The 57671-nt window shown below is 75.0% G+C and carries 45 protein-coding genes (2 of these 45 running past the window's edge); 13 read left to right on the forward strand and 32 right to left on the reverse strand.

Features of this window, described 5'->3' with window-relative positions; all coding sequences use genetic code 11:
- A protein-coding gene (locus tag SH587_RS11715; protein ID WP_320670796.1) for a protein kinase domain-containing protein crosses the window boundary here: on the reverse strand, window positions 1-2013 show its 5' portion. Its footprint begins 117 nt before the window's first position; the window shows 2013 of its 2130 coding nt (coding positions 1-2013); the start codon lies at window positions 2011-2013; the stop codon falls past the left edge of the window.
- Between the two features lie 275 nt (window positions 2014-2288).
- Between SH587_RS11715 and SH587_RS11720 the strand changes: the two genes are divergently transcribed.
- The gene (locus SH587_RS11720) at window positions 2289-4271 is read left to right on the forward strand and encodes an SDR family oxidoreductase (protein ID WP_320670797.1); all 1983 of its coding nucleotides are present in this window, start codon (window positions 2289-2291) and stop codon (window positions 4269-4271) included.
- Window positions 4272-4367: 96 nt separating this feature from the next.
- On the opposite strand, the gene SH587_RS11725 is transcribed toward SH587_RS11720, so the two are convergent.
- The 6 genes from SH587_RS11725 to SH587_RS11750 form a co-directional block, all read right to left on the reverse strand.
- Complete coding sequence (locus SH587_RS11725) at window positions 4368-4973, reverse strand: TetR/AcrR family transcriptional regulator (RefSeq protein ID WP_320670798.1); 606 nt, start codon at window positions 4971-4973, stop codon at window positions 4368-4370.
- A gap of 211 nt (window positions 4974-5184) precedes the next feature.
- Window positions 5185-7383, reverse strand: coding sequence for a polyphosphate kinase 1 (gene ppk1 / locus SH587_RS11730; RefSeq protein ID WP_320670799.1), 2199 nt, complete (start codon window positions 7381-7383; stop codon window positions 5185-5187).
- 14 nt (window positions 7384-7397) lie between these two features.
- Window positions 7398-8003 carry a CHAD domain-containing protein gene (locus SH587_RS11735; protein ID WP_375341758.1) on the reverse strand — a complete coding sequence of 202 codons (606 nt, stop codon included), beginning with the start codon at window positions 8001-8003 and terminating at the stop codon, window positions 7398-7400.
- A complete protein-coding gene (locus SH587_RS11740) occupies window positions 8000-8584 on the reverse strand; it encodes a CHAD domain-containing protein (protein WP_320670800.1) in 585 nt (194 codons plus the stop codon). The genes SH587_RS11735 and SH587_RS11740 overlap by 4 nt, the downstream gene beginning before the upstream one ends.
- A gap of 57 nt (window positions 8585-8641) precedes the next feature.
- Window positions 8642-9352: an ABC transporter permease gene (locus SH587_RS11745; protein ID WP_375341760.1), complete on the reverse strand. Its 711-nt coding sequence runs from the start codon at window positions 9350-9352 to the stop codon at window positions 8642-8644.
- Window positions 9353-9453: 101 nt separating this feature from the next.
- Window positions 9454-10518: an ABC transporter ATP-binding protein gene (locus SH587_RS11750; RefSeq protein ID WP_320670802.1), complete on the reverse strand. Its 1065-nt coding sequence runs from the start codon at window positions 10516-10518 to the stop codon at window positions 9454-9456.
- Between the two features lie 85 nt (window positions 10519-10603).
- Between SH587_RS11750 and SH587_RS11755 the strand changes: the two genes are divergently transcribed.
- Complete coding sequence (locus tag SH587_RS11755; protein WP_320670803.1) at window positions 10604-11512, forward strand: Fic family protein; 909 nt, start codon at window positions 10604-10606, stop codon at window positions 11510-11512.
- A gap of 13 nt (window positions 11513-11525) precedes the next feature.
- On the opposite strand, the gene SH587_RS11760 is transcribed toward SH587_RS11755, so the two are convergent.
- The 11 genes from SH587_RS11760 to SH587_RS11810 all read right to left on the reverse strand — a co-directional run bounded on the left by SH587_RS11760 (window position 11526) and on the right by SH587_RS11810 (window position 25538).
- Window positions 11526-12137, reverse strand: a complete 612-nt coding sequence (locus tag SH587_RS11760; protein ID WP_320670804.1) for a GNAT family N-acetyltransferase — start codon at window positions 12135-12137, stop codon at window positions 11526-11528.
- 99 nt (window positions 12138-12236) lie between these two features.
- Window positions 12237-14462 carry a CocE/NonD family hydrolase gene (locus SH587_RS11765; protein ID WP_320670805.1) on the reverse strand — a complete coding sequence of 742 codons (2226 nt, stop codon included), beginning with the start codon at window positions 14460-14462 and terminating at the stop codon, window positions 12237-12239.
- Window positions 14463-14502: 40 nt separating this feature from the next.
- Window positions 14503-15084 carry a putative universal stress family protein gene (locus SH587_RS11770; RefSeq protein WP_320670806.1) on the reverse strand — a complete coding sequence of 194 codons (582 nt, stop codon included), beginning with the start codon at window positions 15082-15084 and terminating at the stop codon, window positions 14503-14505.
- The gene (locus SH587_RS11775; protein WP_320670807.1) at window positions 15081-16319 is read right to left on the reverse strand and encodes a histidine kinase; all 1239 of its coding nucleotides are present in this window, start codon (window positions 16317-16319) and stop codon (window positions 15081-15083) included. The genes SH587_RS11770 and SH587_RS11775 overlap by 4 nt, the downstream gene beginning before the upstream one ends.
- Before the next feature lie 9 nt (window positions 16320-16328).
- A complete protein-coding gene (gene kdpB / locus SH587_RS11780; RefSeq protein WP_320670808.1) occupies window positions 16329-18392 on the reverse strand; it encodes a potassium-transporting ATPase subunit KdpB in 2064 nt (687 codons plus the stop codon).
- Entirely contained in the window at window positions 18389-19054 is a 666-nt protein-coding gene (locus SH587_RS11785; protein ID WP_320670809.1) for a potassium-transporting ATPase subunit C, read from the reverse strand. The genes kdpB and SH587_RS11785 overlap by 4 nt, the downstream gene beginning before the upstream one ends.
- Before the next feature lie 16 nt (window positions 19055-19070).
- On the reverse strand, window positions 19071-20834 hold the full coding sequence (kdpA, locus tag SH587_RS11790; protein ID WP_320670810.1) for a potassium-transporting ATPase subunit KdpA: 1764 nt from the start codon (window positions 20832-20834) through the stop codon (window positions 19071-19073).
- A 313-nt stretch (window positions 20835-21147) separates the two neighbouring features.
- The gene (locus tag SH587_RS11795; protein WP_320670811.1) at window positions 21148-21840 is read right to left on the reverse strand and encodes a response regulator; all 693 of its coding nucleotides are present in this window, start codon (window positions 21838-21840) and stop codon (window positions 21148-21150) included.
- A complete protein-coding gene (locus SH587_RS11800; RefSeq protein WP_320670812.1) occupies window positions 21837-23255 on the reverse strand; it encodes a sensor histidine kinase in 1419 nt (472 codons plus the stop codon). Before SH587_RS11800 ends, SH587_RS11795 begins: the two co-directional genes overlap by 4 nt.
- Window positions 23256-23268: 13 nt before the next feature.
- Window positions 23269-23973 (reverse strand): TetR/AcrR family transcriptional regulator, encoded by a 705-nt coding sequence (locus SH587_RS11805; RefSeq protein WP_320670813.1) that lies wholly within the window; start codon window positions 23971-23973, stop codon window positions 23269-23271.
- Window positions 23974-24056: 83 nt separating this feature from the next.
- Window positions 24057-25538: an MFS transporter gene (locus SH587_RS11810; RefSeq protein WP_320670814.1), complete on the reverse strand. Its 1482-nt coding sequence runs from the start codon at window positions 25536-25538 to the stop codon at window positions 24057-24059.
- Between the two features lie 278 nt (window positions 25539-25816).
- Here SH587_RS11810 and SH587_RS11815 point away from each other — a divergent pair, with 278 nt between their 5' ends.
- From SH587_RS11815 to SH587_RS11830, 4 genes are all read left to right on the forward strand, one after another.
- Window positions 25817-26581 (forward strand): metallophosphoesterase family protein, encoded by a 765-nt coding sequence (locus SH587_RS11815; RefSeq protein WP_320670815.1) that lies wholly within the window; start codon window positions 25817-25819, stop codon window positions 26579-26581.
- Window positions 26578-27147 (forward strand): hypothetical protein, encoded by a 570-nt coding sequence (locus tag SH587_RS11820; protein WP_320670816.1) that lies wholly within the window; start codon window positions 26578-26580, stop codon window positions 27145-27147. Before SH587_RS11815 ends, SH587_RS11820 begins: the two co-directional genes overlap by 4 nt.
- 48 nt (window positions 27148-27195) lie before the next feature.
- Window positions 27196-27543: a 30S ribosomal protein S18 gene (gene rpsR / locus SH587_RS11825; RefSeq protein ID WP_375341759.1), complete on the forward strand. Its 348-nt coding sequence runs from the start codon at window positions 27196-27198 to the stop codon at window positions 27541-27543.
- Window positions 27544-28301: 758 nt separating this feature from the next.
- Window positions 28302-29609: a TIM44-like domain-containing protein gene (locus tag SH587_RS11830; RefSeq protein ID WP_320670817.1), complete on the forward strand. Its 1308-nt coding sequence runs from the start codon at window positions 28302-28304 to the stop codon at window positions 29607-29609.
- A 105-nt stretch (window positions 29610-29714) separates the two neighbouring features.
- Here SH587_RS11830 and SH587_RS11835 read toward each other — a convergent pair whose 3' ends face one another.
- Window positions 29715-30848, reverse strand: coding sequence for an aldo/keto reductase (locus SH587_RS11835; protein ID WP_320670818.1), 1134 nt, complete (start codon window positions 30846-30848; stop codon window positions 29715-29717).
- A 149-nt stretch (window positions 30849-30997) separates the two neighbouring features.
- Between SH587_RS11835 and SH587_RS11840 the strand changes: the two genes are divergently transcribed.
- Window positions 30998-32254 carry an acyltransferase family protein gene (locus SH587_RS11840; RefSeq protein ID WP_320670819.1) on the forward strand — a complete coding sequence of 419 codons (1257 nt, stop codon included), beginning with the start codon at window positions 30998-31000 and terminating at the stop codon, window positions 32252-32254.
- Window positions 32255-32265: 11 nt separating this feature from the next.
- Window positions 32266-33603, forward strand: a complete 1338-nt coding sequence (locus tag SH587_RS11845) for an acyltransferase family protein (RefSeq protein ID WP_320670820.1) — start codon at window positions 32266-32268, stop codon at window positions 33601-33603.
- On the opposite strand, the gene SH587_RS11850 is transcribed toward SH587_RS11845, so the two are convergent.
- Genes SH587_RS11850 through SH587_RS11870 form a run of 5 tightly spaced genes read right to left on the reverse strand, consistent with a single transcriptional unit; the run spans window position 33600 to window position 39989 of the window.
- Window positions 33600-35495: a hypothetical protein gene (locus tag SH587_RS11850; protein WP_320670821.1), complete on the reverse strand. Its 1896-nt coding sequence runs from the start codon at window positions 35493-35495 to the stop codon at window positions 33600-33602. The genes SH587_RS11845 and SH587_RS11850 overlap by 4 nt on opposite strands.
- 6 nt (window positions 35496-35501) lie before the next feature.
- Window positions 35502-36278: a class I SAM-dependent methyltransferase gene (locus SH587_RS11855; RefSeq protein ID WP_320670822.1), complete on the reverse strand. Its 777-nt coding sequence runs from the start codon at window positions 36276-36278 to the stop codon at window positions 35502-35504.
- A gap of 26 nt (window positions 36279-36304) precedes the next feature.
- Entirely contained in the window at window positions 36305-38221 is a 1917-nt protein-coding gene (locus SH587_RS11860; RefSeq protein WP_320670823.1) for a hypothetical protein, read from the reverse strand.
- The gene (locus tag SH587_RS11865; protein WP_320670824.1) at window positions 38221-39051 is read right to left on the reverse strand and encodes a glycosyltransferase family 2 protein; all 831 of its coding nucleotides are present in this window, start codon (window positions 39049-39051) and stop codon (window positions 38221-38223) included. Before SH587_RS11865 ends, SH587_RS11860 begins: the two co-directional genes overlap by 1 nt.
- The gene (locus SH587_RS11870) at window positions 39048-39989 is read right to left on the reverse strand and encodes a class I SAM-dependent methyltransferase (protein WP_320670825.1); all 942 of its coding nucleotides are present in this window, start codon (window positions 39987-39989) and stop codon (window positions 39048-39050) included. The genes SH587_RS11865 and SH587_RS11870 overlap by 4 nt, the downstream gene beginning before the upstream one ends.
- 200 nt (window positions 39990-40189) lie before the next feature.
- Here SH587_RS11870 and SH587_RS11875 point away from each other — a divergent pair, with 200 nt between their 5' ends.
- Together SH587_RS11875 and SH587_RS11880 are read left to right on the forward strand one after the other, a co-directional pair.
- Window positions 40190-40891, forward strand: a complete 702-nt coding sequence (locus SH587_RS11875) for a TIM barrel protein (protein WP_320670826.1) — start codon at window positions 40190-40192, stop codon at window positions 40889-40891.
- Window positions 40892-40951: 60 nt separating this feature from the next.
- Complete coding sequence (locus tag SH587_RS11880) at window positions 40952-41950, forward strand: hypothetical protein (protein ID WP_320670827.1); 999 nt, start codon at window positions 40952-40954, stop codon at window positions 41948-41950.
- Here the strand turns inward: SH587_RS11880 and SH587_RS11885 are convergent.
- Window positions 41947-42333 carry a hypothetical protein gene (locus SH587_RS11885; protein ID WP_320670828.1) on the reverse strand — a complete coding sequence of 129 codons (387 nt, stop codon included), beginning with the start codon at window positions 42331-42333 and terminating at the stop codon, window positions 41947-41949. The two genes, SH587_RS11880 and SH587_RS11885, sit on opposite strands and share 4 nt — an antisense overlap.
- A 125-nt stretch (window positions 42334-42458) precedes the next feature.
- Here SH587_RS11885 and SH587_RS11890 point away from each other — a divergent pair, with 125 nt between their 5' ends.
- Window positions 42459-43373 carry an acyl-CoA desaturase gene (locus tag SH587_RS11890; RefSeq protein ID WP_320670829.1) on the forward strand — a complete coding sequence of 305 codons (915 nt, stop codon included), beginning with the start codon at window positions 42459-42461 and terminating at the stop codon, window positions 43371-43373.
- A 66-nt stretch (window positions 43374-43439) separates the two neighbouring features.
- Here the strand turns inward: SH587_RS11890 and SH587_RS11895 are convergent, their stop codons facing one another.
- The 6 genes from SH587_RS11895 to SH587_RS11920 form a co-directional block, all read right to left on the reverse strand.
- Window positions 43440-44432 carry an ABC transporter permease gene (locus SH587_RS11895; RefSeq protein WP_320670830.1) on the reverse strand — a complete coding sequence of 331 codons (993 nt, stop codon included), beginning with the start codon at window positions 44430-44432 and terminating at the stop codon, window positions 43440-43442.
- Window positions 44429-45946 (reverse strand): sugar ABC transporter ATP-binding protein, encoded by a 1518-nt coding sequence (locus SH587_RS11900; RefSeq protein ID WP_320670831.1) that lies wholly within the window; start codon window positions 45944-45946, stop codon window positions 44429-44431. The genes SH587_RS11895 and SH587_RS11900 overlap by 4 nt, the downstream gene beginning before the upstream one ends.
- Window positions 45943-47010: a sugar ABC transporter substrate-binding protein gene (locus tag SH587_RS11905; RefSeq protein WP_320670832.1), complete on the reverse strand. Its 1068-nt coding sequence runs from the start codon at window positions 47008-47010 to the stop codon at window positions 45943-45945. The genes SH587_RS11900 and SH587_RS11905 overlap by 4 nt, the downstream gene beginning before the upstream one ends.
- A gap of 228 nt (window positions 47011-47238) precedes the next feature.
- Window positions 47239-49335, reverse strand: coding sequence for a hydantoinase/oxoprolinase family protein (locus SH587_RS11910; RefSeq protein WP_320670833.1), 2097 nt, complete (start codon window positions 49333-49335; stop codon window positions 47239-47241).
- A gap of 10 nt (window positions 49336-49345) precedes the next feature.
- Window positions 49346-51238 carry a hydantoinase B/oxoprolinase family protein gene (locus SH587_RS11915; RefSeq protein WP_320670834.1) on the reverse strand — a complete coding sequence of 631 codons (1893 nt, stop codon included), beginning with the start codon at window positions 51236-51238 and terminating at the stop codon, window positions 49346-49348.
- 163 nt (window positions 51239-51401) lie between these two features.
- Window positions 51402-52511, reverse strand: coding sequence for a Glu/Leu/Phe/Val dehydrogenase dimerization domain-containing protein (locus SH587_RS11920; protein WP_320670835.1), 1110 nt, complete (start codon window positions 52509-52511; stop codon window positions 51402-51404).
- A 146-nt stretch (window positions 52512-52657) separates the two neighbouring features.
- Here SH587_RS11920 and SH587_RS11925 point away from each other — a divergent pair, with 146 nt between their 5' ends.
- Both SH587_RS11925 and SH587_RS11930 read left to right on the forward strand, forming a co-directional pair.
- Entirely contained in the window at window positions 52658-53422 is a 765-nt protein-coding gene (locus SH587_RS11925; protein ID WP_320670836.1) for a FadR/GntR family transcriptional regulator, read from the forward strand.
- A gap of 261 nt (window positions 53423-53683) precedes the next feature.
- Window positions 53684-57454 (forward strand): indolepyruvate ferredoxin oxidoreductase family protein, encoded by a 3771-nt coding sequence (locus SH587_RS11930; RefSeq protein ID WP_320670837.1) that lies wholly within the window; start codon window positions 53684-53686, stop codon window positions 57452-57454.
- A 10-nt stretch (window positions 57455-57464) separates the two neighbouring features.
- On the opposite strand, the gene SH587_RS11935 is transcribed toward SH587_RS11930, so the two are convergent.
- Window positions 57465-57671, reverse strand: the 3' end of a protein-coding gene (locus SH587_RS11935) for a cellulase family glycosylhydrolase (protein ID WP_320670838.1). The gene runs 867 nt beyond the window's last position; 207 of the gene's 1074 nt are visible here — the last part of the coding sequence; the start codon falls outside the window, past its right edge; its stop codon occupies window positions 57465-57467.

Genomic DNA, 57671 nt, shown 5'->3' on the forward strand with positions numbered 1-57671 from the left:
GCCGCTCTTGGCGTCGATCCGGGTCAGCGTGCGGTCGCGCTGGTTGACCACCCAGACGATCCCGTCGCCGTCGATCGCCACCCCGCTCGGGTCGCGGCCGACCCGCACCGGCCGTCCCGCCGGCTTCCCGCTGAGACCGTCGACGCGCACCACCGTGCCCTCGGCGAAGCTGGTGATCCAGGCCCGACCGCGGCCGTCGACGGCCATCTCGGGCACCACCAGGCCCGCGTCCTTGACCGGCGCGTCGCCCCGCCGCCGCAGCCGGTCGTCGAACCGGACCACCGTCGGCGGGATCGAGCCCAGCGCCAGCACCCCGGTGGCGACCTCGACCAGGTCGTTGGGGCGGACCGGTCCGCGCGCCGTCGCCAGCCGCCGGCCGCTGGTCGCGCTGAAGGTCGCCAGCGACGCCCCGCCCCGCTGCTGGGCGCTCATCGCCGTCACCGCGTCGGGCCGCACCGCCAGGTACTGGGCCGGGAACCCGACCCGCAGCGTCAGCACGCGCTTCCCGGTCCCGGTGTCGTAGGCCAGCAGCCGCCGGTCGGCGGTCGCGATCCAGAGCCGGTCCCGGTAGTCGTCGTGGAGGACGGTGATCGGCGCCGACGGCAGCTTCAGCCGCTGGCTGACCTGGCGGGTGGCGTCGTCGATCAGCAGCAGCCGGCGGTTGCGCCCGTCGATCACGTAGGCCTGCCCCGACCGCGCCGCGACCCCGTTCGGGAACGCCCGCTCGCCGAGCGCGATCCGCTCGATCCGCGGCGCCGGCAGGGTCGCCGCCGGTGGCCGCTTCGGCGCCGTCGGCTGGTCGCCGCTCGACGCCCCGAGCGCTCCGCCGCCGGCCAGCGCCGTCGCCGCCACCGCCAGCAGCGCCCGCCGTCGGGTCGCCGTCGCCAGCGCCGGCAGCTGCGTCGCCCGCCGGACCAGCGTCCGCCCGGTCCCGCCGCTACCGCCGTCCGGCCCACCGCCGCCCGCCGCCCCGGCGCCCACGGCCGCCCCGGCCCCACCGCCCGCGCCCGCCTCGCGCGCCCACGTGTCCCCCGGCCCTGGCGGCGACCCGGTCGTCACCGCCAGCCCCAGCACGTCCTCGACCGGGACCGCCGGCGGCCGCAGCGTGCCGATCCCGGTCGCGGTGATCGTCGGCCCCGTGCCCGCCGCCTCGCCGTCCCCGGTGCCCATCCCGGCCTCGCGCAGCGCCGCCCGCGCGGCCGCCACCAGCGCGGTCGCCGACGCCGGCCGCGCCGCCGGGTCCTTCGCCATCCCCGCGATCACCGCCTGGGCCAGCGCCGCGGGCAGCTCGGGCCGCAGCTCGCGCAGATCGGGCGGCGGCGCGTGCTGGTGCGCCCACAGCACCGCCAGGTCGTTGTCGCGGACGAACGGCTTGCGGCCGCTCAGGACGGTGAACAGCACCCCGGCCAGGGCGTAGACGTCGACCGCCGGCCCGCCCCCGCCCTCCAGCTGCTCCGGAGCCGCGAAGTCGAGCGTCCCGAGCCCGTGCCCGGTCGCCGTCCGTCCGTCGCGCGAGTCCAGCCAGCGGCCGGCGCCGAAGTCGCTCAGCCAGGCGTGGTCGCGCCCGTCGCGCGGCTCCAGCAGCACGTTGGCCGGCTTCACGTCGCGGTGGACGAGGCCGCTGGCGTGGGCCGCGTCGAGCGCCGACGCCAGCTGCTCGACCACGGCCAGCGCGGTCGTGGGCGGCAGCGGGCCCAGCCTCCGCAGCGCCGCCGACAGGTCCGTCCCCTCGACCCAGCGCATCGCCAGGTACAGCTGGCCGTCGCGCTCGTCGGCCTCGTGGACCGGGATCACGTGCGGGTGCTCGAGCGCCGCCAGCAGCCGCGCCTCGCGCACGAAGCGGGCCCGGAACGCCGGGTCGTCGGCCAGCGCCGGCGCGATCACCTTCAGCGCCACCGGCCGGTCGAGCGTCAGCTGGGTCGCCCGGTAGACGATCCCCATCCCGCCGCGGCCGGCGACCGCGTCGATCCGGTAGGCCCCGATCCGGGCGCCGACCGCCAGCTCGCCGCTCATGGCGCGGACCGCCCCGGGTGGGGGCGTAGAAGGGACGGTGGGGTGCAGCGGACGATCGCCATCGGCCGGCGGTCGGCGTCGGGGGGAAGGACGCGGTCGACCCGGGACCCCCGCAGACTGCCACATCGCCCGGCCGGCGCCGCCGGTCGCCGTCGGTGACGCCCCCGTCACGTCGGCGCGAAGCCGTTCCGGGGCCGCCGCCCGTCGAGTACCCTCGGCCGCGACCCCGGAAAGCCCCCGCCCGGGCGACGACGCAGAGCGCGAGGAGAACGGACATGGCCTACCTGGTCACCGGCGCCACCGGCTTCATCGGCCGCCACCTGGTCGCCACCCTGTTGGAGAACCGCGACGGCGACGTCCACGTGGTCGTCCGCGACGGCTCGCGGCCGAAGATCGACCGCCTGATCGCCGGCTGGCCGGAGGACGCCGCCGAGCGGGTGAAGCTCGTCGTCGGCGACCTCGAGTCGCCCGCGATGGGCGTCGACCCGCAGTGGATCGAGGAGCACCGCGGGCGGATCGAGCACTTCTTCCACCTGGCGGCGATCTACGACATGACCGCCGACGAGGAGCGCAACCAGGCGCTCAACGTCGAGGGCACCCGCCACGCCGTCGAGCTGGCCAACGTGCTCGAGGTCGGCTGCCTGCACCACGTCTCCTCGGTCGCGGCCGCCGGCGACTACCACGGCGTCTTCCGCGAGGACATGTTCGACGAGGGCCAGCCGCTGCCCTCGGCCTACCACCGGACCAAGTTCGAGTCCGAGCGGATCGCCCGCGGCGAGTCGCTGGTGCCCTGGCGGGTCTACCGGCCGGCGATCGTCGTCGGCCACTCCGAGACCGGCGAGATGGACAAGATCGACGGGCCGTACTACGTCTTCGGCCTGCTCAAGCGGCTGCGGAAGCTGCCCGGGATGATCCCGCTCGTCGCCCCCGACCTGGGCGCGACCAACATGGTCCCGGTCGACTACGTGGCCAAGGCGATGGACCACATCGCCCACCAGCCCGACCTCGACCAGCAGGCCTTCCACCTCTGCAACCCGCGCCCGCAGCCGCTGGTCGACACGATCAACGTCTTCGCCCGCGCCGCCCGCGCCCCGCGGCTGTCGCTGCGGCCGCCCGGCGTGCCGGCGCTCGACCTCCACAAGGGGCTGGCCGCGCGGCTGGTCAACAGCTCGACGCTGGCGCCGTTGCGGCGGGCGCTGCTGTCGCCGACCGGGATCCCGGACGAGGTCCTCCCCCACATGTCGTTCGCGTCGGTCTTCGACGCCCGCCGGGCCGAGCAGGCGCTGGCCGGCAGCGGGATCGGCGTCCCGCGGCTGCGCGACTACGCGGCCACGCTGTGGGACTTCTGGGAGCGCAACCTCGACCCCGACCTGCACGACGACAGCCGGCTGCGGGCCGCGGTCCACGGCCGCACGGTGCTGATCACCGGCGCCTCGTCGGGGATCGGCGAGGCGACCGCGCTGAAGGTGGCGCTCTCCGGCGGCACCCCGCTGCTGGTCGCCCGCACCCGCTCGAAGCTCGAGGCGCTGCAGCGGCTGATCGAGCAGCAGGGCGGCACCGCCTACGTCTACCCCTGCGACCTCAACGACCTCGACGCGATCGACGAGCTGGCCCGGACGGTCACCCGCGAGCACCGGGTCGACGTCGTGGTCAACAACGCCGGCCGCTCGATCCGCCGCTCGCTGAAGCTCAGCCTCAACCGCTTCCACGACTTCGAGCGGACGATGCAGCTGAACTACTTCGGCGCGATCCGGCTGGTGATGGGCGTGCTGCCGCACATGGTCGAGCACGGCGGCGGGCACGTCGTGAACATCAGCTCGATCGGGGCCCAGACCTGGCCGCCGCGGTTCAGCGCCTACGTCGCCTCGAAGGCCGCGCTCGACGCCTGGACCCGCGTGGTCGCCTCGGAGCTGGTCGGCGCCAAGGTGACTTTCACCACGATCCACATGCCGCTGGTGCGGACGCCGATGATCGCGCCGACGAAGATCTACGACAAGATGCCGACGATCACGCCGGTCGAGGCCGCCGACCTGGTGGCGAAGGCGATCGTCGAGCACCCGAAGCACATCGACACCCTGCTCGGGACCGCCGGCGAGGTGCTCTACGCGCTGGCGCCGAAGATCAGCGACCAGATCCTCAACACCGGCTACCGGGTCTTCCCCGACTCGGCCGCGGCCCGCGGCCAGGAGAACCCGGACGAGCGGGCGGGCGTCGAGATGCGGGTGCTGGCCGCGCTGACGCGCGGCATGCACTGGTAGACCGCGGACCGGCGGGGCGCGGCACGCCCCGCGTCGGTCCCACGACGGACCCACCGATCCCCGGCGAGGCGTGCCGGGGATCGGTGGACCCGGCGCTCAGCCCTTGGCCGCGTCGTCGGCGGCCTGGCGCAGGCCGGTGAGGATCAGGCGCACGCCGCTGCGGAGCAGGTCCTCGACCTGCTGGTTGCCCAGCAGCTCGCGTCCCTGGCGCATGATCGGGGTGTCGTCGGCGTCCTCGTCGTCGCGGCCGGCGATCTCCTCGAGCGCGCCGACCATGTCGCTCCACTCGGCGGTCAGCCGCGACGCACCGCGCAGCAGCCAGACCAGCGAGGTGGTGCCGCCGCTGCGGGCCTCGACCGGCACGCCGGCCTCGACCAGCGGCGCGTTGAACGCCTCCAGCCAGCGGACGATGCCGGGACGGCCGAGGGCGCGCCCGTGGATCCGCTCCGGCAGGCCGGGGAACTCGTCGAGCGTCCGGTAGCTGGCGATCGTCAGCTCCTCGAGCCGCTCGCTCCAGGTCCCGACGTAGCCGTCGAGCGGAATCGTCGCGATCACGGCGTCGACGACGTCGTCGACCAGGCTGTCCTTGCCTGGTACGTGGCGGTAGGCGGCCATCGTCGAGACGCCGAGCTCGGCGGCGAGACGGCGCATCGAGAGCGCGTCGAGGCCATCGCGGCGGGCGATCGTGACCGCGGCGGCCACGACGCGGGCGCGGGTCAGTCGCTCACCGACCGACTGGCGCGGTTCGATCGAGAGGGTCGAGGCGGAATCGCTTCCGCCCTGTGTCGTAGGCGGCGGGAGATCGTGCACAGGTGCACACTACCGTCCTCGCGAGATGTGTCTGACCTCTCGGCGGACGTTCGATCCTGGATCGATCGACATCGTACATCCGGCCGCCGCGGTCGACGCCGCGCTACTCCTCCAGATCGGCCTCGCGCGCCCGCCGCGCGTGCAGCTCCATCAGCTCGCGCTGGAGCCCGCGCGGGGCCTCCGGATCGGCCGGCGCGACCCGCTCCCAGGAGCCGTCCGGCCGCAGCAGCCAGGAGCCGTCTTCGTCCTCGAGGCTGCGGTGGAGCGCGTCGAGCAGTTGCTCCTTCGCGCGCTCGTCGGCGACCGGGACCACCAGCTCGACGCGGTTGTCGAGGTTGCGCTCCATGATGTCGGCCGAGCCCATCAGGACGGTCGTCTCGCCGTCGCGCTCGAAGGCGTAGATCCGCGAGTGCTCCAGGAACCGGCCGAGCACCGAGCGGACCCGGATCGTCTCCGACAGGCCCGGCACGCCGACCCGCAGGCAGCAGATGCCGCGGACGTTGATGTCGATCGGCAACCCCGCCTGCGAGGCCCGGTAGAGGGCCTGGATCGAGGTCCGGTCGACCAGCGAGTTCATCTTCAGCGTCGCCCGCGCTGGCTGGCCGGCGCGGTGCGCCTCGACGGTCTTCTCCAGCTCCTCCAGCAGCCCGTCGCGGAGGCCGTTGGGGGCCACCAGCGACTTGCGGAAGCGGCCCGGCTTGGCGAAGCCGGTCAGCTGGTTGAACATGTCGGCGACGTCGGCGCCGATCTCCGGATCGCAGGTGAAGAGCCCGAAGTCGGTGTAGAGCCGCGCGGTCTTGGCGTGGTAGTTGCCGGTCCCGACGTGGACGTAGTGGCGGACCCGCTCGCCCTCGCGGCGGATCACCAGGATGCACTTGGCGTGCGTCTTCAGCGCCGGGTGGCCGTAGACGACGTGGACGCCGGTGTCCTCCAGGACCTGGGCCCAGCGGATGTTGGCCTGCTCGTCGAAGCGCGCCTTCAGCTCGACCAGCGCGACCGTCTGCTTGCCCCGCTCCGAGGCCCGCACCAGCGCCGGCAGCAGGGTGCTGTCGGCGCTCGTCCGGTAGACGGTCATCTTGATCGCCAGCACGTCGCGGTCGGCCGAGGCCTGCTCCACGAACCGCTCGACCGAGGTCTCGAAGCTGTCGTACGGGTGGTGGACGAGGACGTCGCCGCGGCGCATCGCCCCGAAGACGTCGGCCTGCTCGTCGTCGCCCTCGCGCAGCCGCGGCGGCGTGACCGGGCGCCACGGCTCGTCGAGCAGGTCGTTGTGGCCCGGGGCCTTGACCAGCTGCCAGAGCGCGGTCAGGTCGAGCAGCCCCTCGACGTCGTAGACCATCCGCTCCTCGACGCCGAGCTGCTCGACGATCTCGGTCCGCAGCGCGTCGCTGACGTCGGCGTCGATCTCGACCCGCACGATCTCGCCGAAGCGGCGGTTGCGCAGCTCGGCCTCGAGCGCCCGCTTGACGTCGTCGGCCTCGTCGGAGATCTCGAAGTCGGCGTCGCGGGTGACCCGGAACATGCCGCGGTCGAGGATCTCCATCCCCGGGAAGAGCCGGTCGAGGTGGGCCTCGACGATCTCCTCCAGCGGCACGAAGACCTGGTCGTCGCCACCGTCGTCGACCCGCTCCAGCCGGTCGAGGACCTCGGTCGGCAGCTTCACGCGGGCGAAGACCGTCTGGCCGGTGTCGGGGTCGCGGACCAGCACGCCGAGGTTCAGCGAGAGGTTCGAGATGTAGGGGAACGGCCGCCCGAGCCCGACCGCCAGCGGCGTCAGCACCGGGTAGATCCGGTTCTGGAAGCGCTCGGCGACGGCGGCCCGCTGCTCCTGGTCGAGCTCGTCGTGGCGGACCAGCCGGATGCCGGTCTCCGCCAGCTGCGGCAGCAGCTCGTCGAGCAGCACCCGGGCGTGCTGGTGGACGAGCGGGTCGACCTTCGCCCGCAGCTCGTCGAGCACCTGGTCGGCGGTCCGGCCGTCGGCGCCGCGGCGGCGGTTCTCGGCCCAGACCTTGGCGTGCAGCCCGGCGACGCGGATCATGAAGAACTCGTCGAGGTTCGAGGCGAAGATCGCCGCGAACTTGACCCGCTCCAGCAGCCGCTGCCGCGGGTCGCGCGCCAGCTCCAGCACCCGCTCGTCGAAGTCGATCCACGACAGCTCGCGGTTGACGAAGAACCGCGGATCGGCCGGGTCCGGCCGCTCCTCCGGGGTCGGGGGCGCGGTCGGGGCCGGGGCCGTCTCGGCGGCCGGCGCGACGGCGGTCGAGGGCGGCGCGGCGGAGGGGGACGGATCGTCGTCGAGCATCGGGTCCTCCGAGCCTACGGTCGCGGTGTGACCGCGACGTTGCCATCCGGTGAAGGCGAGGTGATCGCCGGCCGCTCGGCGATCGCGTACTCCAGGCGGGCCCGGAAGCCCTCGCGCTCCAGCTCCCGCCACAGCTCCAGGAAACGGCCGTAGAGCAGCCGCCGGCGGGCCTGGAGGTAGGCGTGGAGCGAGAGCAGGCCGCGGTGCTCGGAGGCGTGCGGCAGGTCGGCGGCCAGCCGCGGATCGAGGTCGAGGGCGTCGTCGCCGGCCCGCTCCAGCAGCGCGGTCACGTCGGCCTCGCGGCGCTCGTCGATCGCTCGCGTCACCCGCGGCAGCCCGACGTCGCAGTCGTGGATCTCGCCGATCAGGTCCTGGAGGTCCTTGGCCCGGCGGGCGGCGATCGCGGCGTAGGGACCGAAGCACTCCTCGGCGGTCACCTCGAGCACGTAGCGCAGCCGCTTGGCGGCGATCCGCATGTCGTGCAGCGCCTCGACCTCGTCCGGGTCGAGCGCGGCGGGGATGAACCCGTGCAGCTCCTCCAGCCGCAGCTGCACGATCCGCTCGACGTTGTCGGCCAGTGGTCCGCCGACCTCGATCCCCCGCACCCGACGCGCCCTCACGGCCGCGGCTCCTCGGCGGCGGGCTCGGGGGCGGGGTCCTCGGCCGGCGCGGCCTCGGGGGCGTCGACCTCGGCGTCGGCCAGCGGCTCGGCGGGCGGCGCGACGCTCGCCTCGGCGGCGTCGGCCAGCGCCTCCAGCCGTCCCCGCAGGTCGCTGTCGGCCAGCGACCGCAGGCCGGCGGCGAGCACGTCGTTGCCGGCCGCCTGCTGCTCGCGGACCCCGGCGATGAACGCCTGCAGGCCGGGCCGGTCGGCCGCCGGCAGCGCGTCGGCGAACCGCTCCAGGCCCTCGAGCTGGACGTCGGGATCGCGGCGGGCGCCGAGCGCGTCGGCGATCCGCTTGACGTCGCGCAGCGCCGAGCGGAAGGCGGCAGGTGGGAAGCAGGGGGCGTAGATCTCCAGCACCGCCCGCAGCCGCCGGCTGGCCACGCGCATCGCGTGGACCCGCTCGATCTCCTCGACGTCGAGGACGCCCTCGGCGTGCTCGAACAGCTCGGCCGCGCGGACCCGCACCGTGGCGGCCGCCGCCCACGCGTACGGCACGTCCGCCCGCAGCCCGGGTATCGGATTGGCCTTCGCCACGCCATCAGCGTAGCCGCCGGATCGCGGCGGATGCGACCGTCCGGTGAAGTTCCGCCGCTACTCCCAGCGGAAGGTCGCGGCGGCCGCCGTCAGCGTCGCCACCGCCCAGCCGCCGAGGATCAGCACGTCGCGAACGGGGGCGACCTCGCCCGTCTCCAGCACCATCCGCAGGCCGTTGGAGAGCGCGCCGGTCGGCAGCAGCTCGAAGAGGTCGGCGGCCCCGCCGAGGTCGCTGAGCGGGAACGCGATCCCGCCGAAGACGAGCAGCAGGAACCAGAGGATGTTGGCCAGCGCCAAGGTCGTCATCGCCCGCAGCAGCCCGGCCATCAGGAAGGCCATCCCGCAGAAGGCGGCGGTGCCGACGGCGATCAGGACCGCGACCGAGAGCGGATCGCCGTGCGGGTTCCAGCCGAGCGCCATCCCGACCCCGCAGAGGACGGCGATCTGGAGCAGCTCGATCACCAGCACCGCGGCGGTCTTCGCGCCCAGCAGCACCACCCGCGGCAGCGCGGTCGCCCCCAGCCGCTTGAGGACCCCGTACTGGCGGTCGAAGCCGGTCGCGATCGCCTGGCCGGTGAAGGCGGCCGACATCACCGCCAGCGCCAGCACCCCGGGGACGAAGAAGTCGGCTCGCTCGCCGCTGACCTCGATGAAGGGGATCTTGGTGCAGACGACCAGCAGCCCCAGCGGGACGATCAGGTTCAGCAGCACCTGCTCGCCGTTGCGGAGGATCAGGGTCAGCTCCATCCGCGTCTGGGCGGCGAGCATCCGCAGCAGCGGGGCGCGACCGGGGTTCGGCGCGAACTGGCCGCGCGCCGTTTGCGACCGCGGGGGTTCCAAATCGCGCGCGGACGGCTGGATCGGCACGCTCACGGCCGCAGCTCCCGTCCGGTCAGCTCCAGGAAGACGTCCTCGAGCGTCCGCTGCTTGACCTGCAGGCCCTCGACCAGCACGCCCTGCTCAGCGCACCAGCCGGCGATCGTCGCCACCAGCTGCGGATCGACGGGGCCGGCGACGACGTAGGTGCCGGCGGCCGGCTCGGCGACCAGGCAGTCGGCGGGCAGCCGCGACTCCAGCGTCGCCAGCGGCAGGCCGGGCGCGGCCCGGAAGCGGACCTCGCGGTCGGCGCCGCCGCGGATCAGCTCCTGCGGGGTGCCGGTGGCGATCACCTGGCCGTGGTCGACGATCACGATGTCGTCGGCCAGCCGCTCGGCCTCGTCCATGTAGTGGGTGGTCAGGACCACGGTGACGCCGTCGGCCCGCAGCGCCTCGACGATCCGCCAGGTCTCGTGGCGGGCCTGGGGGTCGAGGCCGGCGGTCGGCTCGTCGAGGAAGACCAGCTCCGGCCGGCCGACGATCGCCATCGCCAGCGACAGCCGCTGCTGCTGGCCGCCCGAGAGCCGCCGGTAGGGCGTGCGGACCACCTCGCGCAGGCCGAGCCGGTCGAGCAGCTGCTCGGGATCGAGCGGATCGGCGGCGTAGGCGGCGACCAGCCGCAGCATCTCGCCGCAGCGGGCCGCCTGGTAGACGCCGCCGCTCTGCAGCATCACGCCGATCCGCGGCCGCAGCCGGTCGCTGTCGGCGATCGGGTCGAGGCCCAGCACCCGCACCCGGCCGCCGTCGGGCCGCCGGAAGCCGACGCAGGTCTCGATCGTGGTCGTCTTGCCGGCCCCGTTCGGCCCCAGCAGCGCCAGCACCCGCGCGCGCCCGACCCGCAGGTCGATCCCGTCGACCGCGGTCCGCTCGCCGTAGCGCTTGACCAGGCCCTCGATCAGCAGCGCCGGGTCGTCGGCGGTGGTCGACGCCGCGCCGGCGGTGGCGGTTGCCGTCGCGGCGGTCGTCGCGGGCGCGGACGGCGGCGGGCCGGCCACGTCGGTCGACGCGACGGCGGGACGGAGCGAGAGGGCGTGCGGACGACGGCGCAACCCGACCATGATGCAGGATCGACGGCCGACGGCGGCGTGCGGCCGAGGCCGGTTGGCGGACGTCCAGGCCGGACATATTTGTTCGGTTCGCTTGGTGTTGGACCTCCCGAACAGGCTCGAAGAGGCCCACCACTCGACCGCGATCGAAGGCAACACGCTGGTGCTGAAGCAGGTCGAGCAGCTCCTCGACGAAGGGCGAGCGGTCGGCAACAAGGAGCTTCGTGAGTACATGGAGGTTCGCGGCTACGCCAACGCCGCCGACTGGGTCTACGGTCAGGGCCTCGAGCCGGGCTCTTGGTCCTCCGATGCTCCGCTGACCGTGACCGAGGTGCGGCGGGTCCACCAGCTCGCGCTGCGGCCCTCATGGGACGTCTCCCCCCATCCCAACGCCAGCGCCGAGGAGTCGCCCGGGGCGTTCCGTCGCCACGACATCCTCACCTTCCCTGGCGGCATGACGCCGCCCTCCTGGCCCGAAGTGCCCGCGCAGATCGCGACCTGGGTCGAACAGGTCGCCGAGCTGCGCCACGTCGGCGCTCCGGAGCTTCCCGAGCGTCTGGCGGCGATCCACTGTCGCTTCGAGCAGATCCATCCGTTCCTCGACGGCAACGGCCGCACCGGGAGGCTGCTGCTCAACCTCGTCCTGGTTCGGCTGGGGTACCCGCCCGCGATCATCTACAAGACCGATCGGAGCCGGTACCTGCGGGCGCTTCGCCGCGCCGATCTCGGGGACCTCGGTGCGCTGGGCGAACTGATCGCGCGAGCGATCCTGGACAACCTCTACCGCTTCGTCGTCCCCGCGATCGCCGGTCCCAACCGCATGGTTCCGCTCCCGGTCCTCGCCGACGACCGGGCCAGCGCCGACGCGCTGCGGGTCGCAGCGGCTCGCGGCCGGCTGAAGGCGCGCAAGGGCGCCGACGGCACGTGGCGTTCCTCCCGCGTCTGGGTCGACGAGTACCTGGATGATCGCTCGCGACGTGGCCGTCCAGGCCGAGACCGCGGCTGAGCGGCCCGCCCGCTCAGCCCTGCGCCCGGAAGACCGCCGGCGGCTCGCCGACGACCTCGATCCGGCCGTCGAACTCGGCCCGCAGCGGCGAGCGCTCCCACTCCTCGCGCAGCAGCCCGAAGACGTTGACGTCGAGGAACTCGTCGCCGTGGCGGTGGTAGCCGCGCAGCACGCCCTCGAGCCGCAGGCCGACGCCCTGGAGCGCCCGCGTCGAGCGCTCGTTGCGGGGGTTGGAGTAGCTGCCGAAGCGCTGCATCGCGAGCGTCTCGAAGGCCAGGTGCTGGAGCAGCGCCTTCGACTCGCGGTTGGCCCCGGTGCCCCAGAAGGCGCGCCCGAACCAGGTGCCGCAGACGCAGCGGCGGTCGCGCGGGTGGAACTCGTAGAGGCCGGTGATGCCGGCTGGTCCCTGCTCGTGGTGGACCGCCAGCAGGTCGAGCTTGATCCCCCGCCGCCGCTCCTCGGCCAGCCCGGCGATGAACCGCCGCGGCTGGGCGGCGTCGGTGTACGGCCCCCACGAGAACCAGCGGGTGACCTCGGGATCGCCGGCCAGGCCGAGCAGCGCCTCGGCGTCGTCCTCGGTCGGGTAGCGGAGGGTCAGGGTGGGCCCGCGGACTTCCAGCGACATCGGCGCCGCAGCCTACCTCCCCCCGCTCGCGTGGCGGATCGGCCCCACCCCTCGGGGGCGATCCGCCACGCGAGCGCTGGCCGGCTGGCCGCGGGAGGCTCAGCGCGTGCAGGTGCGGTAACGCCGGACGTCGCGGACCGTGCGGCCGTTGGCCAGCTTGGCGGTCGTCGTCACCCGCACCGTCCGCTTGGTCGTGAACCGCCGCAGGTCGACGACCACCGTCCACGGCCGCCCACGGCGGCTGGGCTTGCGGGCCTTCACGCTGCGGCCGCCGACCCGCGCCCGCACGCTGCGGATCCGCTGCTTGCCCGGCCGGACCCGGATCCGGAAGCGGCGCTGGCTGCGGCAGCGCTTCGGGCCGGTGGCCGTCGGCGGCGTGGCGGCCGGCGCCGGACCGACCACGGGCAGCGAGAGGAAGCTCGGCGACTCGGGCCGGATGTCGACCCGCTGGACCGCGAGCACCTGGCCGACCAGGTCGGGCAGCGCCGGCAGCGCGTGCGGCAGGTCGCTCGACGTCAGCGCCAGCCGCAGCCGGTGGCCGGGCCGGATCACCGCGTCGGTGCCGAAGATCTCGACGTCCATGTCGACCGGCTGGTCGGGCGTCACCGGCAGCCGGGTCTCCTTCGTGAACGGGTGGAAGGGCAGCTTCAGGTCGCCGTTGGCCGCCCGCTCGCTGCGCGACTCGTCGAGCGCCCGCTGGCCCATCGCCAGGAAGCCCGAGGTCAGCGCGCGGCTGGTGCCGTCCGGCGCGACGTCGGTCAGCTGGGCGTGCCAGAAGCCGTCGGCGCGCGAGCTCGACCCGCGCAGCCGCAGCGCGATCGGCCCGGCAACCCGCAGCGGCTTGGCCTGCGGTGCGGTGGTGAAGGTCGCCCCGCCCGACTCGGCGCTGGCGTTGCTCTGGGCGCAGCCGTCGAGCGCGCTGACCAGCAGGCCGGCGGTCCACTGGACGGTGCTGCGCGAGCAGAGGCTGCCGAGCAGGTTCGGCCAGACGGTGCGGCCGCCGGCCGCGGTCGGCCGGCTCCAGGCCAGGCTGGCGTCCTCGCCGCCGAGCCCCGACGCCTGGGCGTTCAGGTACAGCCGCTGGTAGCGGGTGCCGGGCGGCGGCCACGCGCGCTCGCGGCGCCAGCTGTCCGGACCCAGCTGGTTGACCGTCACCGGGCCGAAGTCGCGGTCGATCCCGTTGTCGGCGCCGCGGATCCAGCGGTCGAACCAGAGCACGGCCAGCTCGGTCAGCGGCTGCGGGCGGCCGCTGCCGTCGCCCAGCCCCTCGCCGGCGGTCACGTGGTACCAGGGGCCCATCAGCAGCTGCTTGCGGCCGGGCTCCAGGCGCAGCCGCTGGTAGAGCAGCTGCTCGCCGCGCTGGAACAGGTCCCACCAGCCGCCGCTGATGAAGGTCGGGACCTCGATCCGGTCGACCACCGAGAGCGGCGAGCGGACGCGGTAGAAGTCGCCGTCGTCGGCCAGCGGGCCGCCGGTCAGCCCCTCCAGCACCGCCTGCAGCGGGAACGCGGCCGAGGTCAGCAGGCGGTCGGTCAGCCAGCCCAGCGCCCGCACCGGGTCGTTGAAGGCGTCGCTCGGCGGCACCACCCCGAGCGCGGTCGTCAGCCCCAGCCAGAGCGGGATGAAGCCGAGGTCGACCGAGCCGCCGTGCCAGACGACGTCGCGGTAGAGGTCGCCGCCGGGGATGATCGGGAAGATCGCCTTCAGGCCCGGCGGCCGGCGCGAGGCGGCCAGCAGCTGGTTGATCCCCATGTACGAGGCGCCGGTCATCGCCAGGTCGCCGTCCGACCACGGCTGCTTGCGGGCCCAGGCCAGGACCTCGATCGTGTCCTGCTGCTCGCGCGGGTCGAACGAGCGCCAGGTCCCGCGCGAGCTGCCGGTGCCGCGGACGTCGAAGACCACCTGGACGTAGCCGCGGCGGACGATCACCGGCGAGGCCCCGGCCAGCGTCGCGACCTGCTCGCCGGCCGCCCCGAGCACGTTCTTGTTGTACGGGGTGCCGGTGACCACGACCGGCAGCCGCTTGGCGACCGCGGTCCCGGAGGCGTCGGCCGGGCGGTAGACGTCGGCCATCAGCGTCGTGCCGTCGGAGGCGGTGATCACGACGTCGCGCTGGACGGCGACCTTCGGGTAGTCGGGGGCGCGCAGCGGCAGCTGCGGGACGCTGGCCGATGGTGTCGCGCGGGTCGACGCCGGGGCCGCAGCGCCGGGGGTCGCGGCGGCGGCCGGACCGGCCAGTGCCGCCAGCGCGAGCGCCGCCGCGCCGATCGCCGTCGCGCCGCGTGCCCGCCCGCGGCGACGTCCCCACTCCCTCGCACCGACCATGGCGGGAAAAGCTACCACCGGTACGGGAGCTGTCCCGCCGTCACGCGCGGACGGTGCTCGGCCGCAGCACCAGCACCTCGCCGTCGACGTGGGCCAGCAGCCAGGCGACGTCGTCGGCGCTGAAGCCGCTGCCGTCCTGGCCCGCCGGATGCGGATCGCGGGCCGCCGGCACCACCAGCCGGTCGAACCGCTCCTCGGCCACCAGCCGCCGCAGCGCGTGGCGGCGGGTGCGGCCCTGGACCATCCGCGCGTCGACCTCGACCCCCGCCCGCTGCAGCCGCTGCTCGACCGCGTCGAGCAGGTCGAGCGCCTCGGACGCGGCCTCGGGCAGCGGCCGGTCGAGCGGCAGGTGGTACGGGGTCGCCACCAGCACCGCCGGCACCACCACCGCGTCGTCGGCGCGCCCGATCCGGGCCGCCGCGTCGACCGCCGCGCACGACATCTCCGGCCCGGCCAGCGCCAGCAGCACCCGGCCGCTCGGCGCGGTCCGGCGGTCGCCGCGGGCCCGGCGGATCGTCACCGCCAGCCCGACCCCGACCACCAGCCCGAGCGCCGCCGCGACCGCGCCCAGGGCCACGTCGCCGAGCGGCAGCGCCGCCAGCAGTGCGTCGATCCCGCTCATCGTTCCCGTCGCTCCCCGCGCTCGCCGGCGGCGCGCTCGCTGACGATCCGCACGTCGACGCCCGGCAGCCGCCGCAGCAGCTCGTCGATCGCGATCCCCCCGCTCCGGCGCCAGCGCGCCAGCCCCCGCGCCCGCCCCGGCGCGCCGACGAAGAGGTAGGTCGTCCCCCGCTCGCGCGCGACCCGCGCGGCGGCGGCCTCGACCTCGTCGTCCTCCTCGACCAGCAGCTCGGCCCCGAGCGAGGCCGCCAGCCGCCGGATCCCGTCCAGCCGCTCGGCCTCGACCACGGTCGGCGCCCGGCCCGGCCGGCGGACGTGGAGCAGGTCGATCCCGGCCCGCAGCCGCCGCGCCGAGCGCCACGCCCGCCGCACCACCCGCTGGCCGGCCGGCCCGGCCGAGACCAGCACCAGGATCCGCTCCTTGACCACGTCGGGAACGTCGTCGGCCACCCGCCGGTCGCGGTCGCCGCGCTCCTCCAGCCGCGCCGGTGGCGGCCCGACCGGGAACGCCACCCGCGGCAGCTCGCCGGTGTGGGCGCGGCCGCCCGAACGCGCGCTGGCCCCGGTCCGGCGGGCGCCGACCTCCTCGGCCGCCTGCAGCAGGGCCGTCTCCCGCAGGGCGGTCAGCTGCTCGATCCGGAAGAAGTTCTGGAGCGCCGCCGCGACCCGCTCGGGCGGGTAGATCTGGCCGTCGCGCAGCCGCTGCAGCAGCGCCGCGGGCGGCAGGTCGACCACCACCACGTCGTCGGCGTCGACCAGCACCCGGTCGGGCACCGTCTCGCGCACGCGAACCCCGGTCAGCTCGGCGACCTGGTCGTTGAGCGACTCGAGGTGCTGGACGTTGACCGTCGAGAGCACGTCGATCCCCGCCCCCAGCGCGTGCTCGACGTCCTGCCAGCGCTTCTCGTGCTCGAGCCCGGGCGGGTTGCTGTGGGCCAGCTCGTCGATCAGCGCCAGCAGGACGCCGTCGGCCGGGGTCCGCTCCGCCCGCGCCAGCAGCCCCGGCAGGTCCAGCTCGCGGTGGACGATCCCGCGCTGATCGACCGGCCGCCGCGGCAGCTGCTCCAGGCCCTCGGCCTGGGCGGCGGTCTCCGCCCGGCCGTGGGTCTCCAGCAGCGCGACGACCACGTCGCGGCCGGCGTCGCGGGCGCGGCGCAGGTCCTGGAGGGCGCGGTAGGTCTTGCCGACCCCCGGCGCCATCCCCAGCATCACCGTGTGCCGCCCACGGCCGGTCATCGCACGGCCCTACGCCCCCAGCAGCCCGTGGACGACCAGGTCGATCAGCTTGATCCCGACGAACGGCGCGACCACGCCGCCGAGGCCGTAGACCAGCATGTTGCGCCGCAGCAGCGCATTGGCCCCGACCGGGCGGTAGCGGACGCCGCGCAGCGCGATCGGCACCAGCAGCGGGATCACGATCGCGTTGAACACGATCGCCGAGATGATCGCCGACTCCGGGGTGCCCAGGTCCATCACGTTCAACTGCGCCAGCGGCCCGTCCTCCCCCGGCCTGGTGGCCCAGACCGCGGCGAAGATCGCCGGCAGGATGGCGAAGTACTTGGCGATGTCGTTGGCGATCGAGAAGGTGGTCAGCGCCCCGCGGGTGATCAGCAGCTGCTTGCCGACCTCGACGATCTCGATCAGCTTGGTCGGGTTCGAGTCGAGGTCGACCATGTTGCCCGCCTCGCGGGCGGCCTGAGTACCGGTGTTCATCGCCACCCCGACGTCGGCCTGGGCCAGCGCCGGCGCGTCGTTGGTGCCGTCGCCGGTCATCGCCACCAGCCGTCCGCCGGCCTGCTGCTCCTGGATCAGCGCCAGCTTGGCCTCCGGCGTGGCCTCGGCGAGGACGTCGTCGACGCCCGCCTCCTGACCGATCTTGGCCGCGGTCAGGCGGTTGTCGCCGGTGACCATGATCGTGCGGATGCCCATCGCCCGCAGCCGGTCGAAGCGCTCGCGCATGCCGTCCTTGACGATGTCCTTCAGGTAGACGACGCCGAGCACCTGCTCGTCGCGGGCGACGGCCAGCGGCGTGCCGCCCTCCCCCGCCACGTGGTCGAGCGTCTGGCGCAGCTCCGGCGGCAGCGGGCCGTCGAGCTCGGCGATCCAACGCTCGATCGCGTCACCGGCGCCCTTGCGCAGGCGTCGTCCGGCGTAATCGACGCCCGACATCCGGGTCTGGGCGGTGAAGGGGACGAACTCGGCGCCGGCCGCGACCAGGTCGTGCTCGCGGATCTGGAACCGCTCCTTCGCCAGCACCACGATCGAGCGGCCCTCGGGCGTCTCGTCGGCCAGCGAGGCCAGCTGCGCCGCCTCGGCCAGCTCGCGCTCCTCGACCCCCGGCATCGGCAGGAAGGCGGTCGCCTGGCGGTTGCCGAGCGTGATCGTGCCGGTCTTGTCGAGCAGCAGCACGTCGACGTCGCCCGACGCCTCGACCGCGCGACCGGAGAGCGCCAGCACGTTGCGCCGCACCAGCCGGTCCATGCCGGCGATCCCGATCGCCGACAGCAGCGCCCCGATCGTGGTCGGGATCAGCGCCACCAGCAGCGCGATCAGCGTCACCAGCGAGACGTCGGCGCCGGCGAAGGTCACGAACGGCTTCAGCGTCGCGACCACCACCAGGAAGACGATCGAGAGCCCGGCCAGCAGGATCCCCAGCGCGACCTCGTTCGGGGTCTTGCGGCGGGCCGCGCCCTCGACCAGCGCGATCATCCGGTCGAGGAACGACTGCCCCGGCTCCTGGGTGATCTCGACCAGGATCCGGTCGCTGAGCACGCGGGTGCCGCCGGTGACGGCGCTGCGGTCGCCGCCGGCCTCGCGGATCACCGGCGCCGACTCGCCGGTGATCGCCGACTCGTCGACCGACGCGATCCCCTCGACGACGGTGCCGTCGCCGGGGATCACCTCGCCGACCTCGACCACCACCACGTCGCCGGGCCGCAGCTCGGCCGCGGGCCGGGTGCCGCCGTCGCGCAGCCGCGCGACGGTGTCGGTCCGCATCGCCCGCAGCGTGTCGGCCTGGGCCTTGCCGCGGCCCTCGGCCAGCGCCTCGGCCAGGTTGGCGAAGACGACGGTCAGCCACAGCCAGACGGCGACCGCGAACGCGAACCACGCCGGCTGGTCGCCCCCGCCGAGCGGCGATCCTCCGAAGGCTTGGATCAGCCAGCCGACGGTGGTCACCACCGCCCCCAGCTCGACGACGAACATCACCGGGTTGCGGACCTGGATCCGCGGGTCGAGCTTGCGGACGCTGTCGAGCAGCGCCGGCCGCAGGATCCGGGGGTCGAGGACGGAGATCCGCTGGTCGGTCATCGAGAGGCTCCCGTCGGGGCGCTCGCGCGGTCGAGCGCGAGGTTCAGTTCGAGCACGTTCACGCCCGGCTCGCCGAGGATCCCCAGGGCGCGGCCGCTCGTGTGGTCGTCGACCAGCTGGAGGACGCGGGCCAGCGGCAGCCGCCGGACCGCGGCGATCCGGCGTGCCTGGATCCGGGCGTTGGCGACCGAGATCTGGGGGTCGACGCCGGAGGCCGAGTTGGTGACCGCGTCGACCGGGATCCGCGCGACGGTCAGGCCGCGGTCGTAGGGCCGCTCCAGCGCCAGGTAGGCCTGGGCGTTGGCCGCGGTCGCGTCGCGGGTGGCGACGTTGTTCGGGCCGAGGTTGCCGAAGGCGGTCGCGCTGGCCGAGTAGCCGGTGACCGAGGGACGCGGCTGGAACCAGCGCGGGTCGGCCTCCAGCAGCGGCGCGCCGTCGGCGTCGTGCTTCGGCTTCCCGTCCGGGCCGCGGACCGGGCGGCGGAAGTCCTGGGCGATCAGCTTCGAGCCGACCAGCTTGCCGTCGCGGACGATCCGCGAGCCGTCGGCCTGGTCGTTCAGCAGCGCCTGGCTGACGCCGGTGACGGCCAACGGGTAGGCCAGGCCGAGCAGCAGCGTGAAGGCCACGACCGCGATCAGCGAGGTGACGACGTCCTTGCGCATCTGTCGCACTCCCGGGTCAGTAGAGGTTGGTGGTCAGCGCCTGCACGACCGGGCCGAGCAGCAGCGCGGGGAAGAACGTCAGGGCGCCGACCAGCACGATCACCCCGATCAGCAGCACCACGAAGGTCGGGCTGTCGGTTCGCAGCGTCCCGGGACCGGCCGGCGCGACCCGCTTGCGGGCCATCGAGCCGGCGATCGCCAGCACGACGAGGATCGGGAAGAAGCGCACGAAGAGCATCGAGAGCCCGCCGAGCAGGTCGGCGAAGGTGATCCCGAAGGCCCCGTCGTTGTTGCCGTTCGGCTGCACGTAGCCGGTGTAGCCCGCGAACGCCGAGCCGTTGTTGTTGCCCTGCGAGAGGTAGGCGTAGAGGCTCTCGGAGAACGACTGCGGGCCGCTGGAGAAGATCGAGGCCTTGCCGTGGTCGGTGGCGACCGCGAGCGCGGTGGTCGTCAGGACCGCGAACGGCATGTAGAGGGCGCCGAGCATCGCGAGCTTGATCTCGCGCGCCTCGATCTTCTTGCCGTGCAGCTCGGGCGTGCGGCCGACCATCAGCCCGCCGATGAAGACGGCGAGGATGACGAACAGCAGCATCCCGTAGAGGCCCGAGCCGACCCCGCCGAAGATCACCTCGCTGGTCCCGAGCCCGACCATCGGCACCAGCGACCCGAGCCCGGTCAGCGACTCGAAGGCCGAGTTGACGGCGCCGGTCGAGGTGGCCGTGGTGACGGTGTCGAAGAGCGCGCTGCCGGCGCTGCCGAAGCGCTGCTCCTTGCCCTCGAGGTTGCCGCCGGAGGAGCCGTCGAAGGCGCCGGTGTGGATCCCCGCGGCGTGCTGGGCGACCGATCCGTGGCCCTCGGCGAGGGTGATCACCACCGCCAGCGCGACGAACAGCGCCAGCATCGCGCCGAGGATCGCCCAGCCCTGGCGGCGGTTGCCGATCATCCGCCCGTAGGTGCCGGTCAGCGCGGCGGGGATCGCCAGCACCAGCAGCATCTCGACCAGGTTCGCGATCGCCGTCGGGTTCTCGAACGGCATCGCCGAGTTGACGTTGAAGAAGCCGCCGCCGTTGGTCCCCAGCAGCTTGATCGACTCCTGCGAGGCGACCGGGCCGAGGGCCAGCGTCTGCTCGCCGCCGGTCAGCGTGTGGGCGACGACCGGGCCGCCGAGGGTCTGCAGCACGCCCTGGGTGACGAGCAGCAGCGCCCCGAGGGTGGCGATCGGCAGCAGCACGTAGACCACGCAGCGGACCAGGTCGACCCAGAAGTTGCCGAGGCCGCTCGCGGAGCCGTCGCCGCGCCGGGCGAGGCCGCGGACGACCGCGATCAGGACGCAGATGCCGACCGCCGCCGAGACGAAGTTCTGGACCGTCAGCCCGGCCATCTGGGAGAAGTACGAGAGCGTCGTCTCGCCCGCGTAGTACTGCCAGTTGGTGTTGGTGACGAACGACGAGGCGGTGTTGAAGCTCAGGTCCCACGAGCCCGACGAGAGGTCGGTCGGGTTCCAGGGGTGCAGGCCCTGGGTCCGCAGCACCAGGTAGAGCAGCAGCCACGACGCGAGCGAGAAGAGCAGCACGCTGCGCGCGTACTGCTTCCAGTTCTGGTCGGCGGCCGCTGCCGATCCGGTCCGCAGCACCCGCAGCAGCCCCCGCTCGAGCGGCCCGAGCAGCGGGGAGAGGAAGACCCGCTCGCCCGCGAAGACGCGGGCCATGTAGTCGCCCAGCGGCCGGACGATCGCGACCACGATCGCCAGCAGCAGGACGAGCTGGAGCCAGCCGCTCATCTACAGCGCCTCCCCGCGCAGGAGGGCGAAGAGCAGGTAGGCCGCGACGACGAGCGCGCCGATCAGGCCGGCCAGGTCGGCACCGCTCATACGCGATCGAGTCCTTCCAGCAGCAGGAGCATCGACGCGAAGAACGCGACCGCGATGCCGACGGCGAGGAGATCCATGCGACCAGCGTGCGCCCGCGGCCGTCAAGCCGGTGTGGGGAGCGGCGGGCCGCCATCAAGATCGTGTGAAGAGCCCCCGGCCGCGCGCTGTTTGCGACCGCGGCGGTAGCAAGCGGCGCGCGGCCCGGGGTATCCCCTCCGACCGCTCAGGCCACCAGCCGGTAGCCGACGCCGGTCTCGGTCCGGATCAGGCGCGGGACGCCGTCGCCGGCCGGCCGCTCGATCTTGCGGCGCAGGTTGGCGATGTGCGTCCGCAGGGTGGCGGTGTCGTCGGCGTAGGCGGCGCCCCAGACCTCGAGCAGCAGCGCCTGGTGGGTGAGCAGCTTGCCGCGGTGGCGGACCAGCGTCCGCAGCAGGCCGAACTCGATCTTCGTCAGGTGGATCTCGTCGCCGTCGCGGGTCACCCGGTGACCGGCCACGTCGACCTCGAGGTCGCCGACGCGGACCACCGGCTCCTCGCCCGCCGGGGCCGCCCGCCGCAGCAGCGCCTGCAGCCGCGCCAGCAGCTCGCGGGGGCCGAACGGCTTCGTCACGTAGTCGTCGGCGCCGGCCTCCAGCGCCCGCACCTTCTGGTCCTCCTCGTCGACCGCCGAGAGCACCAGGATCGGCAGCGACGACCACTCGCGGAGCCCGCGGCAGACGTCGACGCCGGTCCCGTCGGGCAGCATCAGGTCGACGATCGCCGCGTCCGGCCCGTGCAGCGCCGCCAGGTCGAGCGCCTCCTCGACCCCGCCGGCGGCGACGGTCGTGAAGCCGGCGTCGCGCAGCAGCACCCGCAGCGCGCGGACGATCTGGCGCTCGTCGTCGACCACCAGCACGACGTTGCCGTCGGCGCTCACGGCTGCGGGTCCTCGGCGGGCACGGCGACATCCTCGCGGGTCGCGTCGGCGGCCGCGTCCGGCGGCAGCTCGAGCACGAACGCCGCCCCCTGGCCGGGGTAGCTCTCGGCCCGCAGCGTGCCGCCGTTGGCCTCGGCGAAGCCGCGCGCGATCGCCAGTCCCAGCCCCGAGCCGGCGCCGCCCGCCCCGCGCCCGCGCTGGAAGGGCCGGAAGATCGCGTCCAGCTGGGCGCGCTCGATACCCGGCCCGCGGTCGACCACCCGCACCACCGCCCGGCCGCGGCGGCCGGCCACCCGCACCAGCACCGGCGCCTCGTCGCCGCCGCCGTGGAGGAAGGCGTTCTCCAGCAGGTTGGCGATCGCCCGCACCAGCTGGACCGGGTCGACGCGGACCGTCGGCGGCGGGTGCTCGACCTCGAGCGTGACCCGCGCCGCGCGGCCCCCGACCGCCTCCAGCGCGTCGCGGACCAGGTCGTCGAGCGGCACCGCCTGCCGCTGCGGCTCGGCCGCCCCGGCCTCCAGCCGCGAGAGGTCGAGCAGCTTGTCGATCATCGCCGCCAGCCGCGCGGTGCCCTCCTCGATCCCGGTCGCCAGCTCGCGCCGCTCGTCCTCCTCCAGCGACGGCGAGCCGAGCGCGGCGGCGGCGGTCCCGATCTGGGTCAGCGGCGTCCGCAGGTCGTGGCTGACCGTCCGCAGCAGGGTCGTCTTGACCTCGTCGCTGCGGCGCACGGTCTCGGCGGCGACGGCGTCGTCGGCCAGCCGCTCGCGCTCGATCCCGGCCGCCAGCAGCGCCCCCAGCGCCGGCACGATCCGCTCCCGCAGCGGCGCCTCGCGACCGGCCGGAAGCGGCTCGTCGAGCGTCAGCCAGCCGACGGTCCCGGTCGGCCCGTCGAGCGCCACCGCCGGCCCGCCGCGGCCGGCCGGGGCGGCACCGCCGACGGCGATCCGGGTGCCGGTCCCGAGGTGCGCCCGCAGCCGCTCGGCGGCCACCGGCAGCGAGGCCGCGACCCGGTCGGCGCCGAGCACCGCCCGCGCCAGGTCGGCGATCAGGTCGGCCTCGCGCTGGGCCCGCTGGGCGTGGCGGGCCTGGCGGCGGCCGGCCTCGGCGATCCGCGCCCCGACCACCGCCACCACCAGCAGCACCGCGACCGCCGCCCAGTGACGGCTGTCGGCGAGCGTGAAGCGGTGGATCGGCGGCAGCAGGAACCAGTTGTAGGCCAGCATCGACGCGACCGCGGTCGCGATCCCCAGCCGGACCCCGGAGCGGACGGCCACCAGCAGCACCGGCAGCACGTAGAGGACGCCGAGCGAGACGACCGGCGCGGCGCCCTTCAGCAGCTCGATCGCGAGCGTGGCGGCGGCGATCCCGGCGACGGCGACGAGGCCGTCCTGCCACCACGGCCGCGCGTCGGTCACGGCCGATCCGGGGTCACGACCGCCGTTCGAGCTGCGACGCGCACTGGGCGGTCAGCTGCTCGAACGTCGGCGCGGCCACCGGCAGCGGCGTCGCGGCGGCCGGTCGCAGCCCGTCGAGCACGATCCCCAGGTACCGCTTCCACAGCTCGGGCGCGATCGCGCTGCCGGCCGTGCACTGGCTGGTGGCGCCGCCGACCGCGCTGAGCAGGAACGGCAGATCCTCGGCCTGGAGGTCGTCGCGCAGCAGCCCGGCGGCCTGGCCGCGGACGACCAGCTGCCGCATCTGCGCCATCCGCTCCTCGTTGCGGCGCTGGAGCGACGGCTCGCGGAACAGCTCCGGGCCGAGCGAGTCGAGGAAGCTGCGGTCGCGGGCCTGGATCTCGGCGCAGACGGTCAGCACGTGGACCAGGCCCTCCCAGGCGTCGTCCATCGTGTCGGCCTGCTCGATCGCGTCCTGGATGTCGTCGAAGCCCTGCTCGAGCGTCGCCAGCAGCAGGTCGTGCTTGGTCGGGAAGTGGCGGAAGAGCGTGCCGGCCCCGACCCCGGCGCGGCGCGCGATCTCGGCGACGCTGGCGTCCGCGCCCTCCTCGGCGAAGACCTCGGTGGCGGCGGCGAGCACGCGCTGGCGGTTGCGACGAGCGTCCGCCCGCAACGGCTTGGCCGCCTCCGCGGGGTCCGCGGCGGCGTCGGAGACGCGATCCGCCGTGATGCTGCTCATGAACCGATGCTAGTCGAACGCATGCGCGGGCGAGCGCGGCGGAGGGTCGGCGCTGCCGCGCGCCGACCCTCCGGTCCGGCGCCTCAGGCGGCCTCGGGGGCCGTGGCGCCGGCGGGCTCGCCCTCTCCCGCGTGGGCGTGGGCGTGGCCCGCCGCCGGCTCGTCCCGCAGGACGAGGAAGGCGGCGGCGATCGCCAGCACCACGATCCCCGCGGCGATCAGGTAGGCGACGTGGAAGCCCGAGTTGAGGGCCTCGAGCCGGCTGGCGCCCTCGGCGACCTGGCTGGTCGTGCGCTCGGCGGCGAAGGTCGCCAGCACCGACAGCGCGATCGCGCCGCCGACCTGCATCGACGTGTTCACCAGCCCGGACGCGATCCCCGAGTCCTCGGGGGTGGCGCCCGACATCGCCAGCGACATGATCGACGGGAAGCTGAGGCCGGCGCCGAAGCCGAGCAGCACCATCGACGGCAGGATGTCGCCGACGTAGCTGCCGTCGACCGACGAGCGCAGGAACAGCAGCACGCCGCCGGTGATCAGGCCGAGGCCGCCGATCAGCGTCGTCCGCGGACCGAAGCGCTCCGACACCGGTTGCGCGACCCGCGTCGAGACGGTCCCGATCAGGACGGTCAGGGGCAGGAAGGCGAGGCCGATCTCGATCGGGCTGTAGCCGAGCACCTCGCCGGCGTAGCGGGCGCCGAAGAAGAAGACGCTGAACATGCCGGAGAGCACGCCGAGCAGCACCAGGTTGGCGCCGGTGACGTTGCGCGAGCGGAAGATCCGCAGCGGCAGCAGCGGGTGGGCGATCTTCGCCTGGCGGACCACGAAGCCCGTCAGCAGCACCAGCGCGACGGCGAACAGGATCAGCGTCTGGGCCGAGCCCCAGCCCTCGCGCTCGACGCCGACGATCGCGTAGACGCCGACCATCAGGCCGCTGGTCAGCATCAGCGCGCCGGGCACGTCGACCTTGTTCTCCTTCAGCCCCAGGCCGGGACGGTCGGGGACCAGCCGCAGCGCCAGCAGCACCGTCGCCACGCCGATCGGCAGGTTGACCATGAAGATCCAGTGCCAGCTGAGGATGTCGGTCAGCACGCCGCCGAGCAGCAGGCCGAGCGAGCCGCCGGCCGAGGCGACGAACGAGTAGACCCCGATCGCCTCGCCCTGGACCTTGGGCTCCTGGAACATCGTGATGATCATCCCCAGGATCACCGACGAGCCGAGCGCACCGCCGACGCCCTGCAGGAAGCGGGCGCCGATCAGCATCTCCTGGCTCTCGGCCAGGCCGCAGAGGACCGAGGCGACGGTGAAGAGGCCCATCCCCCAGAGGAACATCTTCCGCTGGCCGATCAGGTCGCCGATCCGGCCGGACAGCATCAGCAGTCCGCCGAACGGGATCAGGTAGGCGTTGAGAACCCAGGTCAGGTTGCTGTCGGAGAAGTCGAGGCTGGACTTCAGGACCGGCAGCGCCGTGTTCACGATCGTCCCGTCGAGGACGATCATCAGCATCCCCAGGCAGAGGACGTAGAGCGCGATCCAGTCGCGTCGTTGCTTGGCGGTTCGGGTACTCATCGTGCGGTCTCCCAGGCGGGGTCGGGACGGAGGCGGGACGTGGTGCGGCGGACGGGACCGACGGGCGCCGTGACAAGCGGAGCGATCGATCCGGTTGAGAACCGTAGCACAACCGGAGCGGCCGATCCGTTTCCTCCCGGAGAAGCGGATCGAACGCTCCGGTTCACGGTAGCGCGGAGCGCCGCCCGGTCCCCGGTGGGGGCGCGGGCCCGCGGGCGGTTCGAGTCCTCCACCGCTCGGCGGGCGGCCCGCCACGGGCGCGCGCTACCGTGGCGGGCGTGCTGGCGCTGCTCTACGACGTGCACGGCAACCTGGCCGCGCTCGACGCCGTGCTGGAGGACGCGCGCGCCCAGGGCGCCGACGAGTGGCTGATCGGCGGCGACATGACCGCCTTCGGCGGCTGGCCGGAGGAGACCCTCGCCCGCCTGCGCGAGCTGACCCCCGCCCGCTGGCTGCGCGGCAACCACGAGCGGTGGGCGATCGAGGGCGACGCCGTCCCCGAGGCCCCGCTGGCCCGCGCCGGCGAGGCCGCCACCCACCTGGCGCTCGACGAGCCGACGATCACCGAGCTCTACGCGCTGCCGCTCTTCCAGCCGCTGCCGGGCGGCGGCGAGGCCTGGCACGCGTCGCCGCGCTCCGACGTCGACGGCTTCCTGCCGACGCCGGGGCCCGACGACGGCGCGCTGCTCGAGGGCCGGACGCCGCCGCTGCTGGTCGTCGGCCACACCCACCTGCCGATCCGGCGCGAGGTCCGGCGGCCGGACGGCGGCACCACGCTGGTGGTCAACCCCGGCAGCGTCGGGATGCCGTTCGACGGCGACCCGCGCGCCGCCTACGCGCTGCTCCACGAGGACGGCTCGGTCGAGCACCGGCGGGTGGCCTACGACAGCGAGCGCGCCGGCGACCGCCAGGCCGAGCGCTGGGGCGACGCCAAGTGGGCGGCGGTGGTGGCGGACACGCTCCGCAGCGGCCGCCCCGCGCCCTGGCCCGACACCGACACGATCCCGGTCGTCCCGCCCGCCGACCGCGAGGAGCCCGCATGACCGATCCCTCCGTCGAGCTGGTCGCGACCGTCGGCCCGCTCGACCACACCATCGCCCTGCTGCGGGAGCTGCTGCACGTCGCGCGCGCCAACCAGGCGATCGCGGTGATGGCGCCGGGCGCCGGCCGCCACGACCTGGTCGAGCCGGCGATCGTCGACGTCGAGCGGCTGAACCCGATCGAGGTCACGATCGGCGAGCGGGTCGTCCACCTGCCGCACGCGATCGAGCTCGGCGACGACCACGACCCGGTCGTCGTGCCGCCGCTGCCCGAGTTCAAGCCGCTGCCGCCGTTCGACGCCGACCCCGAGACCGGTGACGTCGCCGCCCCGCTCGGCGGCGTCGAGCACTACGTCGCCGCGACCCGCGAGGCGGCGGCGCTGCTCGGCGGACCCGACGACGTGCTCCAGCTGCGCTGGGACACCGCGCGGCCGGACGTCGACTTCTCCGTCACCGTGCGGGCCGACGACCGCGAGCCGGTCGTGCTCGGCGTCGGCGACGAGACCTTCCCGATGCCGCCGGGCTGGCCCGAGGTCGTCACCACCAACCTGACCGACCGCGAGGGCTGACGGGGCGGCCGACGTCGGGCAGGGTGGTTCTGCCATCATGCCCCGTCTATGGCCCGACCCTCTCGATCTCCTCGCGGCCGCCGGTCGCCGAAGGGCGGCACCCGGCGTGCCCCCAAGCTCACCAAGGAGCAGATCGCGCAGATCGACCACCTGCACGTGGACGCTCTGCGCCTGCTGGTGACCGAGAAGGGCAAGATCCGCTCGCGTCGCGCGACCGGCCTCAACGCCCGCGACCAGGCCCACGCCGCTCGCGCCGTGAAGCAGGCGCGCGAGCTGGCGCTGCTCCCCTACCCGCACCCGCGCATGATCGCCATGCCCGGTCGTGAGGACCGGGGCGAGGAGCGGCCCGAGCGTGGTGGCCGCGGCGGTGGCCGCGGTCGCGATCGCGACGAGTAGCTCGCCCTTCTTGGCCCGGCCGCCGTTGGCGGCCGCTCCATCGGAGAGCCCGGCCTGGCCGGGCTCTTTGCGTTCTGGGGGCGTCGTTGGGGCTGGGCTCGTGGGCGCGCTTCTGGCTTGGTCTGGGTGGTCCGCTTCGGGTGGGGGCCGCTGCGGGCCGCTTGCGGCCTCGGGGCCGGGTTGGCCGGTGGGGCGTGGTCGGTGGTGGGCCGCAAATGCTGCGGCCCGCAGCGACCCCCACCCTTCGCTGGCTTGGCGACTGGGGCCGCCGCCGGTCGATCCCTTCGCGGGCTCGGTCGCTGAGATGGGCCCGGCGGGGGTTCGGCACCGCATGGGTGGCTTCGGCGGTTGGGGATGTCGGAGCGCTGCTGGGGTGATGGGGAGACCGCGGCGCCGGCGCTCTGGGTGAGCAGGCGTGGGTGGAGCGGGTTGGTTGGTGTCGCGGCCGGGTCGGTGGGCGTGACGGGAGCGTGGCCCGCCCACGGCTTGCTCTCTCCCCCCGCATCGCGCCACGGCTCCCCTCTGCCCACCACCGAGCGCTCCACCAACGAACCGGTCGCCCAGCCGCGGCGGGCGGGGCCGCGCGAGATCGCAGCATTTGCGGCCCACCACCGACCACGCCCCACCGGCAGACCCCGCCCCGCGGCCGCAAGCGATCGAGGGCGGCCGCGCCCGCCGCCCCCAGCCCGACCTCTCCAGCTGAGACAAAACGCCACGACCGACGACCGACGAGCAGAGACGTGACACCATCGGCCCCCGTGTTCGGCAGCGCATCCTCTCTTCTCGGCTCCTGGATCCTCGCCCAGGCCGGCTCCGGGTCGTCCGGGTTCTCCGGCGGCGGCGGCTTCTCCGGCGGCGGGGGCAGCAGCAGCTCGTTCTCCTCCGGCGGCTCCGGCAGCGGGTCGCTGAGCGGCGGCGCGGTGCTGGTGATCGTGATCCTGGTGCTCGTCTTCGTCGGGGTGCCCGCGATCTGGCGCTGGATGACCCGCGAGCGACGGGCCGCCGCCCGCGCCGCGCGCGACGCCGAGGTCCGCGCCGCCTCGGCCGTCGCCGCCGACGACGACGCCGCCTTCGACCAGGAGCGGCTGACGAAGGACGCCGCCGCGCTGGTGCTCGCCGCCCAGGCCGCCTGGGACGCGCGCGACCGCGATCGGATCCGGCAGCTGATCGGCGGCGACCTGCTGGCCGAGTGGCTGCGGCGGCTGGACGACTTCGACGCCAAGCGCTGGCACAACCGGGTCGTGGTCACCGGCCGGCCCGAGATCCGCCTGATCTCGATCGTCAACCGGGCGCAGGACGAGGCCGACCGGGCCGTCGTCCACGTCGAGCTGGCGATCGAGAGCTGGGTCGACACGCCCAACGGCAAGCAGTACCCGACCGGCCAGACCGGGCCGGCGATGACGCTCTCCGAGTACTGGACCCTGGCCAAGCGCGACGGCGGCTGGATCCTGGTCTCGATCGAGCAGGAGGCCGAGGGCGCCCACCACCTCCGCTCGCCGCTCGTCCTGACCCCCGACCAGGACCCGGAGCTGGCCGCGGCCGCCCGCACCGAGCTGGCCGTCGCCGACGCGACCGCGCCGGCCAGCGAGGTCGCCGGGCTGGTCTCGACCGGGCTCAGCGACGACGCCCGCGGCGCCGCCCTCGACCTGGCGCTGGTCGACGACCGCTTCAGCCCCGACCTGCTGACGATCGCCGTCGACCGCGCCGTCGCCGCCTGGGCCGAGGCGATCGACGGCGCCGACGACGGGCTCCAGCGGCGCGCCAGCCCCGAGGCGGTCCGGACCCTGCTCTACGGCGCCGACGCCAGCGAGGCCACCCGCACCGTCGTCCGCGGCCCGCACGCCGAGCGGGTCACGATCGAGCGCGTCGCCGGCGCCGGCGCGGACGCCGCGGCGACGATGGAGGTCGCCGTCGACTACCGCGCCCGCTGGTACCGCGAGGACCGCGCCACCGCCGCCGTGCTGGAGGGCGCCAAGGACCGCGAGACCACCCGCCGCGCCCGCTGGACCTTCCGCCTGACCGACGACGCCCAGGACCCCTGGCAGCTCGTCGCCGTCGACGATTAGGCCGGTCGCGGCCGCTCCGGTCCGCCCGCTGTCACGTTCCTGTCGCCGAGCGTCCGGAACGTCGCACGCGGCGGGTAGGCCCGGGCCTACCGCCCGGTCCCGGCCTCAGTGGGTCTTGACCAGCTGGCGGTCGGGGTCGATCCCCCACCGCCGCGCGGCCTGCAGCTGGAGGTCGCCGATCGGCCACTGGTCGGGCTGCTCCTCGCCCGCGAAGCCGGGCGCGGCGCCCTTCAGCGCCATGCAGCCGCTGTTGTCGCCGATCGCGGTGATCCGGTCGAGCTCGGCCGCCGACAGCCGCGGCTCGGCGGTCAGCGCGTCCAGCTCCGCCCGCTGCTCGACGATCGAACGGGCGCCGTCGCCGATCTCCTGGATCAGGGTCGGCACCACGCAGGCGACCGCCGGCTGGGCCAGCGTCCACTGGGCCGCGACCTGGAACGGGGTCATCCGGTGGCCGCGGCCGATCTCGGCCAGCTTCTCGACCAGCGGCAGGCCGCGCTCGATCCAGCCCGCAGGACGGTGACGGCGGTGGTCGTACTCGACCAGCGGGGTGTCCTCGCGCAGGTCGCCCCAGAAGAGCCCGCCGTAGTCGGTCACCCGCGTCAGCACCCGCACGTCGTGCTGCTCGCAGGCCGGCAGCACCAGCCCGGCCGGCCACGGCTCGAGCGGGCCGAGGATCAGCATCGCCCAGTCGATCTCCTCGCCGAAGCGGTCGAGGCAGGTGAGCAGGTCGAGCGTGAAGCCGTTGGCCGGGCCCGGGGCGACGCCGATCGCGTCGGCCAGGCCCTGGTCGCGGAGGTCGACCAGCGCGTCCCAGACGACCTCGGACGTGTAGCCGATCCGGTCGGGGTTGTGCAGCAGCAGCAGGTCGAAGCGGTCGGTCCCGCACCGCTCCAGGCTCCGCTCGGTGGCCGCGCGCAGGTAGTCGGCGTAGCCCTCGGGCCCGCGCAGGGCCGGATCGGTGAAGCGCGGGAAGCCCTTCGGCCCGCGTCGCTCGCCGTCGTAGAAGTCATGGCCGATCGCGCCGACCAGCCGCACGTCGCGCCGCGGCAGGTCGGCGATCGCGCGGCCGACGATCGCGTCCGCCTCGCCCGCGCCGTAGACGTCGGCGGTGATCACCGTCTTCAGCCGTCCGCCCGGCCGCAGCAGCGCGACGAGCGCGTCGTCGTCGAGCGGCTGCCCGTAGTGCATGAACCGTCCGCCGCTCCAGGCGCCGAGCGCCGCGTGTCCCAGATCGACCATCACCAGAGCGTACGGCGGCGCTCGACGCGGCGTCGGGCCGAGCCGCCGTACGCCGGCTGTGACGTTCTGGTCCGTGGGCGACCGGAACGTCGCAGCGGGCGCCAGGCCGCGGGCACCGCACCCTGCGCCCGCCGCTATCGTCCCCGGCCGTGACGAGCGAGACCCCGGCCTGGCGCCGCCCGTTCCTGGCCGGCGACGGCATCCGCGGCTACGGGATGCTGGCGGTCTTCCTGGCCCACGTCGTCTTCGCCGAGCAGACCTACAGCGGCTTCGGCTGGACCGACATGCCGGGCCGCAACCCGGCCGTCTCGTTCGGCGAGTACGGGTCGTACGGGATCCTCTCGGTCGGCCACACCGGGCTCGACCTGTTCCTGGCCCTCTCCGCCTACCTGCTCAGCCGGCCGTTCATGGCCTGGGCCGCGAGCCGCGGCAAGCGACCCGGCGTCGGCCGCTTCGTGATCCGCCGCGCGCTGCGGATCCTGCCCGGCTACTGGGTCGTCTGCGGGCTGGTGATCGCCTGGCTGGTGGTCCTGCGCGACGCCCCGATCGAGTGGGGCAAGGCGCTGCCGACGCTGGTCCTCGGCCACGACTACCAGTGGGGCTGGGCGGTCGCGCTGGAGCAGGCGTGGTCGGTGCGGGTCGAGGCGCTCTTCTACCTGCTGCTGCCGCTGCTGGGCGCGATCTGGTGGGCGGCCGGGCGGTTCGGCGGCCTGGCCGGCGCCCGCGCGGCGATCCTGCTGACCGCGGCGGCGGCGATCGCCTACCCGCTGGTCGAGTCGACCCGTCCCGGCGACGTCGGCATCAGCGGCAACCTGTGGCTGTTCGCCCCCGGCCTGCTGGCGGCGCTGGTCGAGTCCTGCGACCGCACCCGCGGCTGGCTGGCCGCCCGCCGCGCACCGCTGACGCTGGCCGCCGGCGCGCTCGGGCTGGCGCTGCTGCTGGCGGCGATGCCGGTCTCGTTCTCGGTCGGCAAGTCGGTGCTGGAGGGCCCGGAGACGGCGCTCGACGCCGCCCGCACCCAGTTCCTCGTCCAGCTGCCGATGCAGGCGATCGGCTGCGCGCTGGTGATGATCGCGCTGCTGGCCCGCGAGTGGCAGGGCGCGCGGCCGCCGGTCGGCCTCGGGTCGGCCGCGATCCGGTGGCTCGGCGCCCGCTCCTACAGCTTCTACCTGACCCACTACGCGGTGATCGGGGCGCTGCTGCCGCGGGTCCTGCCCGACGCCAAGGGCGGCTTCGGCTACGTCGGCCTGGCCGTCGCGGCGTTCGTGGTCACGCTGGCGATGGCGGCGGTGCTGTTCCGGGTCGTCGAGCTGCCGGCGATGCGACTGGCGGCGCGGCTGACCCACTCGCGGCCGCCCGGCCCGCTCTCGGTCCCCGGCGGCGGTCCGGCCGAGGCCTCCCGGTAACCTCGCCGCCTGTGTCAGCGCCATCCAGCCCCGCCGGCGACGTCCCGGTCTGGAAGCGGCCGTGGCTCGGCGGCGACGGCGCCCGCGGGCTCGGCGCGCTGCTCGTCTTCATCGCCCACATCGCGTTCGCCGAGTCGACCTACGCGCGCCTGCAGTGGGACGGGCTGCCGGGGCGCGACGTCTACGAGATCTTCGGCGGCGAGCTGGGGATGCGCTCGGTGCTGGCGCCGGCGCGGCTGGTCAACCTGTTCTTCGCCTTCTCCGCCTACCTGCTGGCGCGGCCGTTCCTGGCCTGGGCGCTGGGGCGGGTGCAGCGGCCGAGCACCTGGCGCTTCTACGTCCGCCGGGCGCTGCGGATCCTGCCCGCCTACTGGGCCCTGATCGCGCTCCTGATCGTCTGGCTGGTGGTGATGAAGGGCGGACCGCTGGAGGCCTGGCGGACGGTCAAGACGCTGCTGCTGCTGGAGGGCGGGCTCTCCCACGCCGGCTTCGACTGGGGCTGGGCGGCGCCGCTGGAGCCGGCCTGGACGGTCCGGGTCGAGGTGATCGGCTACGTGCTGCTGCCGCTGATCGCCTTGGGCTGGTGGCTGCTCGGCCGCCGCTTCGGGATGGCGGGGCTGGTGGCCGGCGTCGCCTTCCTGACCGTGCTGACGCTGGCGGTCAAGTTCGGCAACTCGCAGCTGCTCGACGGCCCCGGCCTGCTGCAGTGGATGTTCATCCCCGGCCTGGTGGTCGCGCTGGTCGAGGCCCACGGCCCGCTCCAGCAGCGGCTGGCCGGCTGGCGGCGCGGGCCGACGCTGTGGATGACCTTGGCCGCGTTCCTGCTGCTGATCGGGTCGGAGCCGGCCGGGACCCAGATCACCACCAAGGCGATCGAGGGCGTCGACCTCCAGTCGCTGCCGCCGGACGTGGCCACCGACCGGATCGAGGACGCCCTGCGGCTCGGCTACGCGGTCGGGGTGCCGATGCAGATCGTCGGCGCGACCGTGCTGCTGCTGGGCCTGATCGCGCTCGAGTGGCAGGGCGGACGGCCCCCGATCAAGCTCGACAGCCGCGTGGCGCGCTGGTTCGGCGAGCGCTCGTACAGCTTCTACCTGGTCCACTTCGCCGTCCTCGGGGCGCTGCTGCCGCGGGTGCTGCCGGACGAGAAGGGCGTCGTCGGCCTGCTCGGCCTGGGCGTGGTCGCGTTCGCCGTCTCGCTGGCGCTGACCGTGGTCCTCTTCCGGTTCGTCGAGACCCCGGGGATGCTGCTGGCGGCCAAGCTGACCGGCCGCCGCCCGCCCGGGCCGCTCCAGTTCCAGCGCGAGCACCCGGCGAGCGACGGCGCCCCGCCCGGCGAGCGGTCCTAGCGCGACGCCCCGGGCACCCAGACCCGGAAGCCGTCGACCACGACCGGCTCGCCCGGCAGCGCGCAGATCTGCTCGGGCGGCAGCCCGGGGCCGATCGCCACCGTCCGGCCGGCGGCGAAGCCCCGCTCGATCGCGGCGCAGTCCGCCACGACCCGCCCGCCGGGGCGGCCGTAGGGCCCGAGCGACCAGGCCGGCGTGCCGCCGAGCGCCAGCACCGGCTCGGCCGGCACCGGCGCCGCGGCCGACGCGACGATCCGGGCGTGGCGGTCCCACAGCCCCGGCACCTGGGTCAGCAGCAGCACCAGCAGCACCGCGCTGACGGCCGCCACCAGCGGCGTCCGCAGCACCAGCCCAGCCAGCGGCGACCACGGCAGCAGCAGGCCGAGCACGGCGGCGGCGATGCAGACGCCCCAGAGCGCGTGCTCGCCCGGCACGACGAAGATCGCGGGCGCGTCGGCCGCGACCGCGTCGAAGCCCAGCCACAGCTGCGCGGTCAGCGTCGCCAGCGCCGCGGCCGTCCCGGCGATCCGCCAGCGGGGACCGGCGTCGCGCAGCAGCGACCAGCCGACCGCCGCCAGCAGCGCCCAGGCCGGCAGCAGGTAGCGGACCGCGCCGACGGCCAGGCCCGGCTCGCTGGCGATCCCGGTCGCCGGGGCGACCGTCCAGGCGGCGCCGCCGATCAGCCCGCAGACGCCCAGCACCCGTGCCGCCCCGCGGCCGCGGACGACGCTCCAGAGGGCCAGCAGCGTCAGCGGGATCAGCGGCCAGGCGTAGCGCAGGTAGCGGTCGCCGGCCAGCTCCCAGAGCGCCTTCGGGTGGTCGAGGAAGCGGGCGTCGACCTGGTCGATCACCGGCGGCACCGGATCGCCGAACGACGACGCCATCAGCGGCCACGAGGGGTGACCGTGGAGCAGCAGGTTGCGGGCCAGCCAGAGGCCGCCGACGAGCAGCCCGGCAGCCAGCCCGAGCAGCCAGGCCCGGTGCGCCGTCAGGTGCGCCCAGAGCGGCCGCCGCAGCCGCCAGAGCGCGACCAGCGCCACCAGCACGCCGCTGGCCGCGGTCGTCTTGACCCCGACCGCCAGCAGCGCGGCGACCGTCCCGACCAGCACCCCGTCGAGCGACGGCGGCCGCTCGTCGTCGGCCCGCCAGCCCGGGCCGATCGCGTCGACCACCAGCGCCACGCCGGTCGCGGCCAGCGCCGCGGCCATCAGGTCGTTGCTGACCTGACCGGCGCCGGCCAGCGCCGGGATCGCCAGCACCACGCTCGCCACCGCCCCCCAGGCCGCGCCGGCGCCGCCGCCGAGCCGCCGGGTCAGGGTCCAGACCGCGACCGCCAGCAGGCCGACCGAGAACGGCGCCAGCAGCGTCCCGACCGCGGTCGCGCCGGTGACCGCGATCAGCCAGCCGGTGGCGACCTCGAAGCCGATCGGGTAGGCCTCGATCGGCAGCCCGTCGACGACGTGCGGCAGGCTGGCGAGCGCGTCGCGCGGCTCCCACGCCGCCGGCAGCCCCAGGTGGTACAGCAGCCCGTCGTAGCCGAGCACCGGCTGGTGGACCATCAGCCAGCCGAGCACCGCGACCGCGACCGCGACCGGCAGCGCCAGCCGCCGCTCGTCGAGTGCCAGCGGCCGCGGCGGCGCCGACCGCGGCACCCGCCAGAGGACCAGGCCGGAGAGGACGACCGCCGCCGCCCCGCCGACGGCCGCGATCCCCAGCGGCACCAGCAGCGTCGCCAGCCCCGCCAGCTGGACGCCGAGCCACAGCCAGACGACGGTGGCCAGCGCCCGCGGCAGCGGCTCGGGGCGGACGGTCCGTCCGGCCAGCCGCCAGGCCGCCGCGCCGAGCAGCGCGACGATCGCCAGCCCGCCGATCGTGTGGACCAGCCAGGGCACGGCGGCTCACCGCCGCGGGCGCCGGGCGACCGCGACCAGGTCCAGGCTCGCCGCCGGATCGTCGGCGGTCAGGAAGAAGTCCTCGGCGGTGATCGCGGCCGCGCGCTCGTCGCCGCCGCGGCGGGTGATCGTCAGCGCGCTGTCGTAGGCCAGCCGCAGCGCCCAGCGCGGCATCCGGTGGCGAAACCCGAAGCGGTCGAGGTTCAGCAGCCGCTCCATCCGCGCCTTCTCGCCGTCCTGGAACTCCAGGTAGCGGGGCGACCCGTGGAGGCCGAGGATCTCGACCTCCGCGAACCACGGCTCGACCAGCGCCCGCAGCGTCTCCGTGTCGTACTCGATCTCGTGGTAGGGATCGACGATCTCGTCGGCGCGGGCGAAGGTCAGCCGGTTCGGGGTCACGAGCACCGCGACGCCGTCGTCCTGGAGCACGCGTGCGATCTCGGCCAGCGCCTGACCGGGGCGGGTCACGTGCTCGATCGAGTGGACCGAGACCAGCGAGGCGAAGCGGCCGCTCCAGTCGGCGGGCAGCTGGCGCATGTCGTGGACGTGCGTCTCGCGCTCCTGGCCGCGCAGCGCCTCGGCGCTGACGTCGACCCCGATCGTCGTCCGCGGGGCCAGCTCGCGGAACGAGTGGCCGACGCCGCAGCCGAGGTCGAGCACCGGCCCCTCGGCCGGCAGCCGCTCGGCGATCTGGCGGTAGGCCGCCACGTGGCGCTGGAAGGTGGGGTTGAACGCGCCCTCGGGCGAGCTGACGCGTTCACCGGTGACCAAGGGTCCGGGCACGGGGCGGGATGCTAGCCCGAGCGGCCTCAGCCGGTCGGCAGCCAGACCTGGAAGTCGTCGACCACCCGCGACGGCCCGGCGAGCTTGCAGGCCGCGCTCGGGGCCAGCAACGCCGGGATCGCCACCACGTGGCCCTCGCGCTGGCCGCGCTCCAGGTCCGGGCACGCCCCGACCAGCCGCCCGCCGGGGCTGCCCGTCTCCCCCAGCGACCAGGCCGGGACCGCCGCCAGCGAGAGCACCGGGCGGTCGCCGCCGTCGGGCGGGACGCCGGTCTCCAGCAGGTCGGCGTGACGCGACCAGAAGCCCGGCACGCTGACGATCAGCGCCAGCGCCAGCACCAGCCCGTAGGCCGTCAGCGGCCGCTGCCCGCCCAGCCGCACCGCGACCGCCGGCCGCCAGCTCGCGAGCGCCAGCACCACCAGCGCGACCGCCAGCGCGATCAGGCCCTGCTCGGCCGGGGTCCGGTCGAAGGTCGCCCCCAGCCAGCGGTCGCGGGCCACCGCCAAGAGCGTCACCTGGACCACCGTCACCGCCACCGCGGCCACCGCCAGCGCCCGCCGGGCCGTCGCGCCGGTCGGCCGCAGCGACCAGACCGCCGCCGCCAGCAGCACCGTGCAGGGCGCCAGGTAGCGGACCGCGCTGGCCGAGAAGTCGGGGTTGGTGACCCCGTTCAGCGACGCGATCCCGGTCGCCGGCGCGACCGTCCACGCCAGCAGCCCGAGCACCCCGCCGACCGCCACGATCCGCCGCAGCGGCGTGCCCCAGCGCAGCACCGCCAGCGCCAGCAGCCCGAGCAGCGGCACCGGCCAGGCGTAGCGCAGGTAGCGATCGCCGGCCAGGTCGATCATCGTCCCCGGGTGCGACAGGAAGCGATCGACGAACGGCTGCACGTAGGGCGGCACCGGATCGCCGAACGAGAACGACATCAGCGGCCACGCCGGATGGCCGTGGAGGACCGCGTTGCGGGCCAGCCAGACCCCGCCCGCGGCCAGCGACAGCGCCAGCGCCGCCCACCACCAACGGCGCGCGCGCAGCACGGCCCAGACCGCCTGGCGGTCGCGGAAGGCCAACAGCAGCACCACCAGCACCCCGCAGGCGGCGGTCGTCTTCGTCCCGACCGCCAGCAGCAGCCCGCAGGCCCCCAGCAGCAGCGCCGCGACCCCGCCCTCGCGATCGAGCACGATCCCGTCGTCGGGCCGCAGCCGCCGCGCGCCGTCGACGGCCAGCGCTGCCCCGACCGCGACCAGCGCCGCCGCCGACATGTCGGTCGCCGACTGGGTCGCCTGGATCACCGTAGGGATGCTCAGCAGCGCGCACGCCACCGCTCCCCACGCCGCCGTCGGCGACCCGCCCAGCCGCCGCGTCAGCAGCCAGGTGCCCAGCGCCAGCGCGCCGAAGGTCAACGGCCCGACCAGCAGCCCCGCCGCGGTCGCGCCGAGCAACGCGATCAGCCAGCCGCTGGCCAGCTCGCCGCCGACCGGATAGGCCTCGATCGGCAGCGTCTGGACCACCACCGGACGACCGCCGAGCGCATCCTCCGCCGCCCACGCCGCCGGCAGCGGCAGGTGGTAGCCCATCCCGTCGAGCCCGATCGCCGGCCGCAGCAGCCCGAGCACCGCTACCACCACGGTCAGCGCCGCGACCGCCCACAGCATCGCCCGCGCCGGCCCGTCGAGCGTCCGATCCGCCCGCCCCGCCGGCACCCGCCACAGCACCCCCAGCGCCAGCAGCACCGACAGCACCGCCACCACCGCCGTCGTCCCGCCCGGCAGCAGCTGCGTCGCCAGCCCGGTCACCTGGACCGCCAGCCACGTCCACACCAGCGTCCCCGCCACCCGCAGCGCCCCGTCGCCGCCGGCGCTGCGACCGGCCAGCCGCCAACCCGCCGCCACCAGCAGGCCCAGCACCCCGAGCCCGACGACGGTGTGGACCCAGAACGGCATCAGGGCGCGGGCGTCCGGTCCAGCAGCGGCTCGCCCTCGGCGTCGCGCAGCCGCGGCGGCGGCACCTGGCGGGCGGCCGGGACGAACCGCTGGTCGCGCCAGATCCGCGCCCGGTGCAGGTTCAGCCGGACGCCGATCCACATCGCCTTCAGCGCGTAGACCGAGGCGGCCCGGAACTTGATCGAGGAGGCCTCCTCGAAGTAGCGCGTGCGGCAGGGCACCTCGACGATCGGAACCCCCATGTGGGCCGCCTGGTAGAGGACCTCGCTGTCGAAGCTGAAGCCGATCGCGTTGCGCAGCCAGGGCAGCTCCAGCAGCAGCTTGCGGCTGTAGGCGCGGTAGCCGGTGTGGCACTCGGCCAGCTGCGTCCGCATCATCTTGTTCTGGAGCGTGGTCAGCGCGCGGTTGGCGTACCACTTGATCCGCGGCATCCCGCCGGCCAGCGCGCTGCGGGCGTCGGGCAGGAAGCGCGAGCCGAGCACCAGGTCGGCGCGGCCCTCGACGATCGGCCGCACCATCGACGGGATCAGGTCCGGCGCGTACTGGCCGTCGGGGTGGAGCATCACCACGATGTCGGCGCCGCGCTGGAGGGCGTGGAGGTAGCAGGTCTTCTGGTTCGCCCCGTAGCCCGCGTTGTGCGGGTGCCAGAGGGTCGAGATGTTCAGCCGCTCGGCGACCTCGAGCGTCTCGTCGGTCGAGGAGTCGTCGACCAGGATCAGCTCGTCGACCCACTCGCGCGGGATCGCGCCGACCGTCGCCTCCAGCGTCCGCGCCGCGTTGTGCGCGGGCATCACCACGATCGTGCGGTGGTTCGGCGCTGCCTCGCTCATCGCTCCCCCTTGCGTGCCTCGACGTAGATGCCGGCGCCGCGCCCGTCGGCCGCCTCGGCGACCGCGGCCCACGCCGCCAGCGGCAGCAGCGCCGCCGCGACGACCCCCGTCCACGCCCGCCGCAGCGGGCCGATCGGCCGCTGCCGGGCCGAGGGCCGACGGACCGCATCGTAGAGATCCGCCGTCGCGGGCACCCGGCCCACCAGCCCGTGGAGGGCGCAGAAGACCGACTGCCCGGCCCGCAGGTGACCGATCCGGCCGACCGCGAAGCCGTCCTCCTCCAGCCCCCGGCGGAGCGCGGCGGGATCGAAGTGGACCAGGTGCCGCGGCAGGTCCCAGGCCAGCCAGCGGTCGCCGAACGAGCGCGCCTGGCGGCTGCCGGCGTTCGGGCAGGCGATCAGCAGCACGCCGCCGTCGGCCAGCAGCCGGTGGGCCTCGCGGACGGCGGCCCGCGGCTCCGGCAGGTGCTCGATCACGTGCCAGAGGACGACCGCGGCGGCGCCGTCGGCCGGCCGCTCCAGGTCCTCCAGCCCGAGGTCGAGCAGGTCGGCGCGCGCGGGACCCTGCTCGCCCCCGCGCTCAAGCCCGATCGCGGAGCGGCCGCGGCGGGCGAGCGCGTCGACCAGGTGGCCGTCGCCGGCGCCGACGTCGACCACCGGCCCGCGGGGGGCGATCCGGTCGAGCCGGCGGGCGATGCTGCCGCGGGTGACCCGCAGGATCGCGTCGCCGGGGCCGGAGAAGCGGCCGCCCTCGGGCCGGTACCAGCTGGCGTAGGCGGCGTCGAGCTCCGCGGCGTCGGGCCACGGCCAGGTCAGCTGGACCCCGCAGCCGCGGCAGCGCACGCGGCGGCGGCCGGCGGCGACGGCGGTCGCGGTCGGGGCGTCGCACCAGGGGCAGTGGGCGGGGCCGCTGGCGTCCGCGCTCGGGGTCGTCGGCACGCGCCGGATCGTAGATGGCGACGGGCGCGGGCGGCCCGCCGGCGGGCCCCGTCTGCCACCCTGTCCGACCCGTGTCCGGTGCCCCCGCCCGCCCCGTCCCGTCCCCCGCCGAGCCGTCCGACGACGACGCTCGCGGGCCGGTGCAACGGCAGTTGCAGGGAGTTCTCGCACCGTCCGACCCGGGGCCTACCGTCGAGGGCATGGTCTCCTCCGCGATCGCCGATGCGCGGGTGGGCGGGTTGCTCAGCTCGCACCACCCGCTGGGGACCTCGACCGGCCACCTGACCGAGCTGCGCGGCCAGTGGGACATGCTCGTCACGCGCGCGTTCGACGTCTCGACGCTGGCGGTCGAGCTGGCGGCGCTCTCGGAGCCGGAGTTCCTGAGCCTCTGCGACTGGCTGGCGGCCAGCCGCCGCGAGCTGCCGTTCCGCTTCCTCAGCGTCCACGCGCCGACCAAGCACCGCGAGCTGCCGGAGTCGGCGCTGGTCGAGCGCCTGCGGGCGCTGCCGGCGGTGGTCGACGCGATCGTCGTCCACCCCGACGCGATCGAGCGGCCGGAGCGCTACGCCGCGCTCGGCGCCACCGTGGTGCTGGAGAACATGGACGCCCGCAAGGCCGACGGCCGCACCGCCGACGAGCTGGAGCCGTTCTTCGCCGCGCTGCCGGAGGCCGGCTTCTGCCTCGACGTGCCCCACGCGCAGTCGATCGACCCGTCGCTGGACGAGGCCCAGCGGCTGCTCGACGCGTTCGGCGAGCGGCTGCGCCACGTCCACCTCAGCTCGCTCGACGAGCACTGCCACCACGTGCCGCTGCGGCCCGCCGACGAGGAGGCGTTCGGCCCGGTGCTGCAGCGCTGCCTGGACGTGCCGTGGATCCTCGAGGCGCCGCTGCCGCCGCGCTGAGCGGGGGCCGATCGGGGCGCCGCGAGCAGGAATCGCGGGCCCGGAGGGGTACGTTCCCGCGTGAGCGACACCCCGCACGGCGCGCTGGAGCGCCTGGCCGAGCACGGTCGGCGCGGCTTCCCGCACCTGCTGGAGGCCCGCCGGCGCACCGAGCGCGACCTCGCCGCGACCCAGCGGCGGCTGGCCGACGTCCCGCTCGACCCGGGCGCCTCGATCGTGCTGATGGGCTCGTGGGGCCGGCGCGAGCGGACGGTCGGCAGCGACGACGACTTCCTGGTGCTCGTGGCCGGCGACGAGCGGCCCGGCGCCCGCCCGGCGCTGGCCGACCTGGAGGGCGTGCTCGGCGCCGGCGAGGCGAAGCCCGGCACCCAGGAGATCTTCGGGACCCAGGTCTTCGTCGAGCCGCTGGCCAGCAACATCGGGCTCGAGGACGACTCCAACAGCAACCTGACGCGGCGGATGCTGCTGCTGCTGGAGTCGCTGCCGGTGCTCGGCCCGGAGGCCTACCGCGAGGCCTTCGCGCGGGTGATCGACGGCTACCTGGCCGGGCAGGCGAAGGACTACCGGCCGCCGCGGTTCCTGCTCAACGACCTGATCCGCTACTGGCGCACGATCTGCGTCGACTTCGCCGGCAAGGCCCGCGCCGACGAGCGCAAGTGGGGCCTGCGCAACGCCAAGCTGCGGCTGAACCGGAAGCTGCTCTTCGCCGGCGGGCTGGTGCCGGTGCTGCTCTGCCACGAGCACCGCCGCAGCGAGCAGCGCGAGGTCCTGATCGACCAGCTCCAGGCGCCGCCGACCGACCGCCTGGCGCAGGCCTTCCTGCGCTTCGACGCGGCCGACGCCGGGGTCCGCGCGCTCGGCGCCTACGACCGCTGGATCGGGCTGCTCGACGACCAGACGGTCCGCGACCACCTGACCGGGCTGACCCGCGACGCCGCCGCCGAGGATCCGCTCTTCCGCGACGTCCGGCGGATGGCCAAGGAGTTCGAGCAGGGCCTGCTGGCGCTGCTCTTCGAGACCCCGCTGAGCCCGCTCGTGCGCGAGTTCGGGGTCTTCTAGCGCCCCCGCGCCCGCTCGCGGAGGGCGTCGAGCTGCTGGCGCGCGACGCGACCCAGCCGTCCCCCGGCGGGATCGTCGGCCAGCTGCCGCAGCGCCTCGCGCGCGGCCGGGGCGGGGATCGTGCCGAGGGCGAGGATCGCCTTCCGCCGCGGCTCGCTGGCGACCGCCGGGTCGAGCGCGATCGCCGCGACCGCCTCGGGCACGCCGTCGGCGGCCTGCTCGTGGGCCTCGCGGACGAGCAGGATCAGCAGGTCTCCCGCGGCCCGCGCGGCGTGGGCGTCGCCGATCTGGCGGGCCAGCGCGGCCAGGTCGCCGGCCTCGCGGGCGGCGCGGGCCTCGCGGGCCGCGCGGTTGATCGTGCGCCAGGTCGAGAGCAGCCCCACGGACGCGAACGATAGGGCCGACCGTCCCCGGCCGGCGGAACTCATCACGAAGCGATGAAAATCGGCCGATCCGTTCTCGCCGCCACCGGCTGAATCGGGGCCGGATTGCGCATAGCGTGCCGAGCATGAAGCTCTCCCCCGCCACGCGCCGCATGAACGTCGTCGCCGTGGTCCTCCCCTTCGTCGGGGTGCTGACCGCGATCGCCCTGCTGTGGGGCTCGCACGTGACGTGGTTCGACCTCGCGATGCTCGTCTCGACCTACCTGGTCGGGGCGTTCGGGGTCACGATCGGCTTCCACCGGCTGCTGACCCACGGGGCGGTCCAGGCCAAGCCTTGGGTCCGCTACGCGTTCGTGATCGCCGGCTCGACCGCGATCGAGGGGCCGGCGCTGGTCTGGGCGGCCAACCACCGCAAGCACCACAGCCACACCGACCAGGACGGCGATCCGCACTCCCCGCACGTCGGCGGCGGCGAGGGCCTGCGGGGCCTGATCCACGCCCACATGGGCTGGCTGTGGTCGAAGCAGGTCGAGCACGGCACCCCCCGCCGCCACGCGCCGGACCTGCTGCGCGACAAGGGCCTGGTGAAGATCTCGAAGGCCTTCCCGTGGATCGCCCTCGCCAGCCTCGGCTTCCCGTTCGTCGCCGGCCTGGCCTACTACGGCACCCTCGGCGGCGCGCTCCAGACCTTCGTCTGGGCCGGCCTGGTGCGGATCTTCTTCCTCCACCACGTGACCTGGAGCATCAACTCGATCTGCCACTTCTCGGGCTACACGCGGTTCGACATCGACGACCACTCGCGCAACAACCCGTTCCTGGCGATCCTCTCGCTGGGCGAGAGCTGGCACCACAACCACCACGCGTTCCCCCGCTCCGCCTCGCACGGGATGCGCTGGTACGAGGTCGACATCTCGGCGCTGGTGATCAAGGGCTTCGTGAAGCTCGGCCTGATGAGCAAGCCGGTCTACATCAGCCGCGAGCGCCAGGCCGAGAAGCTGCCCGGCGGCGCCCCGGCCGGCGTCGCGGTCGAGAGCGCCTGAGCCCCCCTTCAGTCCCCCTCTGGAGCACGCGGGCGCGGCCGGTCACCGGCCGCGCCCGTCGTCGTCCTAGCGCCGCGCCGCCAGCGAGTTCAGGGCCACCGCCGCGACGATGATCGCCGCGCTGATGATGTCCTGGTACTGCGGACCGACGTTGAGGATGTTGAAGGCGTTGGTGATCAGCGCCAGCAGCAGCACCCCGAGCACGGTCCGCCAGACCGCGCCCTGACCGCCCTTGATGCTGGTGCCGCCGATCACCACCGCGGCGATCGTGTCGAGGGCCAGGCTGCCCGCCCCGCCCGGCGCCGCCTGGCCGGTGCCCGACTTCGAGACCTCGACCACGCCGGCGAGGGTCGCGGTCAGGCCGCAGACGACGAAGGTGCTCGCCGTCACCAGCGCCACCCGCACGCCCGACAGCCGCGCCGCCTCGGCGTTGCCCCCGACCGCGTAGACGTAGCGGCCGAAGCGGGTCCGCGACAGCACCGCCCCCAGCAGCAGCGCCACCAGCGCGAACAGCACCACCGGGTTCGGGACGCCGGGGATCGCCTCGCCGCGGCCGAGCCAGACGAAGCTGTCGAAGCGCGAGGCGTCGATCAGGAAGCCGCCGGTGACCGCCACCGCGACGCCGCTGAAGGCCAGCCCCGAGGCCAGCGTGGCGAGGAACGAGTGGAGCCCGATCCCCGTCACCAGCAGCCCGTTGAGCGCCCCCAGCAGCGCCCCGGCCAGGGCTCCCATCAGCAGCCCGACGACCGGGTCGACGTGCAGCGCCGCCCAGGCCGCGACCGCGCCGGCGACGGCGAACATCGCCCCCACCGAGAGGTCGAAGCCGCCGGCGATGATCACCAGCGTCGCCCCGCAGGCCGCGATCCCGATGAAGGCGTTCTGGTTGAGGACGTTCAGCAGGTTCTGGCTGGTCAGGAAGTTCGGGGTCGTGATCGAGAGGACCACGAACAGCGCCACGAAGACGCCGACGATCCCGTAGTCGCGGGCGACGCTGCGGGCGTCGCGGCCGAACGCGAACCGCGGCGCTCCCGCCGCCGCGTCGATGGTCTCCGTGCTCACCGTGCCGCCTCCATCCTGTGCTCGATGCCGAACGACGCCCGGACGATCGCGTCCGACGTCAGCTCGGCCGTGTCCAGCTCGGTCCCGACCCGCCCGCGGTGCATCACCAGCACCCGGTGGGCCAGGCCGAGGACCTCCTCGACGTCCGAGGAGACGACGACCACCGCCATCCCCTCGGCCGCCAGCCCCACGATCAGCTCGTAGATCGCCCGCTTGGCGCCGATGTCGACCCCGCGGGTCGGCTCGTCGAGCAGCAGCACCCGCGGCCGCCGCAGCAGCCACTTGGCGAACATCACCTTCTGCTGGTTGCCGCCCGACAGCGCCTGGACCGGCAGCGCCGGGTTCGGGGGCGAGACGCCGACCGTCCGCAGCAGCTCGCCGGTCGCCCGCCGCTCCTCGCCGCGGCGGACCGCGCCGAAACGGCTCAGCGACCGCAGGTGCGGCAGCGCCACGTTGTCGCGCTGCGAGAACTCCAAGAGCAGCCCCAGCCGCTTGCGGTCCTCCGGGGCCAGCGCGACCCCGGCGGCGATCGCCCGCCTCGGACGGCCGCCGGGCAGCGGCTCGCCGTCGACGACGACCTCGCCGGCGTCGACCGGGTCAGCGCCGAAGATCGCCCGCAGCACCTCGCTGCGGCCGCTGCCGACCAGTCCCGCGAGGCCGACGATCTCGCCCGCGCGGACGGCGAACGAGACGTCCTCGATCGCGCCGGCGCGGGTCAGGCCGCGGACGGCCAGCCGCTGCGGCGCGTCGTCGGCCGGCGGCCGCTTGGCCGGGAAGGTCGACTCCAGCCGCTGGCCGAGCATCCCGACCACCAGCCGCTCGACGTCGAGCCCGGCGCAGTCGAGCGTCTCGACCAGCCGCCCGTTGCGGAAGACCGTCACCCGGTCGGCGAGCTCGATCACCTGCTCCAGGAAGTGCGAGACGTAGACGATCGCCAGCCCGTCGTCGCGCAGCCCGCGGACCAGCTGGTGCAGCTGGTCGGCTTCCTCGCGGGCCAGCGACGAGGTCGGCTCGTCCATCACGATCACGCGCGCGTCGCGGGCCAGCGCCCGCAGGATCTCGACCTTCTGCTGCTCGGCGATCGGCAGCTCGGCGACGATCGCGTCGGGCCGCAGGCCGAAGCCGGCCCGCTGCTCCAGCGCGTCGAACCGCCGCCGCGCCGCCGCCCGGTCGAGCGCACCGCGGCGGACCGGCTCGGTGCCCAGCAGCACGTTCTCGCGGACGCTCAGCTCGGGCACCAGCGCCAGCTCCTGCTGGATCACGGCGATCCCGTCGCGCAGCGCCTCGCGCGGGCTGCGGTAGGCGACCGGCCGGCCGTCGATCCGCAGCGTCCCGCTGGTCGGCGGCACCGCGCCGCCGACGATCCGGCCGAGGGTCGACTTGCCGGCGCCGTTCTCGCCGACCAGGCCGTGGATCGTCCCGGCCTCGATCGTCAGCGAGATCCCCTCGAGGGCGCGGACGCCGGCGTAGCGCTTGCCGACGTCCTCCAGCTCGATCAGCGGGGGGCTGCTCACCCTTCCCACTCCGCCCGGAAGCTCGGGTGCTCGCGCAGCACCTCGCGGGTGACGTTGTCGCCGATCGGGCTGATCTCGGTCTGGACGATCCCGACGCCCTTGCGGCCCCCGCCGCGGACCGCCGCGACGGCCAGGTCGACCGCCTTGCGGGCCATCGTCTGCGGGACCAGCGCGTAGGTCTGGTACCAGCTGCCGCGCCGGACCCGCTCGACGCCCGAGCTGGCCGCGCCGTAGCCGATGATCGCCACCGCCCCGCGCGGCCGGTCGCCGAGCCCGATCCGCTTGCCGGCGGCCCGCAGCGCCCGCTCGCCGCCGAGCGCCATCTGGTCGCCGGAGGGCGAGGCCAGCACGTCGAGGTCGGGGTGGGCCTGGAGGATGTCGGCCGCCGCCTGCTCGCTCGGGCCCTGGAGGAACTGGCCGTCGGCCTCGGCCACGACCTTCACGTTCGGGGTCAGCGTCCGCAGGATCGTCGGCCGCTTGGCCGCGCCGTCCCAGGTGACCTTGCGCGAGCCGTAGAGCAGCGCCACCTTGCAGGGGTCGCGGTCGCGGCACATCGCGTTGATCCCCTCGGCGCTGATCCGGGCGCCGGCGACGACGTCCTCGACCACCGACGCGGTCAGGCCCTCGACCTGCGGCCGCGCCGTCTTCGGGTCGCTGCCGATCGGGAACTGGAGCGCGGTGACCGAGATCCCCTGGCCGATCGCCTGCTTGGCGACGGGCACCACGCCCGGCTGGTCGTTGGGCATCACCACGAAGGCGTCGAACCGCTGCGACGTGATCGCGTCCTGGATCTGCTTGATCTGGGTCGGGCCGTCGAACTTGCCGTCGAAGAACGACAGCTCGGCCCCCTTCGCCTTCGCCTCGGCCTGGGCGCCCTTGTAGGCGAACTGGGTGTAGGCGTTCTCGGCCGCGAGGCCGAAGAAGGCGATCCGTACGCGCTTGCCGGCGCCGCCACCCCCGCCGCTGCCGCCGTCGGCGCTGCCGCAGCCGCTCGCGCCGGCCACCGCCAGCGCCGCCGCCGCGACCGCCGCGCCCCGTCGCATCCGTCGTCCCGTGCTGCTCATCTCCCGCTCTCCCGTCTCGTCGTCCGCCGGCCGCGCCGGCGGATCGCCTCTCCGTGGGGCCATGTTCCGAGCCGCGCGGGGGCGCCCACAATTGGGTCCGGAGCCACATCGCCGACGGCCGCTTGGCCCACCGCAGCAGCCGCCGGCCGGGCACGACGACGAGCACCCGGGCACGGGGCCCGGGTGCTCGCACCGCCAGCGGTCGCGGCGGCCGTGGCCGCCGCTCGCTCAGCCGGTCGCCACGGTCACCAGCAGCCGGCCGCCCTCGAGCACGTCGAGCTGGTCGCCGGGGTTGATGACCACCGTCGTGGTCGGCGACTCGATGATCGCGTGGCCGTGGACGCGGGCCCGCGGCACCAGCGAGCCTGTCGCGTAGACCGGCGTCTCGACCTTGCCCCCGTGCTCGGGGAAGTAGGCCTCGCGGTGGCCGATCAGGGCCGCCTGGCCGGCCGCCTCGGGATCGTCGGCCGGCGGTGCCTCCGGGCGGGCCACGGCGGGCGTGACGGCGAACGCCGCCAGCCGCCAGTGGAGGAACTCGACCGGGACGTCCTCCAGCGAGTACGTGAACTGCTTCTCGTGCTCGGCGTGGAAGCGGCGGACGATCTCGGCCAGGTCGTCGGGGCCGTAGCCGTCGCCGCCGGGGATCGGGATCGTCAGCTCGTGGACCTGGTTGCGGTAGCGGGCGTCGACCGACCGCTCCAGCCGGATCTGGCTCGCGTCGAAGCCGTCGTCGAGCAGCCGCTGCCGCGCCCGCTGCTCCAGCTCCGCGAACGGCCCGTCGAGCGACGCGACGTCGAGGTCGCTGGAGATCGCGTGGCGCGAGATCGTGTAGTCGTGGCGGACGTCGGTGACCGTCATCCCGAAGGCGCAGAAGGTCGACGCCTCGGCCGGGATCATCACCTTGCCCATCCCCAGCTGGCGCGCCAGCCGGGCGGCGTGGAGGCCACCGGCCCCGCCGCCGGAGACGAGCATGAAGCCGCGCGGGTCGATCCCGCGCTCGACCGAGACCGAGCGGATCCCGCCGACCATGTTGGCGTTGACCACCTCGATGATCCCCGCCGCGGCCTGCAACGGCTCCATCCCGAGCGCGTCGCCGACCCGCGAGGCGACCGCCGCCGCCGAGAGGTCGTCGCGCAGCCGCCGGCGGCCGCCGAGGAACGCCTCGGGGGCCAGGTAGCCGAGCACGACGTTGGCGTCGGTCACCGTCGGCTGCTCGCCGCCGGCGCCGTAGCAGGCCGGCCCGGGCGTGGCGCCCGCGCTCTGCGGCCCGACGCGGAGCGCGCCGCCGGCGTCGATCCAGGCGATGCTGCCGCCGCCGGCCCCGATCGAGTGGACCTCGACGCCGGAGACGCCGATCGGCTGGAACTCGACCTGGATCGCGCGGCTCATCGCCGGCCGGCCCTCGCGGATCAGGCAGACGTCGAAGCTCGTCCCGCCCATGTCGACGGTGATCACGTTGCCGCTGCCGTCGCCGCTGCGGGCCGCCGCGTCGAGGTGGTAGGCGGCCGCCGCGGGGGCCGCCGCCGGCCCCGAGTGGAGCGTGTTGACCGGCCGCTGCATGATCTCGTCGACCGACGCGCAGCCGCCGTTGATCTGCATGTACTGGGCCGGGTGCGCCAGCCGGTGGTCGCCGAGGAACGCCTCCAGCCGCTGCAGGTAGTCGCCGATCTTCGGCAGCACGTAGGCGCTCAGCACCGTCGCCGAGGTCCGCTCCCACTCGCGGATCTCGTTCAGCACGTCCTTCGAGCAGAAGACCGGGACGTCCGGCAGCTCCTCGCGCAGGATCTCGGCCGCCCGCCGCTCGTGGTCGCCGTTGACGACCGACCACAGGAAGGCGACCGCGACCGCCTTCACGTCGGCCTCGCGGAAGCGCTGCGCGGCGGCCCGGACGGCGTCCTCGTCGAGCTCGCGCAGGACCTCGCCGTCGACGTTGATCCGCTCCGGGACGCCGATCCGCAGGTAGCGGTCGACGAAGTCGGCGGGCCGCTTCAGGTGGACGTTGAAGCGCTCGGGCTTGAAGCCGTCGCGGAACAGCAGCACGTCGCGGAAGCCCTCGGTGCAGACCAGCCCGACCGGTCCGCCGTTGCGGACGATCAGGGTGTTGGTGGCGATCGTCGAGCCGTGGACGAAGGCGTCGGCCGAGGACAGCAGCTCGTCGAGCGGCATCCCCAGCTCGCCGGCCATCGCCGCCAGCCCGCGCTCGATCGCGGCCTTCGGGTCGGCCGGCGTCGAGTCCTCCTTCCAGAGCGTCACCGCGCCCTGCTCGTCGATCGCGACGAAGTCGGTGAACGTCCCGCCGATGTCGATGCCCAGTCGGTATCCCATGGGTGCTCCTTCAGACGGTCGGGTTGAGGAGGGACTCGTCGCCGGGCCGCAGCTGCTCCTGCAGCCAGGTCGACGCCGACGGCACGGTCGGCTCGACCAGCGGCCGCTCGACCAGCGCCAGCTCGGCGCGGCGGGCGACGGTGGCCGGCTCGTCGACGACCGGGTCCCAGTCGTCGGAGAGCACCACGCCGTGCAGGTCGTCGGCGGTGGCGCGGGTGATCAGGCCGTCGCGGACGTCGCGCCGGACCTGCTCGACCGGGCGGTCGATCGGGTTGCCGTAGCCGCCCCCGCCGGTCGAGACGCCGACCCGCCGCTGGCCGGGGCCGACGAGGTAGTGGCCGGTGGCGGAGACGAACGTGCGCTTGCCCGTCGCCTCGTCCTCGACGTACTGGCCGCCGCCGATCCCCATCGTGCCGCCGAGCACGCCGTGCGGCGGGTTGGCCTGGCCGTCGCCGAAGGTCACGACCTCGGCCGAACCGGCGATCGGGCGCACCGCCCAGCGGACGCCGGGCCCGCCGATCCACTCGCCGACGCCCATCGAGTCGGGCTCGATCTCCATGCTGTCGGCCAGCAGCGGGTAGAGCAGCTCCAGCTGCTCGATCACCAGCGACTTGAGGCCGCCCATCGCCGCCAGCGTGGCCAGGATCGGCCAGCCGTCGGTGCCCTTGGCCGCGCCGGCGCCGCCGCCGTTGTTGAAGAACATCGCCGCCCACGGCTCGCCGGTGCGCTCGTCGATCCCGGCCCAGTTGGGCATGTTCGCCGCCCGCGCGCCGCCGGCCACGACCTTGTCCGGCACCGCCGCCGCCATCGCCTTGTTGATGACGTCGTGCATCGTGTCCGAGGGACAGGTGGTCGCGCTCGAGGTCGCCGCGGGGTAGGCGGCGTGGCAGATCGTCCCCTCCGGCGCGTAGGCCTCGACGTGGCGGAAGCAGCCGTCGTTGTGGGGGACGTCGGGGTCGATGTAGTACATGAACGGGATCGCGGCGGCCCCCTGCGAGGTCGCGAAGGTCCCGTTGACGCCGCTCGGCGACTGCGGCCCGCTGCCGCTGTAGTCGACCCTCACGCGGTCGTCCTCGACGGTCACCGCGACCCGGATCGGGATGTCGGTGCCGTCGGCGCCGTCGCTGTCGACCCACGACTCGGCGGTGTAGACGCCGTCGGGGATCGCGCGGACCTCCTCGGCCATCCGGCGGTCGGCGTAGTCGATGATGTGGTCGACGTAGCGGACGACCTCGTCGGCCCCGTACTCGGCGACCAGCTCCTGCAGCCGCACGCGGCCCTTGCCGATCGAGCCGAGCTGGGCGAGCAGGTCGCCGTGCAGCAGGTCGCGGTAGCGGAGGTTCGTCAGGTACAGGTCGATGACGTCCTCGCGCGGGACCCCGCGGTCGTGGATCTTCAGCGGCGGGATGTGCAGCCCCTCCTGCCAGACGTCCTTCGCGCTCGGGACGATGCTCGACGGGATCACCGCCCCGACGTCGAGCTGGTGGCCCTTGGTGACCGACCAGAACAGGTGCCGACCGTCGACGAAGACCGGCTCGGCGGTGACGACGTCGCCGACGTGGGTGTTGCCGCGGTAGGGCGCGTTGCACATGAAGACGTCGCCCTCGTGGACGTCGCCCTCGAACGCGGCGGCGATCTCCTCGAGCACCAGGTGCATCGAGGTGGTGTGGATCGGCAGCGCGTCGAACATGCAGATCTGCCGCGGCCGCGCGTCGTAGATCGCGCAGGAGTAGTCGCGCGCCAGCGCCAGGATCGACGTCCAGGCCGTGTACTCCAGGGTCAGCGTCATCTCGTGCGCGATGCTCGAGAAGCGGCTGAGCAGGACGCTGAACGTGATCGGGTCGTAGCCCGCCGTCTCCCCCGGGCCGCCGCGTTCGGCGACGGCCCCCTCCGTCCTCTCCATGGACGCTCCTTTCGTGGCCCCTTGCCGGCCGGTCGCTCAGGAAGTGGCGGCAATCTAGGAGCCGGTCGGGCGCCCGGGCAATGCGTGCCCGGCACAAAGGCCGGCCGCGGGCTTGTCCCCCGGCAGGGCCGGCCCGCCGGCGGCGGTCCGCGGGCCGCGTCCCTCAGCGGGCGGCGGCGGCCAGCCGCTCGGCGACCATCGCGCGCGCCGTGGCGCCCGGCGCGACGCCGTCCTCGGCGGCCCGCGCCAGCACTTCGCGCATCCGGGCGGCGGCCCGCGCGACGGCGGCCGGGGTCGAGGCCGGGTCGCCGCCGGGCCGCTCCTGGGCGACGGCGATCAGGCCGCCGCAGTTGGCCAGCACGTCGGGCACCCAGACGATCCCGCGCTCGTGCAGCAGCGTCTCGACGGCCGGGTCGGCGAGCTGGTTGTTGGCCGCCCCGCAGACGACCGAGCAGCGGAGCGCGTCGACCAGCTCGGCGCCGACCATCGCCCCGGTCGCGCAGGGGGCGAGCACGTCGCCGGCGCGGGCCACGACCTCGTCGAGCCCGGAGGCCGGCCGCACGTGGCCGGAGGCGGCCAGCGCCGCGACCCGCTGCGGATCGACGTCGCAGGCCCAGACCTCGGCCCCGGCCTCGGCCAGCCGCACGGCGACCGCCGCCCCGACCTTGCCGAGCCCGACCACGCCGACCGCGCGGCCGGCCGGATCCTCGCTGCCGGTCGCCGCGCCGAGGCCGGCGCGGATCCCCTCGACGACCGTCTCCGCGGTCACCGGCGAGGGGTCGCCGACGCCGCCCGCGGCCGGCGAGCGGCCGACCACCCAGGCGGTCCCGCGGGCCAGCCGGTCCATGTCGGCGGTGGTGGTGCCGATGTCCTCGGCGGTGATGTAGCGGCCGCCCAGCTCCTCCAGCACCGCGGCCAGCGCGTCGAGCCGGGCCGGCCAGGCCGCCTCGTCGCCGTCGTCGAGCACGACCGCCTTGCCGCCGCCGAGGTCGAGCCCGGCCAGCGCCGCCTTGTCGGTCATCGCCGCGCTCAGCCGCAGCACGTCGACCAACGCCTCGGGCGTGCCGCCGGGGTAGTGCCGGCGGCGGAGGCCACCGAGCGCCGGGCCGAGCACCGTCGAGTGGACGGCGACGATCGCCCGCAGCCCGCTGGCCGGGTCGTGGACGTGGACGACCCGCTCGTGATCGACCCGTTCCGGCAGCCGCGGTCCGCGTTCGTGGGGCGGTTCGACCAGGGCCGCCGTGGCGATGGCCGGGTCGTCGTGGCGCTGCATCTGGCTCCTGCCTCCCGTTCGCGGAAGCGCCGGCGGGTACGCCGTGCGCTCTGTGCGTCCATCACAGCAGCCACTCTTGGTCAGGTCAAGTTACCAAGCGCGCTCCGGGGTCAACCTCCGGCCGGGAGCGGTCTATGCTCAACCCGGTGTTCCAGCCGGTTCAGACGCGTCGCACGTTCGAGGAGGCGGTGACGCAGATCACCGACAGCATCGCCCACGGCGAGCTGCGCGAGGGCGACCGCCTGCCCTCGGAGCGTGACCTGGCCGCCCAGATGCAGATCAGCCGCCCGACCCTCCGCGAGGCGATCCGGGTGCTCGCCGACGCCGGCGTGGTCGCGGTCACCCCCGGCCCCGGCGGCGGCATGACGGTGGCCAGCGAGTACGTCCCGCGCGAGCTGGTGATGCGCGGATCGCGGATGCGGCTGTCGGAGATCCCCGGCGTGCTCGAGGCCCGCCGGCTGGTCGAGCCGCGGGTCGCCCAGCTCGCCGCCGCGCGCGCCAACGACGAGGACCTCAGCCGGCTGGAGCGGCTGCTGGTGCAGCAGCGCGAGCTCGTCGGACGCGGCCGGATCGCCGCCGAGGAGGACCGCTTCCTCCAGCTCGACACCCGCTTCCACCTGGCGATCGCGCGCGCCTCGGGCAACACCACGGTGATCTCGCTGATGCGCACGATCCTGCGCCGGCTGGAGATCGCGCGCGACATGGCGCTGCACGTCCCGCTGGTCCCCGACTGGACGCTCGACATCCACGAGCGGACGCTGGCGGCGATCGGCAACGGCGACCTCGACGCGGTCGACCAGGTGATGGACGAGCACCTGGCCAAGGTCGAGCAGACCTGGGAGCAGGAGACCGGCCGCACGCTGCTGCGGCGGACGCCCGACTTCCTACTGCCGCTCCAGCGCGACGAGTAGCCCGCGCGGGACGACTCCCGCCGCCGCGGTCCGCGGAACCCCGCCCCTCGGAGCGCCGACAGGCGGACCTCCGCGCATCGCCCCCCGCGCGTCGGGTCGGCAGCGGCGATCGCCCCGGCCGGGGCCGGCGCTGCGCTGACATGGGGGCATGGGCCGCATGGCTCCCCCGGTGACGACGACCCGCGGCGAGCGCCGATCGAGCTGGCGCACGACCGCCCATCGGTTGCCAACCCTCCCCAGCGCTGGTTAGAGTTGTTGACCATGAGGGAGATGCTGCCGCCCGGGGGCGGGGCCGAGTCCACCGTCGCCGGCTTCCGCTTGGAGGATCGCTACACCGCCGCCGCGGGTCGCGTCCACCTGACCGGCATCCAGGCCCTGATCCGCGGGGTCGTCGACACCCTCCGCGCCGACCGCGCGGCCGGCCAGCGGACGGGCGGCTACGTCTCCGGCTACCAGGGCTCGCCGCTCGGCAGCGTCGACAAGGAGGCGATCCGCGCCAGCCGCGAGCTGCCCGAGCTCGACCTGCACTTCCAGCCCGGGCTCAACGAGGAGCTGGGCGCGACCGCGGTCTGGGGCAGCCAGCTGGCCCCCGAGCGGCGCGGGGCGCGGGTCGACGGCGTGCTCGGCGTCTGGTTCGGCAAGGCCCCCGGCCTCGACCGCGCGACCGACGCGATCCGCCACGGCAACGTGATCGGCACCCACCCGCTCGGTGGCGTGGTGGCGCTGGTCGGCGACGACCCGGCCTCGAAGTCCTCGACCCTGCCCTCCGCCTCCGAGGCGACGCTGGCCGCGATCCAGGTCCCGATCCTCTACCCCGGCAACGTCCAGGAGGCGGTCGACCTGGTCCGCCACGCCGCCGCGCTCTCGCGCGCCAGCGGGCTGTGGGCCGCCGTCAAGGTGGTGACCGCCGTCGCCGACGCCCACGGCACGCTGCGGGTCTCGCCCGAGCGGGTCCGGCCGCAGCGGCCCGAGCGGCCCTGGCCCGGCCACGGCGCCGGGCCCTACCGCCACCAGCCGAACGCCCGGATCCTGCCGCCGGGCAACCTCGACATGGAGCGCTCGCTGGCCGAGGTGCGGCTGCCGCTGGCCGTCGACTACCTGCGCGCCAACGGCCTCAACGTCGTCCACGGCTGCCGCGACGGGCGGGCCGCGCTCGGGATCGTCGCCGCCGGCCGCACCTGGCACGACCTGGTCCAGATGCTCCACGACGTCGGGCTCGACGAGCGGCGGCTGGCCGACGCCGGCGTCCGGCTGCTCCAGGTCCGCGCCCCCTGGCCGGCCGACCGCGAGGGCCTGCGGGCGTTCGCCGACGGGCTCGACGAGGTGGTCGTCGTCGAGGAGAAGCACGCCTTCCTGGAGACCCAGCTGCGTGACGCGCTCTACGGCCGCCCCGGCGCGCCGCGGATCGTCGGCGAGCGCGACGAGCACGACCGGCCGCTGGTCCCGGTCGTCGGCGAGCTGAACGCCGACCTGATCCTCGAGGCGCTGGCCCCGCGGCTGCGCGAGCGGCTGAGCGAGGACGAGGCGGCCCGGATCGACGCCCGCCGCGACGCGCTCCGCCGGCGCCCGGCCGGCGGCGTCGCGATCACGCTGCCGATGGCCGGCGCCGCCCCCTCCCCCGCCCGGACCCCCTTCTTCTGCTCCGGCTGTCCCCACAACACGTCGCTCAAGGCACCCGACGGGACCGTCGTCGGGGCCGGGATCGGCTGCCACGTGATGGCGCTGATCGACGACGCCGGCAAGGGCGAGGTGACCGGCTCGACCCAGATGGGCGGCGAGGGCGCGCAGTGGGTCGGGATGGCCCCGTTCGTCGACCTCGACGACGCCTTCGTCCAGAACGTCGGCGACGGCACCTTCGCCCACAGCGGCTCACTGGCCCTGCGGTTCGCCGTCGCCAGCGGCCAGCGGATGGTCTACCGGCTGCTCTACAACGACGCGGTCGCGATGACCGGCGGCCAGGCGATCGAGGGCGGGATGACCGTCCCGGCCCTGACCCGGCTGCTGGAGGCCGAGGGCGTGCAGCGGACGATCGTCACCACCGAGCGGCTGGAGGAGTACCGCGGCGTCGAGCTGGCCGCCAACGCCGAGGTCCGCGACCGTGACCGGGTCGACGAGTCGCTGGCCGAGCTGCGGGCGCTCGACGGGGTCACGGTGCTGCTCCACGACCAGCGCTGCGCGGCCGAGAAGCGGCGGCTGCGGCGGCGTGGCCAGCTCGAGCGACCGGCCGAGCGGGCGATGATCAACGAGCGGGTCTGCGAGGGCTGCGGCGACTGCGGCCGCAAGTCCTCCTGCCTCTCGGTCCAGCCCGTCGACACCGAGCTGGGCCGCAAGACGCGGATCCACCAGTCCTCCTGCAACGTCGACCTCTCCTGCCTGCAGGGCGAGTGCCCGAGCTTCGTCACCGTCGTCCCCGCCGACCGCCGCCGCGGCCTCGGCGGCTGGTGGGCGCGGCGGCAGCTGGCGCGGGCCGCGGCCGGCGCCGAGGCGGCCCCGCGCCCGAGCGCGCCCGACGACCTGCCGGCGCCGCCGTGGGCCGGCGGCCCCGACGCCCGCGAGTTCACCGTCCGGATGTGCGGGATCGGCGGCACCGGCGTGGTCACCGTCAGCCACCTGCTCGGCGTCGCCGCGCTGCTCGAGGGCCGCGAGGCGATCGGGCTCGACCAGACCGGGCTCTCGCAGAAGGGCGGCAACGTCATCAGCGACGTCCGGATCGGCGACCACACGATCGTCGGCGGTCCCCGCGCCTCGGCCCGGACGCTCGACGCGCTGCTGGCCTTCGACCTGCTCGGCGCGACCAACGCCGTCCAGCTGGCCGGCGCCGATCCCGAGCGGACCTTCGCCGTGCTCTCGACCAGCGAGGTCCCGACCGGCGAGCAGGTCGTCGACCCGCACGCCGCGGTCCACCACAGCGGACCGCTGGCCGACCGGGTCCGGGCCCGCTCGCGCGAGGCGCTGGCGCTCGACGCGGTCGCGATCGCCGAGGCGCTGGTCGGCGACCACCTGGCGGCCAACGTGGTCGTCCTCGGGGCCGCGGTCCAGGCCGGCGCGGTGCCGCTGCGGCCGGCCTCGATCGAGCGGGCGATCACGTTGGGCGGGGTCGCGGTCGACGCCAACGTCGCCGCCTTCCGCTGGGGCCGGGCCGCCGTCGCCCGCCCCGACGCACTGCGGGCCGCGCTCCACGCCACCGGCGTCGACCGGCCGCTGGCGATGGACCTGCCGGGCGCCGACCCGCTGGCCCTGCCGACCGCGGAGACGCCGCTGCGGGTCGACCACCACCGTCCCGCCGGCGACGGCGACCGCGACGAGCGCCGGATCGCCGCGCTGCCGGCGGCGCTGCGCGCCCAGCTCGACGCGCTGGCCGCGCCCGGCGACGCCGCCACCGCCGCGCTCCGCCACGTGCTGGCGGTGCGGACGCCGGAGCTGGTCGCCTACCAGGACCAGCGGCTGGCCGAGCGCTACCTGCGCGAGGTCGCCGAGGTGGCCGCGGTCGAGGCCGACCGGGCGCCCGGCTCGACCGCGATCCGGGTCGCCTTCGCCCGCGGGCTCCACCACCTGCTGGCCGCCAAGGACGAGTACGAGATCGCGCGGCTGCACCTGGATCCCGACGAGCAGGAGCGGATCCGGCGCGAGTTCGGGCCCGGGGCGCGGGTCCGGATCCAGCTCGACCCGCCCCAGCTGCGCCGCTTCCACGACGGCAAGATCGGGCTCGGCAGCTGGATCCGGCCGAGCATGCGGGCGCTCTACCGGGCGCGGCGGCTGCGCGGGACCGCGCTCGACCCGTTCGGGCGGACGGAGGTCCGGCGGACCGACCGGGCGCTGCCGGGCGAGTACCGGACGCTGGTCGACCGGGCGCTGCGGCGGCTGCGGCCGGCGACGGCCGAGCGGATCGCGGCGGTCGCGGCCCTGGCCGAGACGGTCCGCGGCTACGAGCAGGTGCGGCTGGACGCCGTCGCGCGCTTCCGCGAGGCCGGCGCCGCCGCCCTCGCCGAGCTGGAGGCGACGGACGCGCCGGCGCCCGTCGCCGCCGACTGAGCGGCCGCGATCAGCGGAGGGTCCGGAAGACGTCCCAGACCGGGTACGGCTCGCCGGTCGCGCTGAAGAGGCCGCTGGCGAAGTTGTCGTCGGGGTTCGACGGGTCGCGCAGCAGGTACCAGATGAACGACTTGATCCCGGCCTTCTTGGCCGCGTTCCAGGCCTGCCGCGTGTAGGTGGCGGCCAGCTTCGGATCGGTCCGGTTCGGCTCCTTCGA

It is taken from the genome of Patulibacter defluvii (assembly GCF_034096925.1).
GTDB lineage: Bacteria > Actinomycetota > Thermoleophilia > Solirubrobacterales > Solirubrobacteraceae > Patulibacter > Patulibacter defluvii.

Excerpts from the sequence above, each read along its gene's own strand:
- SH587_RS11890 (WP_320670829.1), top strand. The coding sequence starts at position 42,459 with ATGAAGCTCTCCCCCGCCACGCGCCGCATGAACGTCGTCGCCGTGGTC.
- SH587_RS11910 (WP_320670833.1), bottom strand. The coding sequence starts at position 49,335 with ATGGGATACCGACTGGGCATCGACATCGGCGGGACGTTCACCGACTTC.
- SH587_RS11835 (WP_320670818.1), bottom strand. The coding sequence starts at position 30,848 with ATGGTCGATCTGGGACACGCGGCGCTCGGCGCCTGGAGCGGCGGACGG.
- SH587_RS11905 (WP_320670832.1), bottom strand. The coding sequence starts at position 47,010 with ATGAGCAGCACGGGACGACGGATGCGACGGGGCGCGGCGGTCGCGGCG.
- SH587_RS11920 (WP_320670835.1), bottom strand. The coding sequence starts at position 52,511 with ATGCAGCGCCACGACGACCCGGCCATCGCCACGGCGGCCCTGGTCGAA.
- SH587_RS11785 (WP_320670809.1), bottom strand. The coding sequence starts at position 19,054 with ATGCGCAAGGACGTCGTCACCTCGCTGATCGCGGTCGTGGCCTTCACG.
- kdpB (WP_320670808.1), bottom strand. The coding sequence starts at position 18,392 with ATGACCGACCAGCGGATCTCCGTCCTCGACCCCCGGATCCTGCGGCCG.
- SH587_RS11805 (WP_320670813.1), bottom strand. The coding sequence starts at position 23,973 with ATGAGCAGCATCACGGCGGATCGCGTCTCCGACGCCGCCGCGGACCCC.
- SH587_RS11875 (WP_320670826.1), top strand. The coding sequence starts at position 40,190 with ATGGTCTCCTCCGCGATCGCCGATGCGCGGGTGGGCGGGTTGCTCAGC.
- SH587_RS11750 (WP_320670802.1), bottom strand. The coding sequence starts at position 10,518 with ATGGTCGGGTTGCGCCGTCGTCCGCACGCCCTCTCGCTCCGTCCCGCC.
- SH587_RS11915 (WP_320670834.1), bottom strand. The coding sequence starts at position 51,238 with ATGGAGAGGACGGAGGGGGCCGTCGCCGAACGCGGCGGCCCGGGGGAG.
- SH587_RS11765 (WP_320670805.1), bottom strand. The coding sequence starts at position 14,462 with ATGGTCGGTGCGAGGGAGTGGGGACGTCGCCGCGGGCGGGCACGCGGC.
- SH587_RS11930 (WP_320670837.1), top strand. The coding sequence starts at position 53,684 with ATGAGGGAGATGCTGCCGCCCGGGGGCGGGGCCGAGTCCACCGTCGCC.
- kdpA (WP_320670810.1), bottom strand. The coding sequence starts at position 20,834 with ATGAGCGGCTGGCTCCAGCTCGTCCTGCTGCTGGCGATCGTGGTCGCG.
- SH587_RS11775 (WP_320670807.1), bottom strand. The coding sequence starts at position 16,319 with ATGACCGGCCGTGGGCGGCACACGGTGATGCTGGGGATGGCGCCGGGG.
- SH587_RS11810 (WP_320670814.1), bottom strand. The coding sequence starts at position 25,538 with ATGAGTACCCGAACCGCCAAGCAACGACGCGACTGGATCGCGCTCTAC.
- ppk1 (WP_320670799.1), bottom strand. The coding sequence starts at position 7,383 with ATGCTCGACGACGATCCGTCCCCCTCCGCCGCGCCGCCCTCGACCGCC.
- SH587_RS11865 (WP_320670824.1), bottom strand. The coding sequence starts at position 39,051 with ATGAGCGAGGCAGCGCCGAACCACCGCACGATCGTGGTGATGCCCGCG.
- SH587_RS11770 (WP_320670806.1), bottom strand. The coding sequence starts at position 15,084 with ATGAGCGGGATCGACGCACTGCTGGCGGCGCTGCCGCTCGGCGACGTG.
- SH587_RS11745 (WP_375341760.1), bottom strand. The coding sequence starts at position 9,352 with ATGCTCGCCGCCCAGACGCGGATGGAGCTGACCCTGATCCTCCGCAAC.
- SH587_RS11760 (WP_320670804.1), bottom strand. The coding sequence starts at position 12,137 with ATGTCGCTGGAAGTCCGCGGGCCCACCCTGACCCTCCGCTACCCGACC.
- SH587_RS11720 (WP_320670797.1), top strand. The coding sequence starts at position 2,289 with ATGGCCTACCTGGTCACCGGCGCCACCGGCTTCATCGGCCGCCACCTG.
- SH587_RS11820 (WP_320670816.1), top strand. The coding sequence starts at position 26,578 with ATGACCGATCCCTCCGTCGAGCTGGTCGCGACCGTCGGCCCGCTCGAC.
- SH587_RS11860 (WP_320670823.1), bottom strand. The coding sequence starts at position 38,221 with ATGCCGTTCTGGGTCCACACCGTCGTCGGGCTCGGGGTGCTGGGCCTG.
- rpsR (WP_375341759.1), top strand. The coding sequence starts at position 27,196 with ATGGCCCGACCCTCTCGATCTCCTCGCGGCCGCCGGTCGCCGAAGGGC.